40 protein-coding genes (1 of these 40 only partly in view) are annotated in these 43649 nt (G+C 71.7%); 34 read left to right on the top strand and 6 right to left on the bottom strand.

All coding sequences use genetic code 11. From position 1 onward, the window contains the following. The 18 genes from ACIQNU_RS13955 to ACIQNU_RS14040 all read left to right on the top strand — a co-directional run. On the top strand, nt 1–471 hold the 3' end of the coding sequence (locus ACIQNU_RS13955; RefSeq protein WP_401365527.1) for a TOMM precursor leader peptide-binding protein. Its footprint begins 1527 nt before the window's first position; 471 of the gene's 1998 nt are visible here — the last part of the coding sequence; its start codon lies beyond the left edge, outside the window; it ends in the stop codon at nt 469–471. A gap of 40 nt (nt 472–511) precedes the next feature. Continuing rightward, the gene (locus ACIQNU_RS13960) at nt 512–2155 is read left to right on the top strand and encodes a nitroreductase family protein (protein WP_401365529.1); all 1644 of its coding nucleotides are present in this window, start codon (nt 512–514) and stop codon (nt 2153–2155) included. A gap of 29 nt (nt 2156–2184) precedes the next feature. Next, nucleotides 2185–4983 (top strand): lantibiotic dehydratase, encoded by a 2799-nt coding sequence (locus ACIQNU_RS13965; protein ID WP_401365530.1) that lies wholly within the window; start codon nt 2185–2187, stop codon nt 4981–4983. After that, complete coding sequence (locus ACIQNU_RS13970) at nt 4971–6074, top strand: lantibiotic dehydratase C-terminal domain-containing protein (RefSeq protein WP_401365532.1); 1104 nt, start codon at nt 4971–4973, stop codon at nt 6072–6074. Before ACIQNU_RS13965 ends, ACIQNU_RS13970 begins: the two co-directional genes overlap by 13 nt. After that, nucleotides 6071–7228 (top strand): peptidase M50, encoded by a 1158-nt coding sequence (locus tag ACIQNU_RS13975; RefSeq protein ID WP_401365534.1) that lies wholly within the window; start codon nt 6071–6073, stop codon nt 7226–7228. The genes ACIQNU_RS13970 and ACIQNU_RS13975 overlap by 4 nt, the downstream gene beginning before the upstream one ends. A gap of 47 nt (nt 7229–7275) precedes the next feature. Further along, the gene (locus tag ACIQNU_RS13980) at nt 7276–8313 is read left to right on the top strand and encodes an ABC transporter ATP-binding protein (RefSeq protein ID WP_401365535.1); all 1038 of its coding nucleotides are present in this window, start codon (nt 7276–7278) and stop codon (nt 8311–8313) included. Further along, nucleotides 8310–9065 (top strand): ABC transporter permease, encoded by a 756-nt coding sequence (locus tag ACIQNU_RS13985; RefSeq protein ID WP_401365536.1) that lies wholly within the window; start codon nt 8310–8312, stop codon nt 9063–9065. The genes ACIQNU_RS13980 and ACIQNU_RS13985 overlap by 4 nt, the downstream gene beginning before the upstream one ends. Next, entirely contained in the window at nt 9062–11029 is a 1968-nt protein-coding gene (locus ACIQNU_RS13990) for a TOMM precursor leader peptide-binding protein (RefSeq protein WP_401365537.1), read from the top strand. Before ACIQNU_RS13985 ends, ACIQNU_RS13990 begins: the two co-directional genes overlap by 4 nt. 197 nt (nt 11030–11226) lie before the next feature. Further along, the gene (locus tag ACIQNU_RS13995; RefSeq protein ID WP_401365539.1) at nt 11227–12444 is read left to right on the top strand and encodes a helix-turn-helix domain-containing protein; all 1218 of its coding nucleotides are present in this window, start codon (nt 11227–11229) and stop codon (nt 12442–12444) included. A 222-nt stretch (nt 12445–12666) separates the two neighbouring features. Next, a complete protein-coding gene (locus tag ACIQNU_RS14000; protein ID WP_401365541.1) occupies nt 12667–13077 on the top strand; it encodes a hypothetical protein in 411 nt (136 codons plus the stop codon). Then, entirely contained in the window at nt 13074–13700 is a 627-nt protein-coding gene (locus ACIQNU_RS14005; protein ID WP_401365543.1) for a hypothetical protein, read from the top strand. Before ACIQNU_RS14000 ends, ACIQNU_RS14005 begins: the two co-directional genes overlap by 4 nt. Next, entirely contained in the window at nt 13670–14557 is an 888-nt protein-coding gene (locus ACIQNU_RS14010; RefSeq protein WP_401365545.1) for a protein kinase, read from the top strand. Before ACIQNU_RS14005 ends, ACIQNU_RS14010 begins: the two co-directional genes overlap by 31 nt. Beyond that, nucleotides 14554–15117: a GNAT family N-acetyltransferase gene (locus ACIQNU_RS14015; RefSeq protein ID WP_401365546.1), complete on the top strand. Its 564-nt coding sequence runs from the start codon at nt 14554–14556 to the stop codon at nt 15115–15117. Before ACIQNU_RS14010 ends, ACIQNU_RS14015 begins: the two co-directional genes overlap by 4 nt. A gap of 233 nt (nt 15118–15350) precedes the next feature. Then, nucleotides 15351–16613, top strand: coding sequence for a helix-turn-helix domain-containing protein (locus ACIQNU_RS14020; RefSeq protein ID WP_401365548.1), 1263 nt, complete (start codon nt 15351–15353; stop codon nt 16611–16613). A 121-nt stretch (nt 16614–16734) separates the two neighbouring features. Further along, nucleotides 16735–17019: a hypothetical protein gene (locus ACIQNU_RS14025; RefSeq protein WP_401365550.1), complete on the top strand. Its 285-nt coding sequence runs from the start codon at nt 16735–16737 to the stop codon at nt 17017–17019. After that, nucleotides 17016–17654: a hypothetical protein gene (locus tag ACIQNU_RS14030; RefSeq protein WP_401365552.1), complete on the top strand. Its 639-nt coding sequence runs from the start codon at nt 17016–17018 to the stop codon at nt 17652–17654. Before ACIQNU_RS14025 ends, ACIQNU_RS14030 begins: the two co-directional genes overlap by 4 nt. After that, nucleotides 17651–18166 (top strand): hypothetical protein, encoded by a 516-nt coding sequence (locus ACIQNU_RS14035; RefSeq protein WP_401365553.1) that lies wholly within the window; start codon nt 17651–17653, stop codon nt 18164–18166. The genes ACIQNU_RS14030 and ACIQNU_RS14035 overlap by 4 nt, the downstream gene beginning before the upstream one ends. Continuing rightward, nucleotides 18163–19137: a hypothetical protein gene (locus tag ACIQNU_RS14040; protein ID WP_401365555.1), complete on the top strand. Its 975-nt coding sequence runs from the start codon at nt 18163–18165 to the stop codon at nt 19135–19137. Before ACIQNU_RS14035 ends, ACIQNU_RS14040 begins: the two co-directional genes overlap by 4 nt. Here ACIQNU_RS14040 and hemC read toward each other — a convergent pair. Then, complete coding sequence (hemC, locus tag ACIQNU_RS14045; protein WP_401365556.1) at nt 19130–20074, bottom strand: hydroxymethylbilane synthase; 945 nt, start codon at nt 20072–20074, stop codon at nt 19130–19132. The genes ACIQNU_RS14040 and hemC overlap by 8 nt on opposite strands. Nucleotides 20075–20305: 231 nt before the next feature. Between hemC and ACIQNU_RS14050 the strand changes: the two genes are divergently transcribed. Further along, nucleotides 20306–20707 (top strand): hypothetical protein, encoded by a 402-nt coding sequence (locus tag ACIQNU_RS14050; protein ID WP_401365558.1) that lies wholly within the window; start codon nt 20306–20308, stop codon nt 20705–20707. Between the two features lie 86 nt (nt 20708–20793). On the opposite strand, the gene ACIQNU_RS14055 is transcribed toward ACIQNU_RS14050, so the two are convergent. After that, complete coding sequence (locus tag ACIQNU_RS14055) at nt 20794–20970, bottom strand: thiazolylpeptide-type bacteriocin (protein ID WP_365816541.1); 177 nt, start codon at nt 20968–20970, stop codon at nt 20794–20796. A 167-nt stretch (nt 20971–21137) separates the two neighbouring features. On the opposite strand from ACIQNU_RS14055, the gene ACIQNU_RS14060 reads away from it, so the two are divergent. From ACIQNU_RS14060 to ACIQNU_RS14115, 12 genes are all read left to right on the top strand, one after another. Further along, nucleotides 21138–22421, top strand: coding sequence for an amidohydrolase (locus ACIQNU_RS14060; RefSeq protein WP_401365560.1), 1284 nt, complete (start codon nt 21138–21140; stop codon nt 22419–22421). 329 nt (nt 22422–22750) lie between these two features. Then, nucleotides 22751–23275 carry a hypothetical protein gene (locus tag ACIQNU_RS14065; protein WP_401365562.1) on the top strand — a complete coding sequence of 175 codons (525 nt, stop codon included), beginning with the start codon at nt 22751–22753 and terminating at the stop codon, nt 23273–23275. Further along, nucleotides 23272–24303 carry a phosphate ABC transporter permease subunit PstC gene (gene pstC / locus ACIQNU_RS14070; protein ID WP_401365564.1) on the top strand — a complete coding sequence of 344 codons (1032 nt, stop codon included), beginning with the start codon at nt 23272–23274 and terminating at the stop codon, nt 24301–24303. The genes ACIQNU_RS14065 and pstC overlap by 4 nt, the downstream gene beginning before the upstream one ends. A 1-nt stretch (nt 24304) precedes the next feature. After that, the gene (gene pstA, locus ACIQNU_RS14075) at nt 24305–25639 is read left to right on the top strand and encodes a phosphate ABC transporter permease PstA (RefSeq protein WP_401365565.1); all 1335 of its coding nucleotides are present in this window, start codon (nt 24305–24307) and stop codon (nt 25637–25639) included. A gap of 51 nt (nt 25640–25690) precedes the next feature. Continuing rightward, nucleotides 25691–27481, top strand: coding sequence for a phosphate ABC transporter substrate-binding protein PstS (locus ACIQNU_RS14080; RefSeq protein WP_401365567.1), 1791 nt, complete (start codon nt 25691–25693; stop codon nt 27479–27481). Continuing rightward, nucleotides 27478–30060 carry a hypothetical protein gene (locus ACIQNU_RS14085; protein WP_401365569.1) on the top strand — a complete coding sequence of 861 codons (2583 nt, stop codon included), beginning with the start codon at nt 27478–27480 and terminating at the stop codon, nt 30058–30060. The genes ACIQNU_RS14080 and ACIQNU_RS14085 overlap by 4 nt, the downstream gene beginning before the upstream one ends. A gap of 136 nt (nt 30061–30196) precedes the next feature. After that, the gene (locus tag ACIQNU_RS14090; RefSeq protein WP_401365570.1) at nt 30197–31180 is read left to right on the top strand and encodes a hypothetical protein; all 984 of its coding nucleotides are present in this window, start codon (nt 30197–30199) and stop codon (nt 31178–31180) included. 39 nt (nt 31181–31219) lie between these two features. Next, nucleotides 31220–32791, top strand: a complete 1572-nt coding sequence (locus ACIQNU_RS14095; protein ID WP_401365572.1) for an Ig-like domain repeat protein — start codon at nt 31220–31222, stop codon at nt 32789–32791. 130 nt (nt 32792–32921) lie between these two features. Continuing rightward, nucleotides 32922–34886, top strand: a complete 1965-nt coding sequence (locus ACIQNU_RS14100) for a WxL protein peptidoglycan domain-containing protein (RefSeq protein ID WP_401365574.1) — start codon at nt 32922–32924, stop codon at nt 34884–34886. Then, nucleotides 34886–36217 carry an Ig-like domain-containing protein gene (locus ACIQNU_RS14105; RefSeq protein WP_401365576.1) on the top strand — a complete coding sequence of 444 codons (1332 nt, stop codon included), beginning with the start codon at nt 34886–34888 and terminating at the stop codon, nt 36215–36217. The genes ACIQNU_RS14100 and ACIQNU_RS14105 overlap by 1 nt, the downstream gene beginning before the upstream one ends. Nucleotides 36218–36219: 2 nt before the next feature. Next, a complete protein-coding gene (locus ACIQNU_RS14110) occupies nt 36220–37137 on the top strand; it encodes a sortase (protein ID WP_401365578.1) in 918 nt (305 codons plus the stop codon). Between the two features lie 90 nt (nt 37138–37227). Next, nucleotides 37228–38046 (top strand): phosphate ABC transporter ATP-binding protein, encoded by an 819-nt coding sequence (locus tag ACIQNU_RS14115; protein ID WP_401365651.1) that lies wholly within the window; start codon nt 37228–37230, stop codon nt 38044–38046. Here ACIQNU_RS14115 and ACIQNU_RS14120 read toward each other — a convergent pair. Then, the gene (locus ACIQNU_RS14120; protein ID WP_401365579.1) at nt 38027–38872 is read right to left on the bottom strand and encodes an AraC family transcriptional regulator; all 846 of its coding nucleotides are present in this window, start codon (nt 38870–38872) and stop codon (nt 38027–38029) included. The genes ACIQNU_RS14115 and ACIQNU_RS14120 overlap by 20 nt on opposite strands. A 98-nt stretch (nt 38873–38970) precedes the next feature. Between ACIQNU_RS14120 and ACIQNU_RS14125 the strand changes: the two genes are divergently transcribed. Next, on the top strand, nt 38971–39792 hold the full coding sequence (locus tag ACIQNU_RS14125; RefSeq protein WP_401365581.1) for an NAD(P)H-binding protein: 822 nt from the start codon (nt 38971–38973) through the stop codon (nt 39790–39792). 35 nt (nt 39793–39827) lie between these two features. On the opposite strand, the gene ACIQNU_RS14130 is transcribed toward ACIQNU_RS14125, so the two are convergent. After that, nucleotides 39828–41012: an epoxide hydrolase family protein gene (locus ACIQNU_RS14130; protein WP_401365583.1), complete on the bottom strand. Its 1185-nt coding sequence runs from the start codon at nt 41010–41012 to the stop codon at nt 39828–39830. A 40-nt stretch (nt 41013–41052) separates the two neighbouring features. After that, the gene (locus ACIQNU_RS14135; protein ID WP_401365585.1) at nt 41053–41733 is read right to left on the bottom strand and encodes a molybdopterin-dependent oxidoreductase; all 681 of its coding nucleotides are present in this window, start codon (nt 41731–41733) and stop codon (nt 41053–41055) included. Between the two features lie 51 nt (nt 41734–41784). Between ACIQNU_RS14135 and cynS the strand changes: the two genes are divergently transcribed. Next, a complete protein-coding gene (cynS, locus tag ACIQNU_RS14140; protein ID WP_401365587.1) occupies nt 41785–42231 on the top strand; it encodes a cyanase in 447 nt (148 codons plus the stop codon). A gap of 135 nt (nt 42232–42366) precedes the next feature. Beyond that, nucleotides 42367–43098, top strand: a complete 732-nt coding sequence (locus ACIQNU_RS14145) for a (2Fe-2S)-binding protein (RefSeq protein ID WP_401365589.1) — start codon at nt 42367–42369, stop codon at nt 43096–43098. A 104-nt stretch (nt 43099–43202) separates the two neighbouring features. On the opposite strand, the gene ACIQNU_RS14150 is transcribed toward ACIQNU_RS14145, so the two are convergent. Beyond that, the coding region (locus ACIQNU_RS14150; RefSeq protein WP_401365591.1) for a DNA-directed RNA polymerase subunit alpha C-terminal domain-containing protein at nt 43203–43649 on the bottom strand (447 nt) is incomplete at its 5' end.

The following is a 43649-nucleotide window of genomic DNA, read 5'->3' on the forward strand; positions in this document are numbered from 1 at the left end:
CGACTGCGGGCCATGGCGGGCGACTTCGACCAGGTCACCGCCCTGCACGACCATCCGCTCGTCTATGGCGTCCCGGAGATGGGCGTGCACGCCGACTTCCTGCTCAGGGGTGACCGCGGCGACCGGGGTGAGCGGCCCTTGTCTGCGGTCGCCGATCTGCGGTGGCCCGATCCGTCGTCCGGCGACCCGGCCGCCGCCGATCTCCGCGAAGACCTGTCGCGCTGCGTGCGGGCCGTCACGGCGGCCGGGTTCGACGTCGTCGTGGTCGATCAGACCCTGCCCGAGCAGCGCACGCTCGGCCTGCACACGGTGAGCGTGGTCGTCCCCGGGCTGCTGCCCATCGACTTCGGCTGGTCCCGGCAGCGGGCCCGCACCATGCCCCGGCTGCGCACCGCCCTGCGCGCCGCCGGACTGCGTGACCGTGACCTCACCCCGGACGACCTGAATCCGGCACCCCACCCCTTCCCCTGACCACCGCCCAGGACCACCGTCCCGCAGAGAGGAGCGTCCCGTGGGTTACGCCCATGACTACGCGGCAGCGATCATGCAGCGCGGCCGGATCCCGATGGAGCCCGCCGATTTCGTCCCCGACTGGGCGGACCGGCCCAGGAAGGCGAAGTACTACCCGGGCGTCGAGACCTTCCCGCTGCCGGACCCGGCGTTCCCGGCAGACGCGACCGTGGCGGCCGGATGTCTGCCCACAGAGTCCGCCGGGCCCGAACTTGCCCCCGGAGAAGGGGTGTTCACTCTCGACGCGCTCGCCGGTATGCTCCGCGACTCCTACGGGCTGACCGGCCGCCGCCTCGGCGTCCAGGCCAACACCGACCTCGCGGCCCTCCCGCACTACGCCCAGGCCAACTGGTCACGCGGCACCGCGTCCGGCGGCGGGCTCTACCCCGTCAGCGTCTACTGGGTGTCAGGGCCCAGCGGACCCCACCCGCCGGGCGTCCACTACTACTCGGCGCCCCGGCACGCGATGCAGCGGCTGGTCGCCGGGGACGCGACGGGCGACCTGCGCGCCGCCCTCGGCGACGACCACCAGGTCGGCGGCGGCTGCGATCAGTTCCTGGTGCTGGGCATCAAGTACTGGCAGAACGCCTTCAAGTACAACAGCTTCTCCTTCCACGCCGTCAGCATGGACCTCGGTGCGATCCTCCAGACGTGGCGCATCTGGGCCCGCTCCCGTGGCCTGACCGTCGAGCCCGCGCTCTGGTTCGACGAGGCGCGCGTAGCCCGGGTCCTCGGCGTCGACCCGGACGAGGAGGGCGTGTTCGCCGTCGTACCGCTGCGATGGGAGGGCGCGCGCCCCACCGCCCCCGCCCGCGACACACCCCCCGCGATCCCGCACCACGACTCCGAACGCTCCCGCCGGGTCCTGCACTTCGACACCCTTCAGCGCATCCACACCGCGACCGCCGACGCCGCCACCGCACGGCCCGCGCCCGGCGCGCTCGACCCGGCCCGCACCCCGCTGCCCGAAGGCAACGGGACGCCGGTGCCGCTGCCCCCGGCCGACCTGCCGCCGGTGGACGTACGGACCGCGCTGCGCGAGCGCCGCAGCAGCTTCGGACGGTTCGACGCGACCCGTCCCGTCACCTCCGCACAGCTCGCCGCGACCCTCGCCGCCTGCGCCGCCGCCTCACTCGGCAGCGACGCCGAAACCCCCACGACCGGTCCGGGGGATACCGGTTGGGATCTGCCGGCGCTGCCGGGCCTGGTCACGCTGTACGCGTTCGTCAACCACGTCGACGGCGTCGAACCCGGCGCCTACGCCTACGACCCCGCCGCACACACCCTGCGCCTGCTGGTGCCGGGACCGCCCGGAGCCTTCCTCCAGCGCAACTACTTCCTCTCCAACTACAACCTGGAGCAGACGGGCGCCGTCCTCGTCCCCACCGTGCGGACCGCCGCCGTTCTGGACGCGGTGGGCGACCGGGGCTACCGGCTGGTCAACGGCACGGTCGGCGCCGTCGCGCAGACCTTCTACACGGCGGCGTCCGCACTCGGCCTCGGCGCGGGCGTGGCCCTCGGCTTCGACAACATCTCCTTCATCGAGGAACTCGCCCTCGACCGCACCGGCGAGAACCCGCTCCTGATCATGCTGCTCGGCCATGAACGGCCCCACCCGGCCGACTTCCGCTACGAGATCGCCTGACCGGGCACCAAGGACAGGGGGACAACGCGATGACACCGGACACCTTCACACCCGTACGACCCGACGCCCGCCCGGACCGCACCGACTGGCGGCCGGGGCGCCGCTTCATGCTGCGCGTCGCCGGGCTGCCGATCGAGACCGTGCACGCGCTGCGCTGCGAGGACAGCGGACGCTGGGCCGACGACGTGCTCGCCGCCGAGGACCGGCTCCGCGCCCGCGCCGCCGAACTGAGCGAGCTGCTGCACCACGCGATCGGCGCCACCGACACCGCACCGGGCGGGAGCGGCGGGCAGCAGCGCCGCGCCCTGCTCGCGCTGCGCCGCAGGATCTTCAACAACCAGCTCCCGCCCGACCCGGAGGAAGCGGTCCGGCTGGCCGGGCGGTTCGACCTCCGGACGGCCGATCTGACCGAGCGGTGGGTGCGTGACCGGCGGCTCCTGGAGACGCTGCGGGCCGACGGCGCGCCGCTGCTCGCCGCCGATCTCGACCGGACCCGGGCCGCCCTGCGCGATCTGCTCACCGAGGACCGGCTGCGCTGCGGTCTGCTGCTCGCCTCACCGACCCTGGAGAGCCGGCTCGACGCCTTCGTGGCCCAGGGCCGGTCCGGGGCGCCGTACGACAAGCGGATGCGGAAGATCGAGCGGTCCGTGCTGTCGTACCTCTATCGGACGGCGTGCAAGACGAGCCCGTTCAGCACCTTTACGGGGGTGGCGACGGGATTTTTCGAGGGGGACGGCTCCCCCGAGGCGGCGCTCCACCTGGACGACGAGTGGACCAGCCACGTACGGCTCAACGTCGTGGTGCTGGGGCGGCTCGCCGAGCTGATACGCGCCGACCCCGCCCGCCGCGCCGACCTCCCCGTACGCCTCGCCTCCGGCTGGGAGCGGGACGACGACCGGATCCGGTATGTGCGCCAGTGGGTCAGCACGGGCGACGACTCGGCCGCCGTCACCTTCGACGCGGTCAAGGACCGGCTGTTCTTCCTGCGCCGCAGCGGCACCCTGGACCGGCTGCTCGCCCTCTTCGACGGCGAAACCCCTTTGCGTTACGGCGACCTGACCGACTGGCTGCGCTCCGAGCACGACGCCTCGCCCGAGCAGTGCGAGACCTACGTCGCCGCGCTGCTCCAGCTCGGCATGGTCCGCGTGCCGTGCCTGGACACCGACGTCCACAGCCCCGACCCACCGCGCTCCTTCCAAACCGCCCTGCGCGGACTCGGCCGCCCCTGGGCCGACGGACTCGCGGACGCGCTCGACGGGCCGGTCTCCGTGGTCGACCGTTATCCGGCGGCCGGACGTGCCGAACGGGCGGAACTGCTGAGGGAGTTGAGGACAGGACTGCGCGCCGCCCAAGCCCTCCTCGGCGACCCCGAAGCCACCCTCCCGCAGACCCTGCTCTACGAGGACGTCAGCGCGGGCCGGGATCTGACCTGCGGTTTGGGCGCCTGGACCGGACGGGACGGCGGCGCCCTGCGGTCCGTCGAACGGATCCTGCCCGCCTTCGATCTCACGCTGCCGCAGCGCGTCACGTTCAAGGGCTTCTTCCTGGCCCGCTACGGGCGCGGCGGCCGGTGCGACGACCTCCTGGGACTCGTCCACGACTTCCACGAGGACTTCTTCGACCAGTACCTGTCCTTCGCGGCCCGCCGGAAGCCGTTCGACGAGCGGGGCGACTATGTGGCGGAGGAGAACTGGCTCGGGCTGCCCGGCATCCGGGCGATCGACGCGGCGCGGCGGACGTTCATCGAGCGGATGCGGGGGGCGTGGGCGGCCTGGGAGGAGGGAACGGACGCGGAGGAGATACGGCTCGGTGACGCCGACCTCGACCCGGTGGCCGCCGAACTGGCCCCCGTAGCAGGCGAGTTCGTCCCTCAGTCGCACCACGTCCAACTGGCCCGCGAGGGCGGCGAACGCCTGATCGTCCTCAACCGCTCGTACGGCGGCCTCTCCTTCCCCTTCAGCCGCTTCACGCACGTCTACGACACCCCCGCGCACGACGGCGACCCCGGCGGTGCCGGGTCCTTCTCCGGTGAGCTGCGCGCGAACGCCGAGACCGTCACGCCCGGGGGAGCGGTCCTCGCCGAGATCACGGGCGGAGCCGTCACCAGCAACCTGAACCTGCACAGCCCGCTCACCGCGTACCAGATCGTCTGCCCCGGCGAGTCGAGCACCGTGCCCGAGGACCGGCGGATCCACCTGGACGACCTGTCCCTGCACCACGACGCCGACACCGACCGGCTGGTGCTCCGTTCCGCGCGCCTCGGTCGTGAGGTGATCCCCGTCTACCTCGGCTATCTCGTACCGCTCGCCCTGCCCGAGATCCCGCGCACCCTCCTCCTGCTGTCCCCGACGTCCATGGCGCCCGTCGATGTGTGGGGCGGTGTCCCGGAGGGCGACGCGACCGACGGGGTGACGGTCCGGCCCCGGGTGCGGTACGGCGAGGTCGTCCTCAGCCGGCGGAGCTGGACCACCACGGCCGGTGCCCTGCCCGTGCGGGCGCCCGGCGCCGACGACCGGGACTGGTTCCTCGGTTGGCGGCGCTGGCGGCGCGCGCACCGGCTGCCCGAGCAGGTCTTCGCGACCGTGTCCGGCGGCCCCCGGGGCGGCGCGGGCGCCAAACCGCAGTACGTCGACTTCCGCAGCGCACTGTCGCTCACCGCCCTGGAGGCGCTGCCCGCGCACCCGGACGACCGGGTCGTGCTGCGGGAGATGCTGCCCTCCGACGACGGCGCCCACGTCCGCTCCGCACGCGGCACCCACGTCGCCGAACTCGCCGTGGAAACCTTCACCACCCGCACAGGAGAGGCCCCCTCGACATGCCGGAACTGACCCCCGTACCAGGCGACTGGCAGGCCCTCCACATCTTCTACGCGGCCAATCCGCAGCCCATGCTCGTGCAGTGCGTCCGGCCGCTGATCGCCGAACTGACCGCAGACGGACTGCTCGACGGGCACTTCTTCATCAACTACTGGCTGGAGGGCCCGCACGTCCGGCTCCGCCTCAGACCGGCGGACGCCGCCGCCACCGAGGAGGTCCGGCGGCGGGCGGAGGAGGCGATCGGCCGCTTCCTGCGTACGCGTCCCGCGCTGTACGAGGTCGACTCCGGCTTCCTCAACGACTTCTACAACACCCTCTTCGAGATCGAGTTCCCCGAGGGCGACCGCGCCGCGTTCATGGACACCGACGGCCGGATGAACCTGCGGCCGAACAACTCCTTCTCGTACGAGCCGTACGAGCCGGAGTACGGCAAGTACGGGGGACCGGCCGGGGTCGCCCTCGCCGAATGGCACTTCGCGCACTCCAGCGATCTGGTCATGGACGCCTTCCGCACCATGAACCTCCATCTGCGGACCGTGCTCCTCGGCACATCGGCCCAGCTCATGATGGTGATGGCGAGCTGCTTCCTGTCCGACCGGGACGAGCTGGGCGCCTATCTGGACCGTTACTACGAGTTCTGGCACAAGGCGTTCCCCGGCACCGGTTTCATCGGCTCGAAGGAGTACGACAAGAACTACGCGGAGACCGCCCCCGGGCTCGGGCGCCGTTTCGCGGCCGTCCGGGCGGCGATCGACGCCGGCGAACTCGACCGGCTCCCCGTCTTCCTGCGCGGCTGGGCCGAACACTGCCTCGACCTGCGGGCCCGCGCCTTCGAGCTGGCCGAGCGGGGCGAGCTGGTGTTCCGGTCCTGGGACGGCACCCGCGACGAACAGGTCACGGACCCGGCGGTCGCCCTGCCGCTGCTCCTCTCCCCGTACATGCACATGACCAACAACCGGCTGCATGTGACGATCCGCGACGAGGCGTATTTGTCGCATGTGCTGGGGCGGGTGCTGCGGGAGGGAGACTCCGGAGGGACGGATTCCCCGGTGGCGGGGGCGGCTTCGGCAGCTGCGGACCCGGCGTCTGCGGGGGCGAGATGAGCACCGACCCCCAGTCGGCGTCGGCCTCGGCTCCCGCTCCCGCCGCGGCTCCGGGCGACCTCCTCTCGTACCGCCCCGCCCTCCGCCCCGACATCCTCCTCAGCCCGCCCCTCCTGCGCGGTCCGGCCACCGTGCATCTCCTCAAGGATCCGGCGGGCGGAGCGGCGTTCGAGGTGGGGGCGAAGGAGTACTTCCTCATCTCGCGGTTCGACGGTGACCGCAGTCTGGGGGAGATTGGCGCGGAGTACGCCGACACCTTCGGCAAGCGTCTCGCCGACGCGCACTGGCACCGGCTGCTGGGCCTGCTCGGCGCCCGTCACCTTCTGACCGGCTCCGAGCCCCCGACCCCGACGTCCCCGGCGACCCCCACACCCCCCTTCCAAGGCACCCTGCTCCACGGCACCCTCCGCCTGGTGGCCGACGCCAACGCCACCACGACCCGGCTCCACCGCCTCCTGCGCCCCGTACTCCGGACCCCCGTCCTGCTCCCGCTCACCGCGATCCTCGTCGCCATGGAGGTGCTGCTGGCCCTCGGGCTGCCGCAACTCGTGGACGACACCTGGTGGTTGCTGCACCGGCCCGCCCCGCTCGTCGCCGTCCTCACCCTGCTCTGGCTGAGCACCGCCGTCCACGAACTCGCCCACGGCATCGCGGCCCGCCACCACGGAGGCACCGTCGGCGAGATCGGGCTGCGCTGGCGGCTGCCGATGGCTGTGATGTACTGCACGGTCGACAACTACCGTTATTTGAAAGGGCGTTGGCCGCAGCTCGCGGTCGCCGGGGCGGGCGCGTTCGCCAACCTCCTCTTCCTGCTGCCGTTCCTCGGCTGGTGGGCCGCGCTGCCCGGCGACGATCCGACCCGCCGCGTCCTGTCGGCGCTTCTGCTGCTCGGCAGCGTCCAGGCCCTCGTGAATCTGCTGCCGCTGCCCCCGCTCGACGGCTACACGATGCTCAGCCACGCCCTGCGCACCACCCACCTCGCCCCGGAGAGCGGACGCTATCTGCGGCTCGCCCTGCGCGACCGCAAGGCGGCGGCCCACTACCCACGCCGGGCCCGCACCATCTACCTCACCTACGGGATCGGCTCGGCGGCCCTGGTCGCCCTGATCGTCGCGGCCCTGGCAACCGGCCTCTACATCCAGCTAGTTCACTGACCCCACCAGTTCCCCCACCCCCACGACCCCAAGAGGCGCACAACCACATGAGCGAGGCGAGCACCATGGAGCCCGTACCGGACCGGCCCGTACCGGACAGGACGTCCACCGAGGCGGCCGTCGTCGTCGACGCGATACGCAAGCGGTACGGCGACCGGCAGGCCGTCGACGGCGTGTCGCTGACCGTCCAGCGAGGAGAGTTCTTCGGCCTCCTCGGCCCCAACGGCGCGGGGAAGACCACCCTCGTGGAGATCATGGAGGGCCTGCGCCAGGCCGACTCCGGCACCGTCACGGTCCTCGGCCAGTCGCCCTGGCCCCGGAACGTCGCCCTCCTCCCGCTGCTCGGCGTGCAGACCCAGACCTCCGCGTTCTTCGTACGCCAGACGGCGCGCGAACATCTGCGGACGGTCGCCGCGCTGTACGGGGCCGGGCCCGCCGACGCCGACCGGACACTGGAGTCGGTCGGGCTCACCGAGCAGCGGGACGTCCTGGTCGAGAACCTGTCCGGCGGCCAGCGCCAGCGGCTCGCCATCGCGTCGGCGCTCGTCCACGGACCCGAGCTGATCTTCCTGGACGAGCCCACGGCGGCCCTTGACCCGCAGGCGCGCCGCGAGTTGTGGCAGGTGCTCCGCGATCTGAAGAGCGCGGGCCGCACCATCGTCTACACCACGCACCACCTGGACGAGGCCGAGGCGCTGTGCGACCGGGTCGCGATCCTCGTCGCGGGCGCGGTCGTCGCCCTCGACTCGCCGCACCACCTGGTGACCGCCGCCGGCGCGCCCACCCGGCTGCTGATCCCCGAGGAGCGGCTGAGCGTCGCGGACGCGGAAGCCATCCCCGGCGTCGACCGGGTCACCGTGCAGGGCGGCTCGCTCGTCCTGGAGACGACGGTGTCGGGCAAGGTCCTCCGGGCCGTGGACGCGCTCACCGGCCTTGACGGCGTACAGACGCGGACCGCGACCCTCGAAGACGTCTATCTCGAACTCACCGGCGCCGCCGACGCGCAGAGCGCCCCCCCATCCCCTCTTCCTCAGAAGCACCAGGAACACCAGGAACACCAGGAACACCAGGAGCACCAGGCATGAGCGCGTACGCGGCACTGACCGGCGCCGGTTACCGGGCGCAGGTCCGGGACAAGGCGACCCTCTTCTTCACCTTCGCCTTCCCGCTGCTCTTCCTGGTCGTGTTCGGACTGATCTTCCGGGGCCAGGAGGTCGAGGAGACCGGGCGTCCGTACATCTCGTACATCGCGCCGGGCGTCATGTCCTGGGGCGTCGCCAACGCGGCCGTGTTCGGCGTCGCGTTCACGCTGATGCAGTGGCGGCGGGACGATCTGCTGCGGCTGATCCGGATGACCCCGACCCGGCTTCCCACCGTCCTGGCGTCCCGCTACGTCCTGGCCCTCGTGGTCGGCGCGGTGCAGGCCGTCGTGTTCGTCGCCGTCGCGATGCTGCCCGTCTTCGGCCTGACCCTGGACGCCCGCTGGCCGCTCGCGCTGCCGGTCCTGGTGCTCGGGATCACCGCGTTCCTCACGATCGGCGTGGTCATCGGCTCGTACGCCGACACCCCTGAGGCGGTCGCGGCCATCGCCAACTTCCTGATGGTGCCGATGGCGTTCCTGTCCGGCTCGTTCCTGCCGCTCGACATGATGCCGTCCTGGCTCCAGACGGTCTCCCGCGTACTGCCGTTGCGCTACCTCAACGACGCGGTGTCGGCGGCGCTTTCGGGCCGGGGCGGACTCGGTGACATCGGGGTGGGCTGCGTGGGCCTGGCCGTCTTCACGCTCGTCTTCGGCGCCCTGGCCCTGAAGACCTTCCGCTGGAGCAACCGGGCATGACGACGACGTGCACCGATGTGCTGGAGGAGGCGCGGGAGCTGTTGGAGCGGTCGTTGGCCGCGTATGTGGGTGAGCCGGGCGGTCCGGTCGTCGTGCCGCTAGGGGCTGCCGATGTGCTCGGGCGCGGCGGCGCCGACCCGTACGCGGCCGTCCGTCCGGCGGCCACCGTCCATCTCACCGCGCAGGCCGTGCTGGTGGGCCCTTGGGGCGGGGGCGGCGGGGGCGGCTCTGCTTGTGGTCAGTGTCTGGCGATGCGGTGGCAGAGGCTGCGGACGCGTACCGAGCGGGATGCCTTGGAGACGGGGGTGCGTACCCGGGCGGCGGGCGTGTGGCCGGCCCTCACCCCGTACGCGCTGGACGCCGTGCACGCCCTGTACCGGGCGACTGTCCTGACCGGCGCGGCCCGGCCGCCCGCCGGGCCCGGCACACCGGACGGCAGCCTTCCGCAGGTGTCGCGGCTGGACCTCGCCACGCTGGAGGTGCGGACCTTCCCGCTGCTCGCCGACCCGCTCTGCCCGCACTGCGGCCCGCGCGGCGCGGACAGCGCTGACGGCGCTGACGGTGTGGACGGCGGGGTCCTGCGCCTGGAGAGCCGGCCGAAGCCGGCTCCCGACGCGTACCGGCTGCGGAAGGCGTCCGCGTACCCGATCCCGGTCGCCGCGCTCGCGAACCCCGTGTCCGGGGTGCTCGGCGCCGGGACCTGGATCAATGTCACCTCGCCGACGACGGCGCCGGTCGCGGGCAGTGTCTTCATGCGGGGGTACGCGGGCCTCACCGACGTGACCTGGAGCGGCCAGGCCAACGGTTTCGACGCCAGCCGGAATCTCGCCTTCCTGGAGGGTCTGGAACGGTACGCGGGCACCCACCGCCGCACGGGTACCGCGCCCGTTTCGGCCGCGTACAGCGCCTTGGTGGCCGCCGGGACACCGGCCGTCGACCCGGCCGCCTGCGGTTTCTACGCGCCGGAGACCTACCGCGACGACCCGATGGTGAGCCCCTTCGACCCCGACCGGCCGATCCCGTGGGTGTGGGGCTACTCGCTGCGCGACGAGCGCCCGCTCCTCGTACCGGCCCGGCTCGTCCACTACAGCGCGGGACTCGCCTCCGACAACTTCGTCTTCGAGTGCTCCAACGGCTGCGCGATCGGCGGCTGTCTGGAGGAGGCGGTACTCGGCGGCCTGCTGGAACTCATCGAACGGGACGCTTTCCTGGCGGCTTGGTACGGCGCCACGCCGCTCCCCGAGATCGACCTGGACACGGTGGCGGACCCGACGGTCCGCACGATGATCGACCGCGCCGCGCTCCAGGGGTACGCGGTGCACGCCTTCGACAACCGGATCGACCTGGCGGTCCCCGTCGTCACCGGTCTCGCGGTGCGGCGCGACGGCGGCCCTGGGACGTACTCCTTCGGCGCGGGCGCGAGCCTGGACCCGGGTGCGGCACTGGAAGGCGCCCTGTCCGAAGTGCTCACGTACATCCCGCACCTGCCCCGGCAGGTCGAGGAACGCCGAGGCGAACTGGAGGCCATGGCGGACGACTTCACCAAGGTCCTCCACCTCAAGGACCACGCCCAGCTCTTCGGCCTCCCCCGGATGACGGAACACGTCCGCACCTATCTGGAACCGTCGTCCGTACGGCCGATGCGGGAGATCTACGCGGACTGGGAGACGCTGGACCGCCCACGCACGGGGGACCTGCGCGACGACGTCGCTTTCGTGCGGGACGAGTTGGTGAGCGCGGGCCACGATGTCGTGGTCGTCGACCAGACGACGCCGGAGCAGCACCGCATCGGCCTGCGGACGGTCGCGACGCTGGTCCCGGGGTTGCTGCCGATCGACTTCGGCTGGTCGCGGCAGCGGGCGCCGCTGCTGCCGAGGCTGCGGACGGCGGCGTTCGAGGGAGGGTTGCGGGACGCTCCGCTGAGGGGGGCGGAGATACGGAGGGTGCCGCATCCGTTTCCGTAGCCGGGGCTTCCGCCGTGGCCGTTGCCACCCTTGCTGTCAACCACCCGGCACTGACTGCGCCACAGATCAGCGGAGTATGTGCAGTCCGTACGCGGTACGGCCCGCTTCCGAATGCTGTGGAAGCGGGCCGTATCCGGATCCCAGGCCCAAGCCTGCCGAGTACCGTTTCGAGTGGTGAAGTCGAAACGGAGTCCAGTATGCCCATTCATGACGACGAGAGCATCGGGGCGAGGATCGCCTCTTACCGGAACCTCGCGGCTTACACCCAGCGTGAGTTCGCCGAGCACTCCCACCTCTCCCTGGGGAACATCCGCAAAGTTGAGCGGGGCGAGCGCCTGCCCACTCACGGCTTTCTCGCCACCGCAGCACGAACACTTGCCGTGAGCGTGGAGGAGTTGACCGGCCAGCCCTACCGTGGACAGCAACGATCTGACGAGAAGGCACACGCCCCCATAGCAGCCATCCGGACCGTGGTGCGTGCGTTCGATCTTCCTCCGGAATGGCGCACCACACCGCGCCTTCTGGGAGAGATTGCCGATGACCTTGAAGAAGCGACCCGCCACCGTGCTGCGGCCCGGTACACCCGTCTCGGCCTGGCACTGCCCGAACTGCTGGAGGAACTGACGGCTGCGGTGCATCTACTGGAAGGCGGCAGGAAGCGTCAGGCCGCGAAGATGTTGGCTTCCGCTTACTACATGGCGCACTGCCTCACCTACCGGCTCGGATATGCGGACCTCTCCGGCCAGTTGGATGACCGGCAGCGTTGGGCGGCGGACCTTTCCGGTGACGCGTTGACGGTTGCGCTTGCCCAGTGGTCGCGTGCCGGAGGCTTCCAAGCCGCCCGCGAGTACGGTGCCGGACTCCGGCTCCTTGCTCACGCTCGCGACCGACTCACGGAAGAGGCAGGAGCATCCTCGTCGTCAGCAGTGACGCTGCTGGGCAGCTTGCGCCTGCGTGAGGCCACACTCGCTTCCCGGGCCCGGGACGAGCAGGCCACCGAACACCACCTCACCGAGGCTTCCCGGCTTGCCGAGCAGATCCCCGGCCGAATGGACCGGGTGCACTACCACCTCACGTTCGGCCCGGGGAATGTCGCCGTACACAACATCGCCGCGCAGGTCGAACTCAAGAACGCCGATGAGGCCGCGAGGAAAGCGAGCGCTCTGCGTCTGCCCTCGTCGCTGCCGCGCACCCGCCGGGGACATCACCACATCGATGCCGCGCGTGCTTTCCTTGCGGTCGGCGATCGGGACAAGGCCCTGACAGCATTGCAGGATGCGCGCAAAGTGGCGCCTCAACAGACCCGCTATCACCCCATGGCCCGCGAGGCGGTACGGCTCCTCGCCCAGCAGTACCGCCGTGTTGGCCAGGACGTACGGACGCTTGCCGCATGGATGGGCCAAGCAGTGGCCTGACGGGGGCGGCAAGTAGCCGTCAAGCTGAGTCGCAGTCAGGAAGTACCCCGGCATGGGGTACTTCCTTTGTTTTGCGGTGGGCATCCTGCGACTGTCGGTCGCCACAGGATTCCCGGCGCGCGGTCCGTGGCCTCCTTGCCGGACGACCGCGGCGGCCGGCGGGGAAGAAGGCTGCGCCGCCCGACCGTCGGCGCCATTCGAAGCAAAGAAGAGGAGCGCATCATGACCACCAAAACCGTGGAACAGGTCGAACTCGGCAGGTTCCTGAACCTCACCGCCCGGCGGTTCGACGCCGGGTGTCCTGCCCCGGAGATGTTCTCTCCGGCCATCGACGGCGAATGGCACCGGCTTCTCAACTCATCGGGGTATCAGGCGTTCTGTGCCGAGCACGCCGGGCGTCAGATCGGGCACGCGGCAAACGCGGGAGCCGGGGAAATCTCCTGGGTCCGTGCCTATGAGGAGTTGTTCGGGCCGCTGCCCGAAATCTGGTTCACCGACCAGCACGGGCGCCTGGACCACGAAGGGTTAGCCCACTACCGCGAGAGCGGGACCGTGGTCGCCGAATGGGACTGCTCGCCGGTCCCAGGTGACGAGGCCGCCCCCAAGCGGCAGACGGCGACACCGACCCCGTGACTGCTGAGCCCGTTGGCGGAGCGCTCCGGCCCAGTGCCGGGGCGCTCCGCCTCATCGCACCCCGCACCACCACACCCAGCGCGGACATCGCCGCCTATGTGCAGGCCGTGACCACCCACTGCCCCTACCTCGCCCCGTCCCTCGATCGCGGCCTGACCGGCTGGACGCTCTACGAAGCCGTCGGTGCCCCCCTGGACGTGGAGGCCGAAGTGTTCCACGCCGCCGTGCAGGCCGCCGAATGGGTCCGGCCGTTGGCGGCCCGCGCCCATGGCGCGTTCGTGTGCGAGAACGTCGCCATTCTGGGCGCAGGACGGGAAGTAGTGCAGTGGCCGCACTGGGCCCTGAAGCACCTTTACGGACCGGTGGGGTTGATGATCGGCAAGTTCGCTGCGGGAGAGGAGCGCACCGACGGCAGGGGCCGCAGTATCTCGCCACCACCGGTTTCGTTCCTCCCGGTACGGGTCGCTGTTCGGCCCCGCGACGGCCGGTTCCTGCACCGCACCCCGAACCTGGCGGCGGTCGTGGCGTCCGCGAGGGACGACGGCCGCGACGTATTCGGCGATATCGGGCACGACTGGAAGGACATCAGACTATGGGCGCAGCACCTCCCGTCGAGGCGGTAGCAGCTCTGGAGCAGTTGCTGGGTCCCGTCACCTGCGATCTGCTCAGTGATCGGCGAGGCTCCCGAGCCTGGAAGGTCATCGGCTCCGGGGGCACTGCGGCGTTGAAGGCCAACAACCCCGAGGCCGCGTCCGGACGCGACAAGGCCGCGGAGATGGCCCAGGAGGACCGGCACCTGCTCGCCCTCGCCGACGCGGGCGCCCTCAGCCCCAGGTACCGGATCGACGCCGGCCCATGGGAGGGCGGCCGGTGGCTGGCGGTCCGTTGGATCGACGGAACCCCCCTGTGGAACGCCATGGCCCCGGCGCGCGGCCCCGAGGGCGATCGGCCCCCGGTGCGGCCGTGGCTTCTGGGCATCGCTCGAACCTGGGCGGGGCAGCTCGAACGGCTGCACTCCGCCGGTTGGACCCACGCCGACGTGCAGCCCACCAACACCCTCATCACCGCCGACGACCGCGCCGCCGTCTTCGACTTTGCCTTGTCGTGCGGGCCCGAGACGACTGATCGTCTTCCGTACCGGGGAGCCTTGACCCACACCACCGCCCCCGAGATCGCCGACGCCCTCCTGACCACCCCCACGGACACCCACATCCAGGCCCGACCACCGGCCGACATCTGGGGGTTGGGCGCATCCCTGTTCTGGTGCTGGACCGGGCACCGCCCCGTGCCCTACGCCGACGACACCCCGCGGACGGACAAGTTGAGGGCCATCGCCGCCGGGAAGCGCCTCTCCGTCGATGACGCCCGGCCATGGTCCTTCCCCGTCTTCGAGGACATCATCACCGCGTGCATGGCACCGGTCGCCGCCGAGCGGCCCACCGCCGCCGACCTGGTCACCCTCATCGAGGACACCCAATGATCACGCTGCGGGACCTGGTCCCCGGCGATGTCCTGGCCGTGCAGAGGATCTACAGCGGCGCTTCCCTCACCTTCACTCGCCGCCACCCCATGACCATCGGAGACGCCGCCGCTCATGTCACCACCGCCCTCACTCAGGCTCGGGCGAGCCCCCGCGAACGGTGGTGTTTCGGTGTCACCGCTGGTGATGACCTGGTCGGGGTGATCAAGTTCCGGGACCGCGGCGCTGGTCACGCCACCTTGAGCTACATCTTGCGGGAAGACACCTGGGGGCGCGGGTACGGTACCGCCGCCGTCCGGCAGGTCATCGCGTACGCGTTCACCGCCACCCATGTGGACCGGCTGAGCGCCAAGCATCACCCCGACAACCCCGCCTCCGGCCGCGTGCTGGGCAAGGCCGGGTTCACCCGCACCGCCGTCTTCCAGGGGCGGGCGGACGGTGCACCGGTGACGTACCCGGTCTACGAGATCTGCCGCGCCGGATGGGGCGCCCATATCGACCGATCACCGGGCAAGACACGACGCAGTAGCGCGCCGACCGGACAGCTTCCAGGGAGCTGAACGACGTATCCGCGATGCGACGATGTCGCCTTGGTTGGTCGCGGCAGCGGGCGCCGCTGCTGCCGTGGCTGCGGACGGCGGCGTTCGAGGGAGGGTTGCGGGACGCTCCGCTGAGGGGGGCGGAGATACGGAGGGTGCCGCATCCGTTTCCATAGCGGGGCTTGGCCGTGGTGGCACCGGGTATCGGTAGTGCCGACAGGGCGCGGCGTACGGTGGTAGCAGGAGGTAACCACATGACGACCGAAGGCAACGAAGTCCGGGAACACATCAAGCAGTTGCGGCGTACGGCGGGGATGAGCCAAGAGCAGTTGGCCGAAGCGTCCGGCCTGTCGGTGTTCACGATCCAGAAGGCGGAGCAGGGGAAGCCGGTCCGGACCGAGACGTTGCACACGATCGCGCGAGCGCTCGATGTGCCCACGTCACGGCTGTTCGTCGGGGGGACACCTGCCCCTGTTGTCGGAGACATGGACACGTCGCGGCGTCTCGTACCGCTGCGCATGGCTCTGATGCCGCCGATCGGCGTCACGGGTGTCGAGCCCCCGGCAGAGGCGCCGGAGATTGGGGGGCTCGGCGCGCTGCGCAGGCAGATCATGGATGTGCACACGCTGTACCGGGCCGGCCGGTACGACAGTGTGGTCGCCCAACTGCCCGCTCTGCTTGTGCGGGCGGGTGCAGCGGTACGGACCGCCGAGGGCGACGACCGGGTGGAGGCCGAAGCCGTACGGGTCCTCGCCCTGCTGGTGGCGGGAAAGTTCACCACGCAACTGCGTCAGTACGACTTGGCCTATCACGCCCTCGCGGACGCGATCCGCACCGCGCGGGATGCGGGGGACCAGCACACCGCCGCCGTGGGTGTGGTCGGTCTGCTGTGGTTGCTGCTGCGGCAGAACCGGTTCGACGAGTGCTACCGGCTTGCCATCGACACCGCCGAACTGGTCGAGCCCCGTATGACCGAGACCGACCCGGCGCGCATCTCCCTGTACGGAGAACTCTGGTTGCGCGCGGCTGCCGCGGCTGTTCGTGACGGTCGCTACGACGACGCTGAGGTGGCGAGGGGTATGGCAGCGCGTGCTGCGGGCGGCATGCGGCGCCAGGACGAGATGTTCCCCTCGCACTGGGGCGGATTCGGGCCCGCTACGGCAGCGATCAAGGCGGCCGAAGACTGCTTGGTCATGGGGCAGGACGCGTCGGACGCACGGGAGCTACTGCGCCGAGCGGGTACCGACGCTCTGTCGCCCGAGGCGTTGAAGTCGCGTGGGAAGCCGACGGCCATCGACTGGTCGCGGCACAAACTGGACGTTGCGTCGGCGCACGTCATCCTTGGCTCTCACCAGGCAGCCATGGAAGAACTGGTGCGCATCAAGGAGAAGCGCGGAACCTGGATGCGTCATCAGCCCATGGCGCGGCGAGTCGTTGGGGACGTACTCAAGACGCGCAAGCGCACGTTGACCCAGGACATGCGCGACATGGCCACGTACTTGGGGGTCGCCGGGTAGCTCGTACGGGCTGTACGGCTTTCGACACCGGGGATGGCGAAGTCACCTACGGTGCTTATGGCTTGACTGACAGTCACCATCTACGGTCGTCGTGTCCCAACCGATCTGCCTCGGGGGCACGATGACCAGCAACACGCGAAGGACCGAAGCCGACCGTGCGCGGCGCCGTGGACTGCACGACGCCGCGGCGGGCGTGCCGGATGTCGGCACGGTTCTGTACGACACCGTCACGGACAAGGTGGGCGAGTTCCGTGGCGAGAACGACGGACGCTACTTACTGCGCCCGCCCGGTGGCGGCGTCGAGTGGGACGCGGCCCCGGGTGACGTGGAGCCGCCGGGAAGCGCCGAGCGTTTGCGGGCCAAGGCGGCGGCGGAGAACCGGGACCGTGCGCGGTTTCGGTTGTGAGCCGCTTACGTTTCCCGTTCCGGCGGGGGCGGGTCTCGGCGGCGCGGGCGGAGGCCCTGGCGAGGTACTGCCGGGAACGCGACATCGATCTGCTTGCCGGAATCTTCGGCGACTCCGACCACGGGCCGCCCCCGAGCCGTATCGACCGCGTGCGGCTGTGGGCGGACGGCGTGCTCGCCCTCGGGCGACTACGCGGCCGGCGCGCGCGGCTCCGCGTCCGCAGGTGGTGCACCTTGCCGAGCGGGCACCGCCGTATGGAGCGCCCTGTGGAAACGGAAGCGGTCGCACCGGACGACGGCCTGACACCCTCGCCTGCTGACGTGGACCGGCTGATCAGCGACATCGCCGCGGACGTGGTCGCCATGAGGGGGGCGGAGGGGACCAGGACGTTCGGGTTCGTCAGATGGCGGTTGCGGCCCGATCAGGATGATGACGCCCCGCCGAACACATACGCGTTCCGGTGCCTCACGCTCACCGACGATGACATCGAGTGCGACGCGAAGTCGGCCCCGAGCACCGACCCGACCGAGCCGCAGACCTGGGTGTTCGCCCACCTGCGCGCCCATCCCGAGCACACCAGTTACGCCGAAGTCATCGAACGGCCCTGGGTGCTGTGGCGGGAGGGCCCCGCGTGAACTGCCGACCGGAGCCGGAGGGCTACTGGTCCGAGGTGCGCGGCGAGGGACCGGTGTACGGGACGGGCGAATCCGTGCGGCACGTCTTGGGCACCTTCGCATCCATCTCGCCGATATTGACGCTCCGTTGGCTTCGGGGCGAGGCGCGGCGCATCGCGGACCGGCTGGACCCCGATCCGACTGAGGCGACATGGGTCCGCCCGACCATGCGCAAGGCGACCACGCCCGTACCCGACTGCCCGACGGAGTTACGGGCCTGGGCCGCCGACCCCGACAGGCAACGCGCCGCCCGCGACCACATCAAGGCGGGCCACCCACTGTGCGCCACTTTCCGGGACACGGACTGCACGTACACCTTCTCCGCCTGCCCGATCCGCCTGCCCACGGACGAGCCCGCCCCGCCCGTTCCGACGGGCGAGGAGCAGCGCCACCGACCCCGAGCGCTGACCAGTACGCCCCACCGCTCGGGGCGGTTCACGTCGCGACCAACTGAAACGAGGGACGACCCGTGACCGCTACCACCGACCACCGCACACGAACGACGACCAGGGCGACGAGCCCGCTCCGGAGCCGACGGGCGGTGCGCAGGCTGCTGGAACCGCGGGCGCTCACCCCCGCCGATCTGTCCATGGTGCTACTCGTCACCGAGGAGCCCGCCGACCGCCCCATGCCCACGGTGACCCTCGCGGAGATTCCCGCAGTGTCACGCGAGGCTGTGCGGCTCGGTGTCCCGTCCGTGAAGCTGTTCGCCGAGTCGACCCGGCGGGACGCCACGGGGGAAGCCTCGGTCCACGCCGGTTCGCTGATGGCTCGCGCTGTGAGCGAAGTCAAGAGCGCCGCCCCGGATCTCGCCGTCATGACGGAGACGTGCTTGTGCTCGTACACCGCCGACGGCGTCTGCTATCTGACCAGTCGCGACGGAATGCCCGACGTACGCGGCACTGTCGAGGTCACGTCCCGTCAGGCCGTCGCTCACGCGGAGGCGGGCGCGGACATCGTCGGCCCCGCGTCCATGGTGCTCGGCACGGTCGGGGGCGCGCGTAGGGCACTCGACCAGGCGGGGCACGAAGCGGTGTCCGTCATGCCTCACGTGATCTTCTGGTCCCACCTGTACGACGGATTCCGGCTCACGATGGGTGCCACCCCGAAAGCGGGGGTCGACCGGGAGTTTCAGATCAACCCCGGGAAGGCCGACCAATTCATCGACACTGCCTTACGGATGGAAGCGGCGGGCGCCGACATGATCCTTTTGGAGCCCGCGCAGTTCACGGCGGATGTGCTCGCCACGCTCCGGGGCGTCACCCGCGCGCCCCTGTTCCCGTTCTCCGTGTCCGGTGAGTACACGGCGCTGACCCGGATGGACCCCGAGTCGGGACGGCGCGATGTGCGCCTGTTGGTCGAACTGTTCACCATGCTCAAGAGGGCGGGGGCGAGCGGCAGCGTCACGTACGCGGCGCTCGACATAGCCCGGCAGCTCACCTAGCCGCGAGAGCGGCCCGTACCGCGTCGAGGATCGCATGCGCGCCCTGGTCGATGAGCGTCGCGGCCAGTGCCGCACCGAGCTTTTCCGGTTCGGTGGACGGGCCGGTCAGGGTTCCCGAAACCTGCTCCGTACCGTCCAGCGAACTGACCTGACCGAACAGCCTGAGTTCGCCGTCCGGCAGGGTCTCGCCGTATGCGCCCACGGGAACGCTGCACCCTCCGTGAAGCTCGGCGAGCAGCGCGCGTTCCGACCTGATTTCGGCATCGACGGACACGTCGCCGACCGTGGACAGGATGTCGCGCAACGGGGCCGAGGGCTCGTCCGTCCGGACCTGAATTCCCAATGCACCCTGGCCGGGGCTCGGCGGGAACAGGTCGAGCGGCAGCAATTCGCCGATCGCGTCAGCCAGGCCGAGCCGGCGGAGCCCCGCAGCGGCCAGAACCACCGCGTCCAGCCCCTCGGTCTCGATCTTCTTCAATCGGGGCGGGACATTCCCTCGGATCGGAACGATTTCAAGGTCCGGGCGTACCGCGAGTAGCTGCGCGATGCGCCGAGGAGCCCCCGTGCCGACCCGCGCGCCCTTACGCAATCCCGCGAGGGTCGAGCCGCACAGAGCATCGCGCACGTCCTCGCGCCCAGGCGGGGGCAGCAACGTGAGCCCGCTCGGGTTCGCCGTCGGAAGGTCTTTCAGAGAATGGACGATCACGTCCACGTCACCCCGCGACAAAGCCGCTTCCTGCTCGCTGCTGAATGCAGACCCGCCGCTGACGGCGGAAACGCTCGACAAGGGCGACTTACGGTCCTTGTCGCCCCCTTCCAGAATCACGCGATGCGTGAAAGTGACGTGCGGGAAGCGTTCGCGGAGCGGTCGCAGGTATTCCCGCACTTGAGCTTTGGCGAGATTGCTTGCGCGCGAGCCGACGAGATACTGAACCACGGTGACCAACTCCCGAAGCCTGACAGGGTGTCACCAGGCTATGGCCCTGTGTGGCGTGCTGATGCAGACAGTCGGTCGGCTAACCATGATCGGGAATGGCTGCTGATTCGCCCCGTTCGGCGCTCTCACCCTTGCCGACCGCGCTGTGTTTCGCGCGGCCGTAACCCCACCCTCGTGACGCCCCCTTGGCTTACGGGCGGGGCCTCTTCCTCTCTCCCCCTTGGACAACACATGCGTCAATGCAAAGCCACCGCCGATGTGCGGCCCGCCGCCCTCGTCTTCGCGATCCTCGCCGGGCAAGGGCGGTTATACGGCGGTGATCTCGCCTACGCGCCCCGGCGCGTCCGCTGCGAACTCGCCCTCGGGCACCAGGACGAGCACGCCTGGGACTGGCCGGACGGAATGGCGCCGCCACTGTGGGCGCGGTGGACGACTGAGGCGCCCCCACGGTTCGAGTCCCTGCCCTGGTGCGAGACCCCGGGCGGTCCGCACGGCGATGCGTGCACGCTCTATCAGGGGCACGCGCACGAGCATTCGTGGAATGTGCGCGACCCCGAGATCGAAGCGCTGCGCCGCAGGGTCCTAGCGGAATGGGCGCGGTTCATCAAGCGGCTGGGCAGGAAGCCGGATTGACGGGACGAAGGGGCGCGCGAAGGGGGCGGCATCCGTGGGGGAATGCCCCCGGATGCCGCCCCCTCCTCATGCCGGGTGCGCTGCGATCAGGCGCTGCACGAGGTGGTGCTGGTGGTCGAGGAACACGTCGACGTCGAGCTGCACGACGTGGAACCCGCGAGCACGACCTCGCTGGCGTCCGAGTAGTCCGAGATCTCGAAGGTCTCCGACTCCAGCTCCATGATCTCGTCGGCGAGCGAGGCGAGGGTGTTCTTGTCGGCCATGGTGACTCCTTGGGGGACGAGGGCGGCCCGCGAGGGCAGCCCGGAGAGCCGTGCTCGTACCCGACCATTGGAACCGCCACCGCTGGCACATCGGCAGGTGTTCCACTGACGGCGCGCGTCAGCGGGATGACAGCGGGGACCGGCGGGCGGCGGGGATGATGGCGCGGATGAACGCCGGCCCGCCCACCCCCGACACCCCGGACCCCCGGCCCGCCCTCTCCGGACTCGCCGACGTGCTCCGCCCCGCCGTCGCGCTGTACGTGGACCTCCACCACCGCCCGGAACTCTCCGGCGACGAACACCGCACGGCCGCCGAACTGGGCAAGTGGCTCGGCGATGCGGGGTACGAGGTGACCGAGTCCGTCGGCGGCCACGGTGTCGTCGGCGTGCTGCGCAACGGTGACGGCCCGCGCGTCATGATCCGTACCGAACTCGACGCGCTGCCCCTGACCGAACGGACCGGACTCCCGTACGCCAGTGAGGGCCCCGTCGCACACGCCTGCGGGCACGATCTGCACATGGCGGCGGCGATGGGCGCGGCCTCGCTGCTCGCCGGAGCCCGCGCCCGTGACCACTGGTCCGGGACGCTGGTCGTGGTCGGCCAGCCCGCCGAGGAGACGCTGACCGGCGCGCGGGCGATGCTGGCGGACGGGCTGTACGAGCGGTTCGGGCGCCCCGACGTGGTGATGGCGCAGCACGCGGTGCCGCTCCCGGCGGGGATGGTCGCGCACGGGTACGGTCCGGTGCTGGCCGGAAGCGTCGGCTTCGAGATCACGGTGCACGGGCGCGGGGGCCACGCGGGCACCCCGCACCTGGCGGTGGACCCGGTACTCGCCGCGTCGGCGGCCGTACTGCGGCTCCAGGGCGCGGTGTCCCGCGAGTGCGCGCCGGGGGAGCAGGTCGTGTTGAACGTGGGTGCCTTCCACGCCGGTACGGCGGGCAACCTGATCCCCGACCGGGCCGAACTCTCCGTCACCGTCCGGGCCCTGTCCGATGCGGCGCTCGACCGGATGACGGCTGCCGTGGAACGGATCGTGCGCGCCGAGTGCGCGGCCTCGGGCTGCCCCCGGGACCCGGAGGTTCGGATCACCTCCCGCTCCCCGGTGACGCACCCCGACCCGGAGGCGACGGCCCGCGTACGCGCCGCCCACACCACCCTCTACGGCCCCGAACGCGTCTCCGCCTGGCCCCCGTCCCTCGCCACCGAGGACTTCCCGCTCTACGGCGACGCGGGCACCGAACTCCACGGCCACAGCGGCATTCCGCTGGCGTACTGGATGCTCGGCACGATCTCCCCCACCACCTGGTCGAACACCCCTGGCACCCCTGCCGAAAAGCTCGCCGCCCTCCCCGCGAACCACTCCCCGGAATTCGCCCCGGACGTGAAGACCGCTCTGCCGACGGGGATCAGGGCGCTGGTTTCGGGGGTGTGGGGGTGGGTGGGACGGTGACGCCGCCTCCGCCTCCGCCCCCGTCGAACCGGTCCGCCAAGTGACCTCCACGCCCGGTCCCGGCCCCTTTTTGCATGGTTCGTTCCCGGGTCGAATCCGGTCACCCCTCTGGTGCTCGCACAGTCGATTGCGCTAGGCGTCCGGGACCGGTGGGCGGGGCGTCGTGCTGGGGATGTGAAGGGCTTGCACACCCCGTTCAGTTGGCCGATGTCCGGTGTTCATGCACGCGTGAGCGCACGGGCGCCCGACACCGTGAGGGTCAGGTCGGCCGGTGATGGGAATCGGCCAATATCACCGGACGCCGACGTGTGTCCGGAGGGGGGGTGGCCATGAATCACCCGCGCTTTCTGTTTCTGCCGAGAGCCGGCGCCGCGACCACCGTCGCGGCGGCTCCGGTGGTCTCCGTCGGATGGAGGCTGCTCGGCGCCAACAACCGCGGACTCGGGCAGGGTTGGGACAGCCATCCCGGCCTGGCGGCCTGCCGTGCCGCCGTGGAGTCGCTCCGCGAGGACGTGGTACGGGCCCGCCCCGTGCTCGCCGTCTCCGAGACGTCGGGCCTCTGGGTCTGGCGCCTCGAACTCGACGGCCGCCGGGTCGCCGTGTCCAGCCGGTCCTACCAGCGCCAGCGCGAATGCCAGTACAGCCTCACCAACTTCCTGCGGGCGGTGCCCGAGGCGCGGGTGGCGGCCGGTCTCGTCGCCCTGGGCGGGCGCCGGTTCTCGAACCCGCGCGACGACCGCCCTCCCCCCTGGCCGCCCGCCGCGCCCGGCAGGACCGCCACCCTCGCGAACCCCGCCCCCCGTACGCCCGTCCTTCCCCCGGTCGCCGACTCCGCCGGAGCACGCACGCGATGACGCTCACCGCGCCCAATCCCGCCGCACCGCAGCCCGCACAGCCCGCACCCCCCGACGAGCCACGCGCCATCAAGCGCTCCGCCGGGTTCGCCGACCGGCTGTTCCGGGGTCTCGCCCGGGGCAGCGGCGGCATCGTGCTCGTCATCATGCTGCTGGTCGGTACGTTCCTCACCTTCCGTGCCTGGGAGGCGCTGCGGGTGGCGGGCTGGTCCTTCGTCACCACCTCGGCGTGGGAGCCCGACTCCAAGAACTTCGGTATCGCCGCCGTCCTCACCGGCACCGTGCTGATCGGACTCGTCGCGATCTGCGTCGCCGTGCCGCTCGCCCTCGGGACGGCGCTGTTCATCACCGAGTACGCGCCGCGCCGCATCCGCCGCACCATGGTCAGCCTGATCGACCTGATGGCGGCGGTGCCCAGCGTGGTCTACGGGCTCTGGGGGTTCTTCTTCTTCCAGTCGCACGTCGTCGGTCTGTCGCGCTGGCTCGCCACCTACTTCTCCTGGATCCCGCTGTTCCGGGTGGACGGCGCCCAGGCGGACGACCCGCTCGCACCGCTCACCGTCTACACCTCGTCCACGCTCATCGCCGGGATCGTCGTCGCGCTGATGGTCATGCCGATCACCTGTTCCGTGATGCGCGAGACGTTCTCGCAGGCGCCGCCCGGCGAACGCGAGGGCGCCTACGCGCTCGGCGCGACCCGCTGGGGCGTGATCCGCTCCGTCGTCCTGCCCTTCGGGCGCGGCGGCGCGATCGGCGGCACGATGCTCGGGCTCGGCCGCGCCCTCGGCGAGACCATCGCCGTGTACATGATCATCTCGCCGGTGTTCGTGATCCAGCCGCACATCCTGGAGAACGGCTCCAACTCCGTCTCCTCGCTGATCGCCCTGCGCTACGGCTCCGCCGGCACCTTCGGCATGTCGGCGCTGATGGCCGCCGGGCTCGCCCTCTTCCTCATGACGCTCGTCGTCAACTTCATCGCCTCCTCCATCGTGGCCCGCAGCCGCTCCGGAGCGGGGGCGGAGGCCTGACATGCACCACATCGACCAGATCGAACAGACCCAACAGGCCGGCCAGACCGCCGGCCAGGAACACGCCGGCACCGGCAAGGCAACCCCCGCCGAAGCCCCCCGTACCGTCACCCCCGCACCCACGGACCCCGCCGCCCACCCCGAGACCCGCCGCACCGCCGCCGCCTTCCGGCCCGGCGATATACGCGCGTTGACCGGCGCCTTGGCCGGCGCGATCGGTCTGACCGTCCTGCTGTTCACGCGGATCGCGCCCTTCGACGCGCCGCTCGGCTTCGTCGTCGTCGCGTACGTCTTCTTCCTTGGGCTGTACGCCGTCCTGGTCTCCTTCCAGGAAGACGCCATCGCCGTACGGGACCGGGTGGCGGCGGTGGTCGCCTACAGCCTCGCCCTGCTGGTCGTCTCGGTCCTCGTCTTCGTCGTCGCGTACACCCTGTGGCGGGGCCGCTCCGCGCTGCCGCACCTCAACTTCTTCACCGACGACATGTCGCGGACCGGGCCGATGCAGCCGCTCAGCATGGGCGGCGTGCTGCACGCCATCGTCGGCACCCTGGAGCAGATCTCCATCGCGCTCCTGATCACCGTGCCGCTCGGCCTCGCCTGCGCCGTGTTCCTCAATGAAGTCCCCGGCGCCTACGCCCGGTTCGTCCGCACCATCGTGGAGGCGATGACAGCGCTCCCGTCGATCGTCGCGGGCCTGTTCATCTACGCCACCTTCATCCTGATGCTCGGCAACCAGAAGTCCGGTTTCGCCGCCGCGCTCGCCCTCGGCGTGATGATGCTGCCGATCATCATCCGGGCGTCCGACGTGGTGATCCGGCTGGTGCCCGGATCGCTCAAGGAGGCGTCCCTCGCGCTCGGCGCCAGCCAGTGGCGCACCATCTGGACGGTGACCCTGCCGACCGCGCGGTCCGGTCTGACCACCGCCGTCATCCTCGGCACCGCGCGCGGCATCGGCGAGACCTCTCCGGTACTGCTCACCGCCGGGTCCACCGGCGATCTCAACCTCAACGCGTTCAGCGGCGCCCAGGTCTCACTGCCGCTCGCCACCTTCGAACTCGTCCGGTCGCCGCAGCCGAGCTTCATCGCCCGCGGCTTCGGCACCGCCGCCCTGCTCATGGGCCTGGTCCTGCTGCTCTTCGTGCTCGCCCGGATCATCGGCGGGCGCGGACCCGGCGAGCTGACCAAGCGCCAGATCCACCGCAGGGTGCTGGCGTCCCGCCGCGACAGCGAACGGATGCGCGACGAGACCGCCCCCGAAGGCGCCCGTACGGCCGAGCCCGCGCCGCCACCCGGTGCCGGACCAGCCGGTCACCCCGCAGGGCCACCCGTCAGCTGATCCACCGCACCCCCAGAACCGCCCCGCCCCACCGACAGGAGTCGCTTTCCGATGTCCGGAACCCCTCCGGCGCCGCCAGGCCCCCGTACAGGAGACCCCCGTACCAGCAGGCGCAGCCGAGGCGTCCGAGCCGCGCTCGCCGCCCTCGCCGTGGCCACCCTGGTGCTGCTCGGGCTGCTTCCGCCCGCCCAGCAGGCCGCCGCCGCGTCGTACGTCCCGATCTCCGGCGCGGGCTCCACCTGGAGCCAGAACGCGCTGGACCAGTGGCGGGCCAACGTCAAGCAGTACGGCATGACGGTCAACTACAACGGCACCGGCTCGTCGGACGGCCGCAACCAGTTCCGCAACGGCACCGTCGACTACGGCGTCTCCGAGATCCCGTACGGCGTCAAGGACTCCGGCGTCGTGGACTCGCCGCCCTCGCGCAAGTACGCGTACATGCCGATCGTGGCCGGTGGCACCTCGTTCATGTACAACCTGCGCATCGGCAACCAGCGGGTCACCAACCTGCGGCTCTCCGGGCCCGTGATCGCCAAGATCTTCACGGGCGGCATCACGCTGTGGAACGACCCCGCGATCAAGGCCGACAACCCGGGCCTCGCCGCGTCGCTGCCCGCCCGCAGAATCGTTCCGGTGGTCCGGTCCGACGGCTCCGGCACCACCGCGCAGCTCACCGCCTGGATGGCGAAGGAGCACGGGTCGGTCTGGGACGACTACTGCGCCAAGGCCGGACGGTCCACGCCCTGCGGCACGACCTCCAACTACCCGCTGGTCCCCGGCAAGGGCTTCGTCGCCCAGTCCGGGTCCAACGGTGTCTCCGGGTATGTCGCCCAGGCGGGCAACATCGGCACGATCACGTACGTCGAGTACTCGTACGCCGTCTACACCACCGGATTCCCGGTGGCCAAGGTGCTCAACAAGGCGGGCTACTACACCGAGCCGACCGCGCAGAACGTCGCCGTGTCGCTGCTCGACGCGCGGATCAACGACAACAGCTCCTCGCCCCAGTACCTCACCCAGATCCTCGACGGCGTCTACAGCAACAAGCGCAACGACGCCCGCAACTACCCGCTGTCCAGCTACAGCTACATGGTCGTGCCGACGAAACTGGAGTCCAACTTCAACGCCCAGAAGGGCAAGACGCTCGGCGCGTTCTCGTACTACTTCCTCTGCCAGGGCCAGCAGCACGTCGACAACCTCGGCTACTCGCCGCTGCCGGTGAACCTGGTCGAGGCCGGACTCGACCAGGTCCGCAAGATCCCCGGCGTCGACGTCGAGAACGTCAACATCAAGAACTGCCGCAACCCCACCTTCTCGGAGGACGGCACCAACACCCTCGCCAAGACGGCCCCCATGCCGCCCGCCTGCGACAAGCAGGGCGCGACCCAGTGCACCACCGGAACCGGCGGCGACAAGAAGCCGACGGTGCCCCAGGGCGGCAGCGCGGGCGCGGGCTCCGGCTCGGGCGGCGGTACCGGTGGTGGTACGGCGTCGGGCGGCGGGTCGACCGGCGGTGCGGGTACGGGCGGTACCGGGGGAGCGGCGGCGAGCGGCGGGGCCGGGGCGACGGGCGGCAGCGCCAGCCCGGGTGCCTCGGCGGACGGCGGCACGGCGATCGACCCGGACACCGGGCAGCCGCTCGGCGCGGGCGGCACGGGTGACGCGGCCGGGGCCGGAGCGGGCGGCGGCGACGCCTTCGCCGTACCGGTGTCCACCTCCGGGGCGCTCGGCGGCTCGGCGCGGATCGTCCTGACCGTTCTCGCGGGGCTGCTCCTCGTGGTCGTCACGGTCGGACCCCCGCTGCTGTCGCGGCTCCTGACGGCACGGAAGTCCGGGTCATGAGGGCCCGCCGCGTCCACCGGGCGCTCACCGCGGTCGTCGTCGCGCTCTGCTGCACCCTCGGTGCGGGCGCCTTCCTGGCCGCCGGACCCGCCGGTTCCGCCCCTTCCGCCGCTTCCGCCGGGTCGGTCCGGCAGGCGTCGTCCGGCACCGGCCCCTCCCCGGTCACCGTCTCCGGCACGGGCGACTTCGCCGCGCTCAAGGTGACCGTCGAGCAGACCCAGCACCTCGTCAACCAGGTCGTCAAGGTCTCCTGGAAGGGCGCCGAGCCCACCGTCTCGGACACCGCCTACGCGGCCGACTACCTCCAGATCATGCAGTGCTGGGGCGACGACGCGAAGGGCCCGAGCCCGGAGCAGTGCCAGTTCGGCGGCTCGTCCGCGTTCGGGCCCGGCGTCGGCGGTCAGGGCGCGGGCGCGTACACCAACAGCCGTCAGCTCAACTACGGCGGCAACCTGGTCGACCCCGAGCAGAAGCTGCCGCCGCCGTCGCCCAGCGGTGTCTCGTACACCCCGTTCCGCTCGGTGACCGGCGAGACCGCCACGGGCGCCACCAACGACTTCTTCGACGCCAGCACCACCAACGAGGTCCCCTACGCGCGCACCAACCCGGACGGCGCGGGCGAGGTGTACTTCGAGGCGCAGACCGCCCTTGAGGCGCCGGGGCTCGGCTGCGGCGAGGCGGAGGCGGGCAGCGCGAACCAGAGCGAGGGCCGCCGCTGCTGGCTGGTCGTCGTGCCGCGCGGCCAGACCGAGGTGGACGGCTCCCGGTACACGGCACGCGCCAGCGGCTTCCTCGAATCGTCGCCGCTGTCCGCCACCAACTGGGCCGCACGCCTCGTCGTCCCGCTGCACTTCGAACCGCTCGGCCAGTTCTGCCCGCTCGGCGCCGACGAGCGCCCCACCCTCGGCAACGAGATGGTCGCCGAGGCCGTCAGCCGCTGGCAGCCCGCGCTCTGCCGTACCGGCGGCAAAACGATCTTCGGGTACGCCCAGGTCACCGACGACACCGCGCGCGCCAAGCTCGGCTCCGGCAATCCGGGCATGGTCTTCATGAACCGGCCCGCCGCCGCAGGGCAGATACCCGAGGGCCAGACCCCGGTGTACGCGCCGGTCGCCCTGTCCGGGCTCACCATCGGCTTCCTCATCGAGAGCCAGGCCCCGAGCTGGGCACCCGAGGACGTCCAGGCCCGCAACGGCCGCCGGATGACGAGCCTCAAGCTCAGCCAGCGGCTGGTGGCGAAGCTGCTGACCGAGTCGTACCAGGACGGCAACTCGCGGTTCGCGCCGAGCACCGAGAAGAACCCGTACAACCTGGGCCACGATCCGGAGTTCGTGCGGCTCAACCCGGAGTACGCCGACCTCAACTTCGGCGGCAAGCTCGGTGACGTCGTCGTCCCCGAAGCGCTCGCGGACACGGCCGCCCTGCTGTGGAGCTGGGTCGACCAGGACCCGGCGGCTCGCGAATTCCTCGACGGCACCCCCGACAACGCGGGCAAGTACGGCGACCCGAAGAACTCCGGGATGAAGGTCAACCCGCACTACAGCAAGCTGAAGCTGCCGCTCGACCACTTCCCGAAGAGCGACCCGTTCTGCCAGCAGTTCGAGGACCACCCGGACAACCCGCTGTGCGTCCAGGACAAGCACCCGTACACCTCCGACCTGCACGGCGCCGCCCGCGCGGCCGGGCGCGGCGACCCGCTGGCCCGGACCACCTGGGACAAGACGGCGACCCCGCCCGGCTACAAGAAGGACCCGGTGCAGCCCGCCGGGCAGCGCGCCATGCTCGCCCTCGCGGACACCTCGTCGGCCCTCCGCTACGGACTGACCCCGGCCAAACTGCGCAACGCGGCCGGGCAGTACATCGCCCCGACCACGTCGGCGCTGGTCGCCGGGCAGGCCGCGATGAAGCCGGGCGCGGTGAAGGACGTCCTGGAACCGGTGCCCGCGAACACCACGGCGAAGAAGGCGTACCCGCTGACCTCGCTCACCTACGCGGCCACCGTCCCGTCCCGGCTGACCGCCGCCGAGGGCAAGGACTACGCCGAGTTCCTGCGGTACGCGGCCGGCCCCGGGCAGTCGCCCGGCGTCGCGGCCGGCACCCTGCCCGAGGGCTACGCGCCGCTGCCGAAGGCGCTGCGCGACCAGACCGTCCGGGCGGCGGCCACCATCGCCGCGCAGGCGGGCAAGGAGCCGTCGGGCGACGGGGGTTCGGCCGGGGGGAGCGGCGGTACGACGGGCGGCGGCACCGGGGGTACGGGCGACGGCTCGGGCTCCGGCGCCGGTACGGGCGGTGGCTCCGGCGGCGCGGCGGGCGGTGCGGCACCGGGTGGCGGCGGGGCGAGCGCGTCCCCGTCCGGCTCCCCGTCGCCCGGCGCCACGGCCACCTCGCCGCCGCAGAAGGCGGCGGCCGAGGCGGAGTCGTCGCTGACACCGGCCTGGGTGCTCGGCGCGGTGCGCTATGTCGTCCTGATCGTCCTGATCACCGGAGTCGCGGCGGCCGTAGGCGGCCCGCTCCTGCCCAGAGTGGCGCCCGTGCTCGCGGCCAGGCTGCGGGATCTGCGGCGCGACGACGGCACCTGAGCGACCGGTCGGGGGCGGAGGCACCACCCCCGACCGGTGCCGGATGTTCCGGAACGGCCGGAACCCGGCGACCCGCGAGCGATCGCGGATCTCAACACCAGCACGAGCCTAGCTGAGGGGTAACGCAAAGGTGAAGATGAAGAAGATCGCGATGGCCGCGACAGGTGCGGCGCTCATCGCCGTCACCGTCGGCAGCACCGCGAACGCCGAGCCGACCGGTACGCCGACCTACCGCCAGCTCGCCGGCGTCGGATCGGACACCACCCAGGACGTGATGAACGGTCTCTCGCAGACCGTGACCATCAACGGCACCAAGGTCCTCGGCTCCTACAACGCCGTGGGCGCGCCCACGATCACGACCAAGGACCCCGCCGTCAACAACAAGTGCGCCATCACCCGGCCGAACGGCTCGGGCGCCGGCCGCACCGCGCTCGTCAACTCGCTCCAGGCGGGCGACGGCTGCCTGGACTTCGCGCGCTCGTCCAGCCTGAACCTGGCCGCCGCGTCCCCCGGCCTCACCTACGTCCCGTTCGCCGTCGACTCGGTGACCTACGCCATCACGCCGTCCAGCGTGCTGCCGCGCAAGCTCACCCTCGCCGACCTCAAGGCGATCTACCACTGCGACCCGAACTACGTCGGGACCGGCCCGAACTTCAGCGTCAACGCCCTGCTCCCGCAGGCCGGTTCGGGTACCCGCAGCTACTGGATCTCGCAGGTCGGCATCACCGAGGCCGACGTCACGGCCGGTGTCTACCCCTGCATCAAGGACAAGAAGGGCACCACGCCCATCCAGGAGCACGACGGCCGCGTCCTCGACGACAAGTCGATCGTGCCCTTCTCCACCGCCCAGTACATCGCGCAGGGCGCGACCGTCGCCGACGTCCGGGGCCGCGCCATCCTCGGCACCATCGACGGCAAGTCGGCCACGGTCCTCAACAGCGACTTCGGCATCAAGCGCGAGGTCTACAACGTGATCCCGACCAGCAAGATCGGCACCGCCCCGTGGAGCACCGTCTTCACCGGCTCCGACTCGCTGATCTGCAAGCAGGGCGAGGTCATCAACAACTACGGCTTCGCGACCAACCCGAACTGCGGCGACACCAGCAAGCAGACCCCGTAACCCCGACGCGCTTTTCCTGATCGAAGAAGGGCTTTGAGCGTGTTCTCCAAGAGACCCCTGCGGAACCTCTCGGCCGGTGTCGTGACCCTCGTCGCCGCCGTGGGCGCCGGCCTGGTCGTCGCCCCGTCCGCCCAGGCGGCCGAGATCGGCACCATCGCCATCAACCCGAAGACCGGTGCCGACGACTCGGGCATCGACTTCAGCACGTCGGGCGCCTGCCCCGACAACGCGACCAACGTCATCGTGTCGGTCAAGGGCTCCGGCTTCCCCGCCGAGGGCCAGAACGTGGTCGGCAACGCGCCGATCGAGACGTTCAACACGACGGCGGACGGCGGGATGAACATCCCCCTGACGTCGACGATGAGGGACTACGCCAACATCGCCGGCTTCAGCACCCTCCAGGGCCGCTACGACTTCACGGTCACCTGCCGCACCGCGTTCAACGGGACCAGCCTCGGTGACTTCACCGGCGCGATCTGGTTCACGTCGAACACGGCGTACCAGGCGAACGACCCGGCCGTGAAGGTCGACACCACCACCGCCCTCGCGGTGTCCCCGTCGGGCTCCACGGACCAGGGCGACGCGGTCACCCTGACCGCCACCGTCGCCCCCGCGGGCGCCACCGGCACCGTGCAGTTCCGTGACGGCGCCACCGCCCTGGGCAGCCCGGTCGCCGTCACCTCCGGCACCGCGTCGCTGACCACCAGCAACCTGACGGTGGGCAACCACTCGCTCACCGCCGAGTTCACCCCCGGTGGCTCCGGCTACAACGCCTCCGCGTCCGCCGCCGTCGCCCACCAGGTGAAGGCCGTCGCCGCGAAGCCCACCACCACCGCGCTCGTCGTGTCCCCGGCGGACACCGCGGCGCAGTACAGCCCGGTGTCGCTCACCGCGACCGTCGCGCCGGCCGGTGCGAACGGTTCGGTGAAGTTCACCGACACCGTGGGCGGTACGACGACGACCCTCGGCACCGTGAAGGTGACGGACGGTCAGGCGGCGCTCACCACCAGCGCGCTGGCCCCCGGCGACCACTCGTTCACGGCGAGCTTCGTGCCCGGTGACGGCACGTACGCCGCGTCGGACTCCGGCAACATCCCCTTCAAGGTCGGTGCGTTCGCGGGCGTCTCCACGTCCCAGGACATCACCACCACCGTGGAGGCGGGCGCCCTGGTCATCTCCGTCCAGGACCCGCACGTCGTCCTGCCCTCGCCCCAGCTTGAGGCGAACGGCGAGATGCTTACCACGACCGGTGCCATCAACCAGGTCACCCTCACCGACACCCGCGCCGGCAACCCCGGCTGGACCGTCAGCGGCCAGGTGACCGACTTCTCCGACGGCGCCACGCACACCATCAACGGCCAGAACCTCGGCTGGACGCCCAAGGTCGTCGACAACGTCTCGGCCCAGCAGGTCACGGCCGGCGCGAAGGTCGGCCCGGCGGCGGCGCTCGCTCCCGGCGACACCGGCACCGCCGGTCTCAAGTCCTCCCGCACCCTCGCGGGCGGCACCGGTCTCGGCACCGCGCACCTCGGCGCCGACCTGGCCCTCACCGTCCCGACGTCCACGGTGGCCGGCACCTACACGGCCACCCTCACCCTGACCGCGATCTGACGCGAACCCCTCGCGAACTGATCGTGCGTCACCACTGAGCGCGGGGTGGGCGGTACGGGTGCACATGCCCGTACCGCCCGTCCTGCCGCCGCCCTTCCTCGCTGCGCCCCGCCCCGATCGGACGCCTGACATGACCAGCAACCCCATGGCCGCCCGTGCCCTCGCCCTCGGCACCGCGCTCCTCGCCTGCCTGCTCGTCCTCCTCCCGGCCCCCGGTGCCGTGGCGTCCGCCCGTGCCGACAGCGGGGTGGTCCGTACCGGGACCGGAGACGGCCGGGCCACCTTCGGCGTCCAGCCGTCGGGTCCGAAGAAGCCGGACCGGCGCAGCGACTTCTCGTACAGCGCGACGCCCGGCGCGGCGGTCCGCGACCACCTCGCCGTCGTCAACCACAGCGCCCGGCCGCTGACCCTCTCGGTGTACGCGAGCGACGCGTTCACCACCGAGGACGGCGGGTTCGACCTGCTGGCCCGGGGCCGCAAGTCGAAGGACGCGGGTACGTGGGTCGCGCCCGCCAAGCGCCGGATCGTCGTCCCCGCCCGGTCCCGCACGATCGTGCCGTTCACCCTCACGATCCCGGCGAAGGCGTCGCCGGGTGATCACGCGGCGGGCATCGTCGCCGCGCTGGCGTCGACCCGTACCGGCGCCAAGGGCGAGCGGGTCGCCGTCGAGCAGCGCGTCGGGGCGCGCGTCCACATCAGGGTGGCTGGGGAACTCAAGCCCCGGCTCACCGTGGAGGACCTGCACGCCACCTACCACGGCACCGCCAACCCCGTCGGCAGCGGTTCCGCCACCGTCACGTACACCCTCCGCAACACCGGCAACGTCCGCCTCGGGGCACGGCAGACGGTCCGGGTGAGCAACTTCGTCAGCGGCCCGCGCACCGCCCGCAAGGTGCCCGCCGTCAAGGAGCTGCTGCCGGGCGCGTCCCTCAAGGTCACCGCGACCGTGCGCGACGTGTTCCCGGCCGTGCGGTCGACCGCGACCGTCACCGTCGACCCCGTCCCGGTCGGCGGCGACATCGATCCCGCGCTGCCGGGCGCCACGCGCTCCACCGACTTCTGGACCGTGCCGTGGGCGCTGCTCGCGCTGCTCCTCCTGCTCGTCGCGGGGGTGACGGCGCGGCTGCTGCTGCGCCGGCGCCGCACCCGCCGCGCCGCCCGTGCGGCGGCATCCGTTCCCCTTCCCTCACAGGCCAGGAAAGAGAAGATCTCCATGCTCACCAAGCGTTTCCAGCGGCCGGCGTTCGTCGCCGCCGCGTCCCTGCTCGCCGCCACGGGCGGCACCGTGCTGCTCGGCGCGGCCCCGGCGTACGCCGAGACCCTGGGCACGGTCGCGGTGACCCCGAAGACCGGCGCCGACGACAGCCCGATGACCCTCACCACGTCCGGCGCCTGCCCCGCCGACGGCGACCACCTGATCGTCAAGGTCTCCGGCAAGGGCTTCCCCGCCGACGGCCAGAACGTCGTCGGCAACTCGCCCACCGCGATGTACCCGGTCGCGGGCGCGGGCTACGAGGTGCCGCTGACGTCGACCATGCGGGACTACGCCAGCGTCGCGGGCTTCAAGACCCTTGAGGGCAAGTACGAGTTCACCGTGACCTGCCGCAAGGCGTTCGGCGAGGCCACCTTCGGTGACTTCAAGGGCTCGATCTGGTTCACCTCACCCACCGAGTACCGCGACACCGACCCGGCGGGCCCCGGCCCCTCCGACTCCGGCAGCCCCACCCCGTCGTCGCCCGGCGAGTCCACCCCGCCCACCGAGTCGGAGTCCCCGTCGGACTCGCCCGAGCCGAGCGACACCGCCGAGCCCAGCGACACGGCCGTCCCCAGCGAGACCACCGACCCGGGGACGACCGACGGCGGTACGGGGACGGACGGCGGTACGACGGACGGTTCCGACAGCTCCGGTGGCTCCACGGGCGGCTCGACCGAGATCGCGACCGAGGTCCCCGGCAAGGGCGGCGCTCTCGCCAGCACCGGCGCGCAGGCGACCGCGCTGTCCCTCCTGTCGCTGACGCTGATCGGCCTCGGCGCGCTCACCGTCCGCTGGGCCCGCCGCCGCGGCCTGCTCAACTTCCCCACCGGAGGCAACTGATGGGACTCGCTCCGACCTTGACGGCCCCGATCCTGGCGGCGCCCCGCCGGACGCTCGCCGCCGTGCTGTCCGCCGCCGTCGGCGCGGTCGTGCTGCTCGGCGCGGGCGCCCCTGACGCCCGCGCCGACACCCTGGGCACGCTCACCGCGAACCCGGCCACCGGCACCGACACGACGTCCATGTCCCTCACGACGTCCGGCGCCTGCCCCGCCGAAGCCGACCACGTCATCGTCAAGGTGAACGGCAAGGGCTTCCCCGCGGAGGGCCAGAACGTCGTCGGCACCTCACCGGTCGAGCTGTACCCGGGCTCCGGCGCGGGCTTCGAGGTGCCGCTGACGTCGACCATGCGGGACTACGCGAGCCTCGCCGGGTTCACCACGCTGGAGGGTCAGTACGAGTACACGCTGACCTGCCGCAAGGCGTTCGGCGCCGCCACCTACGGCGACTTCAAGGGGTCCGTCTGGTTCACCTCGAACACGACGTACCGCAACACCCCGCCCCCCGTCGCCCAGACCACGGCGACGACGCTCACGACCTCGCCCGGCAGCCCCGTCACGCAGGGCACCTCGGTCAAGCTCACCGCCAAGGTCGCCCCCACGACGGCGCCCGGCACCGTGCAGTTCCTCGACGGCACCGCGAAGGTCGGCTCCCCGGTCACCGTCTCCGCCGGTACGGCGACGCTCACCACCAGCACCCTGGCGGTCGGCGCGCACTCCCTGAAGGCGCAGTTCGCCCCGGCGAACACGGCCGACTACACCGGCTCGACGTCGGCGGCGGTCCCGTTCACCGTCACCGTCCGCCCGCCGACGGTCACCTCGCCGCCGAAGGTCACCGGCACCGCCAAGGTCGGCTCCAAGGTCACCTGCGCGGTGACGTTCAAGGACGCCACCTCCGTCGCGTACCAGTGGCTGCGGGACGGCGCGTCGATCAGCGGCGCGACCGCGTCGACCCGGGTCCTCTCCTCCACCGACCGCACGCACAAGGTCTCCTGCCGGGCCACCGGCAAGAACAGCGGCGGCAGCACCCCGGCGACCAGCCCCGCCGTGACCGTCGGTACCGGTGTCGCCCTCAAGGTGGTCAAGGCCCCCTCCATCACGGGCACTCCGAGCGTGGGCAAGACGCTCACCGTCAAGTCCGGCACCTGGACGCCCGCCGCCACCTCGTACAGCTATGTGTGGAAGCGCGACGGCCGGACCATCGGCGGCGCGACCAAGACCACGTACAAGGCGGTCAAGGCCGACAAGGGCCACCTGCTGACCGTCACGGTCACCGCGAAGCGGGCAGGTCACGCCAACGGCACCGCCACGACCAAGTCCGTGCGGGTGAGGTGACGGTGGTCCAGAACACCCTGGAGCGCGCGGTCGGCGCCCCACCGGCCGGCCGGGCGCGCGAGGTGCGCCCGGCCGGCCCGGCGCTGCGCGCCACCGGCACCGCGCTGACCATCCTGGCCGCCCTGCTCCTGCTCTTCGTGGCCAACCTGGGCCCGCTCGGCGACCTGCGGCACGGCCGCGACCAGAAGGTGGCGCACTCCGAACTCCGCGCCCAACTCGCCAACGCCACCGCACCCGTGGGGCCCCGCGACCCGAAGGGCAACCCGTACCCGACCGGCACCCCCGTGGCGCTCCTGGAGATCCGGCAGCTCGGCCTCCGGCAGGTCGTCGAGGAGGGCACCACCTCCGAAGTGCTCGCCTCGGCGCCCGGCCACCGCCGGGACACCGTGCTGCCCGGCCAGCCGGGCGTCAGCATCGTGATGGGCCGGCAGGCCGCGTACGGCGGCCCGTTCGCGCACATCGACCAGCTCGAAGCGGGCGAGACGTTCACCGTCACCACCGGACAGGGCCGCCACACGTACAAGGTGCTCGGCGTCCGCCGCGCCGGAGACCCCCAGCCGCCGCTTCCGGCGGCCGGGAAGGGCCGGCTCACGCTGATCACCGGCGACGGGACCGCGTTCCTGCCCGCCGGACTGCTCCGCGTGGACGCCGACCTGGTCTCCGCCGTACAGCCCGGCGCGGCCCCCCTGCACACGCCCGCGTCGCTGCCCGACGACGAGAAGCCGATGGCCGTCCAGAACGGGGCCTGGCTGCCGCTGGTCCTCTGGGGCCAGGCGCTCGCGCTCGCCGCCGCCGCGCTGACGTGGATACGGGCCAGATCGGGCCGCCGCGAGGCGTGGGTGGTCGGGGTCCCGGTCCTGGGCGCCCTCGCCTTCTTCACCGCGGACCAAGCGGCCCTCCTCCTCCCGAACCTCCTGTGACACCGCCCCCGTGACACCTCCTGTGAGCCCCACCAACGACACCGTACGAAGGACATCACCGTGACCGCGTCCCCCGCCGACACCGTCCCCCTGCCCGCCGCGGCACCCCCGTCCCCGGCCGCCGCCGCGGGCGTCGCCGCCGAACTGGAGGCCCGCCAGATCTCGGCGTGGTTCGGTGACCACAAGGTCCTCGACCGGGTGTCGCTGACGATGCCGGCCGGCCGGGTCACGGCGCTCATCGGCCCGTCCGGCTGCGGCAAGTCGACGTTCCTGCGCATCCTCAACCGCATGCACGAGCTGATCCCGTCGGCCGCGCTCGCGGGCGAGGTCCTGCTCGCGGGCGACGACGTGTACGCGCCCGAACGCCGCCTGACCGATGCCCGGAAGCAGATCGGGATGGTGTTCCAGAAGCCGAACCCGTTCCCGGCGATGTCCGTCTACGACAACGTCACCGCGGGCCTGAAGCTCACGGGCGTCCGGATGGGCAAGGGCGAGAAGGACGAACTCGTCCGGTACTGCCTGACCAAGGCGGGCCTGTGGAACGAGGTCAAGGACCGGCTGCGCCAGCCCGGCGGCGCGCTCTCCGGCGGTCAGCAGCAGCGGCTGTGCATCGCCCGCTCGCTCGCGGTCCGCCCGCGCGTGCTGCTGATGGACGAGCCCTGCTCGGCGCTGGACCCGACGTCGACGCGGCGCGTCGAGGAGACGATCGGCGAACTCGCCGGTGAGGTCACCGTCGTCATCGTCACGCACAACATGCAGCAGGCCGCCCGCGTCTCGGACCGTTGCGCCTTCTTCCTCGCCGAACAGGGCACCCCCGGCGGCATCGTGGAGCACGGCGACACGGACGCGATGTTCCACGACCCGAGGGACCAGCGGACCGCGGACTACGTCAACGGGCGGTTCGGATAGCCCGGACAGCGGCGTCCGCGCGGCGGTGCTCGCTCGGGCTCACGCCCCGGACCCGCTTGAACGCCGCGCTGAAGCCGAACGCGTCCGCGTAACCGACCCGGCGGGCCACCGTCGCGACCGTCGTGGCCGGGGCGTCCGCCAGCAGATCGGCGGCGAGCGTCATTCGCCACTCTGTGAGGTAGGCGAGCGGCGAGTCACCGACCACGTCGGCGAAGCGCTTGGCCATCGTCGTACGGGACACTCCGGCCTCGCGGGCCAGTGACGCGAGCGTCCACGGCCGGTCGGGGGAGGCGTGGATGGCGCGCAGCGCCGGGCCCGCCACCTCGTCGGCGAGGGCGCGGTACCACCCGGGCGGCGCCGCCTCCGGCCGGTCGAACCAGTCCCGCAGGGTGCAGACGAGCAGCCAGTCGAGCAGCCGGTCGAGGACGATCTGCCGGCCGGGGCGTTGCGCCTCGGCGAGCTGCGCCTCCAGGTACTCGCGCATCGCGTCGCACCCGTCGGTGTCCGGCACGACGAGCAGCGGCGGCAGGACCCGCAGCAGCCGTCGCGGCACCTCGCGCCGGATGTGGTACGTGCCGACCAGCAGGACCGCGTCCCCGCTGAACGTGAACGCGTCGGGCCCGCGCACGATCGCCGTCTCGCCGACCTTCAGGGCGCGTTCGTCCGCGCCGCCGCTGACGGTGCCGTCGCCGCGCAACGGCACACAGAGCGTGAGCGCCGCCCCGTCCGCGAACCGCACGGGCGCGTCCGGCACGGTCGTCACCGAGAGGTCGAACAGGGCGCCCTCGGCACGGACACCGAGCAGGAGATCGTCGAAGGGGTCCATACCCGTCAGCGTACGGTCGTGGGTTCCGCGTACGGTCGGACATCCTTCGCGGACGGCGGCACATGGGACGGCGGATGCCCTTCGGGCACGCTGAGGACATGGCAGACGAGATCTTGATTCTGGGTGCGACCGGCAAGACCGGCCGACGGGTGGTACGGCGGCTGCGGGAGGCCGGGCGGAGCGTACGCGCGGCCTCCCGCTCCGGAGAGACACGCTTCGACTGGAACGAACAGGAAACCTGGGCCGCAGCCGTGGCGGGTATCGCGACCGTGTACCTGATCGCGCCGGACGATCCGGCCCCGGTGGACCCCTTCGTACGGCAGGCCGTCCGCGCGGGCGCCGGCCGCTTCGTGGTGCTGTCCGGACGGGGCGCGGGCGAGTACGAGGGCGGCCCCGGCGCGGGCTTCGGGGACAGCATGGTCGCCGCCGAGCGGGCGGTGCGCGCGTCGGGCGCGGACTGGTCGATCATCCGGCCCAACAACTTCGCGCAGAACTTCGACGAGGACATCTGGCGGGCGCCCCTGCTGTCCGGCCGGCTGGCCCTGCCGACCGCCGGCGTTCCCGAGCCCTTCGTGGACGTCGAGGACGTGGCCGAGGTGGCCGCTGCCCTGCTGACCGAGGACGGACACAGCGGCCGGATCTACGACCTGACCGGACCCCGCACGCTGCCCTGGGCCGACGCGATCGCGATCATCGCGCGGGCGGCGGGGCGCGAGATCGCGTACGAGGACATCAGCGACGCGGAGTACCGGAGCCAACTGCTCGCGCAGGGCGTGCCGGAGGACGCGGTGGCCGCGCTGGCCGGCATGTTCGCCCTGCACCGCGCCGGGCTCACCGCCGAACCGGCCGACGGCGTCCGGCGCGTGCTCGGCCGCGAGGCGACGGATTTCGAGGTGTACGCGGAGCGGGTGTGGGGGTGAGAGGGGCGCGGGTGTGGGGGTGAGCGGGGCGGCTTTCAGGCGGTGGCCGCGGCCCGGAACGGGCGGAAGAACGCCCGCAGTTCCTCCGCGTACAGCTCGGGCTCCTCGAAGGCCGCGAAGTGGCCGCCGCGCGGTGGTTCGCTGACGCGGACGGCGTTCGCGGTGCGGGCGAGCCAGGCCCGGGGCGGGCGGACGAGGTCGCCGGGGAAGAGCGAGAAACCGGACGGCACCTCGACCCGGCGGGCGAGCTGGGCGGGCGGGATCGCTCCGTTCGCGCGGTACATGCGCATGGACGAGCCGATCGTCCCGGTCAGCCAGTAGATCGTGAGATTGGTCAGGATCTCGTCCTTCGTGTACGCCCGCTCGATGTCGCCGTCGCAGTCGCTCCAGGCCCGCATCTTCTCGACGATCCACGCGGCGAGCCCGGCCGGTGAGTCGGTGAGCCCGGCGGCGGCGGTCTGCGGCTTGGTGCGGTGCATCGCGGCGTACGCGCCCTCGGTACGGCCCCAGGCCGCCCCCTCTTCCAGCCAGGCGCGCTCCTCGGGCGCGAGGTCGGCCGGGTCGCCGCTGAAGACGGGCACCCCGGCGTCCGTACGGTGCACGGCCACGACCCGGTCGGGGTGGTCCAGGGCGAGGTAGCGGCTCACATGGCTGCCGATGTCGCCGCCCGCCGCGCCGAACCGCTCGTACCCGAGGACGCTCATCAGCCGCGCCCACAGTCCGGCGACGGCGATCGAGTCGAGGGGCGGTCCGGTGGGCCGGTCGGAGTACCCGTAGCCGGGCATGTCGGGCACCACGACGTCGAACGCGTCGGCGGGGTCGGCGCCGTGGGCGGCCGGGTCGGTGAGGAGCGGGACGACCTTCGTGTAGCGCCAGAACGAGTCCGGCCACCCGTGGCTGAGGACGAGCGGGAGGACGGGTCCGGCCGGTGCGACGGCGCGTGCGTGCACGAAGTGGATCCCGAGCCCGCCGATCGGCACCCGGAACCGGTTCAGCCGCCCGAGCGCGGCCTCCTGCGCGGGCCAGTCGAACGCGTCGGCCCAGTAGGCGACCAGCTCACGGAGGTACCCGACATCGGTGCCCATCGCCCACCCGCCGTCCTCGGGCGCGTCGGGCGCGTCGGGCCAGCGGGTCGCGCGCAGCCGCCGTCGGAGATCCTCCAGCTCAGCCGGGGTGGTCTGCGGGACGAACGGTTCGGGCCGGGGCAGGTCATCGGGCATGCCCGGATGCTAACGCGGCGTCAGGCGCCGGGCGCGGTCGTCATCGTCGTGTGGGCTGCGGCGGGCCGTCGCCGGGCTGTTCCTGGTGGGAGTAGCGCTGTTCCTTCCAGGGGTCGCCGATGTTGTGGTAGCCGCGCTCCTCCCAGAAGCCGCGCCGGTCCTGCGTCAGGTATTCGATGGCGCGCAGCCATTTGGGGCTCTTGTAGCCGAAGAGGTGGGGGACCACCAGGCGGAGCGGGAAGCCGTGTTCGGCGGTGAGGGGTTCGCCGTCGTGATGGGTGGCCAGGACGGTTTCGGGGGTGGTGAAGTCACCGATGCGGAGGTTGGCCGCGTAGCCGTACTCCGCCCAGGCCATGACGTGGGTGACGTCCGGTGCGGGGGGCACCAGGTCGAGGACGGCGGTCGCGGGGATGCCGTACCACTCGTGGTCCGTCGAGGTCGGCCCGGTGGCGCAGTGCAGATCGGCGACGACCGTGGTGCGGGGGAGCGAGGTCAGCTCGTCGAACGTCCAGGTGTGCTCGGCGCCGGTGCCGGTGGCGCCGAAGACGCGCAGGTTCCAGCGGTGCGGGCGGAAACGGGGGACCGGGCCGTAGTGCGAGACGGGCCAGCCGTGCACGGCGCGCTGGCCGGGGGGAACGCCACGGTCGCTCTCCACGCGTGCTCCTTCCTTCGGCCGGGTCCGATGCCCGGCGCCCCTGACTACTCTGGTCCAACGTGCCATCAGGACCGTTGTCGGACCACCGTCGGACCACCGTCGACAAGGGAGACGCACATGCTCAGCAAGCGGGAAGCCGCCGAAGCCGTACGTCAGGCCAAGGTGAGGACCGGAATCACCTGGGCCCAACTCGCCGAAGCCGTCGGCAAGCCACTCGCCTGGACCACGGCCGCCCTGCTCGGCCAGCACCCGATGGGCAAGGACGAGGCGACCACGGCGGCGGCGCTGCTCGAACTCGGCGACGACGCCGCCCTCGCCTTCCAACTCCAGCCGACCCGGGGCGCCCTGGACGCGGCCGTCCCCGTGGACCCCACGATCTACCGGCTCTACGAGGTCGTGCAGGTGTACGGCCCGACCATCAAGGAGCTGATCCACGAGCAGTGCGGCGACGGCATCATGAGCGCGATCAACTTCCGCCTCGACGTCCAACGCGTACCGGACCCGGCAGGCGACCGGGTCGTCATCACCCTCGACGGCAAGTACCTGCCGTACCAGTGGGATTGAACCCGCCCGGTTGCTGGGAGGCGATCACGCGGAACCGAGTGCGGGAAATCGCCGAGACCGTCCTTCACCCCACCAGCGACAACGCCTGATCCGAGACGCCGCCGCCCCCTCACAGAAACCGGAGCCCGTCGCCGTATGACCAAGCCTCCTACGGCAAGCGCGGTCATCGGGGAGATCGCCGTGCTCGGCCCGTTCTTCGCCGTGGACACCCACCCGGCCGGTACGGAGCCGCCCGATCCCTGGCAGCCGATGTCCCGTGCGCTCCTCGAAGCCCGGGTGACCGGCGTACGGGAGCGGCTGGCCGTGGCGGGCGGGCAGCCGGGCGACGCGGTCGAGATCCGGGTCGCGGCGTCCGTGGCCCACCTGGGGCTCGCCGCCCGGTTGGTCTCCCCGGCGCTGGCCGCCGCCGTGCTGCACGGCCTGGTGCTCGCGCCCGGCCTCGCGGACCTGCGCTGGCAGCCCGTGACCGGCGGCCCGGTCCCCTTGTCGCTGCCCGACGACACCCTCGCCGGTGACCCCGCCACCACGCCGACCCGGCTCGCCGACGAGCTGAGCGGGCGCCTCCTGGACGGCCCGCTGCGCGAACTCGCCGCTGCCATGGAGGAGTTCTCGCTCTCCCGGCACATCCTGTGGGGCAACACGGCGTCCGCCGTCAACGGAGCGGCGACCATGATCACGGCAGCCCGTCCGGATCTCACCGCACGGACCCGCACCCTCACCTCACTCCTCCTGGCACGCCCCCCGCTGCGCGACACCAGCACCACGACGCCCGAAGGAACCTTCCGGCGCCGTAGCTGCTGCCTGATCTACCGTGCCGCACCCGGCGGCAAGGGCGCCCTGTGCGGGGACTGTGTCCTACGGCGCTGACCGGGGCGGTGCCGACCCGGCCACTCGCTGAAGCGGGCGGACCGGGTCGTCACCGCAAGATCCGAGCGGCCGGGCCGCGACACCCGGCCGACGGGGCGCAGCGGTCAGTACTGCTCGGTCTCCACGAACCCGGCGTCCGCGTCGTGGTCCGCACCCAGGGCGGCGACGGTCGGGTCGAATCCGGGCGGGCTGTCCTTGAGGCCCAGACCCAGTCCGGCGAGCTTCGCCTTGACCTCGTCGATGGACTTCGCACCGAAGTTGCGAATGTCCATGAGGTCCGCCTCGGAACGCGCCAGAAGCTCACCCACCGAGTGGACGCCCTCACGCTTGAGGCAGTTGTAGGAGCGGACGGTGAGTTCCAGCTCCTCGATCGGCAGCGCCAGATCCGCGGCGAGGGCGGCGTCCACCGGGGACGGGCCCATGTCGATGCCCTCGGCGTCGATGTTCAGCTCACGGGCCAGACCGAACAGCTCGACCAGGGTCTTGCCGGCCGACGCCATGGCGTCACGCGGACGCATGGCCTGCTTGGTCTCGACGTCGACGATCAGCTT

Source organism: Streptomyces sp. NPDC091292 (genome assembly GCF_044757265.1).
In the GTDB taxonomy this organism is placed as follows: domain Bacteria; phylum Actinomycetota; class Actinomycetes; order Streptomycetales; family Streptomycetaceae; genus Streptomyces.

Bases quoted from the DNA above. Each gene is read 5' to 3' on its own strand.
- ACIQNU_RS14065 (WP_401365562.1), top strand. From the start codon at position 22,751: ATGAATCACCCGCGCTTTCTGTTTCTGCCGAGAGCCGGCGCCGCGACC.
- ACIQNU_RS13975 (WP_401365534.1), top strand. From the start codon at position 6,071: ATGAGCACCGACCCCCAGTCGGCGTCGGCCTCGGCTCCCGCTCCCGCC.
- ACIQNU_RS14000 (WP_401365541.1), top strand. From the start codon at position 12,667: ATGACCACCAAAACCGTGGAACAGGTCGAACTCGGCAGGTTCCTGAAC.
- ACIQNU_RS13995 (WP_401365539.1), top strand. From the start codon at position 11,227: ATGCCCATTCATGACGACGAGAGCATCGGGGCGAGGATCGCCTCTTAC.
- ACIQNU_RS14145 (WP_401365589.1), top strand. From the start codon at position 42,367: ATGACCAAGCCTCCTACGGCAAGCGCGGTCATCGGGGAGATCGCCGTG.
- ACIQNU_RS13990 (WP_401365537.1), top strand. From the start codon at position 9,062: ATGACGACGACGTGCACCGATGTGCTGGAGGAGGCGCGGGAGCTGTTG.
- ACIQNU_RS14120 (WP_401365579.1), bottom strand. From the start codon at position 38,872: ATGGACCCCTTCGACGATCTCCTGCTCGGTGTCCGTGCCGAGGGCGCC.
- ACIQNU_RS13980 (WP_401365535.1), top strand. From the start codon at position 7,276: ATGAGCGAGGCGAGCACCATGGAGCCCGTACCGGACCGGCCCGTACCG.
- ACIQNU_RS14105 (WP_401365576.1), top strand. From the start codon at position 34,886: ATGGGACTCGCTCCGACCTTGACGGCCCCGATCCTGGCGGCGCCCCGC.
- ACIQNU_RS14135 (WP_401365585.1), bottom strand. From the start codon at position 41,733: ATGGCACGTTGGACCAGAGTAGTCAGGGGCGCCGGGCATCGGACCCGG.
- ACIQNU_RS14020 (WP_401365548.1), top strand. From the start codon at position 15,351: ATGACGACCGAAGGCAACGAAGTCCGGGAACACATCAAGCAGTTGCGG.
- ACIQNU_RS14015 (WP_401365546.1), top strand. From the start codon at position 14,554: ATGATCACGCTGCGGGACCTGGTCCCCGGCGATGTCCTGGCCGTGCAG.
- ACIQNU_RS14090 (WP_401365570.1), top strand. From the start codon at position 30,197: ATGAAGAAGATCGCGATGGCCGCGACAGGTGCGGCGCTCATCGCCGTC.
- pstA (WP_401365565.1), top strand. From the start codon at position 24,305: ATGCACCACATCGACCAGATCGAACAGACCCAACAGGCCGGCCAGACC.
- pstC (WP_401365564.1), top strand. From the start codon at position 23,272: ATGACGCTCACCGCGCCCAATCCCGCCGCACCGCAGCCCGCACAGCCC.
- ACIQNU_RS14055 (WP_365816541.1), bottom strand. From the start codon at position 20,970: ATGGCCGACAAGAACACCCTCGCCTCGCTCGCCGACGAGATCATGGAG.
- ACIQNU_RS13970 (WP_401365532.1), top strand. From the start codon at position 4,971: ATGCCGGAACTGACCCCCGTACCAGGCGACTGGCAGGCCCTCCACATC.
- ACIQNU_RS14085 (WP_401365569.1), top strand. From the start codon at position 27,478: ATGAGGGCCCGCCGCGTCCACCGGGCGCTCACCGCGGTCGTCGTCGCG.
- ACIQNU_RS14125 (WP_401365581.1), top strand. From the start codon at position 38,971: ATGGCAGACGAGATCTTGATTCTGGGTGCGACCGGCAAGACCGGCCGA.
- cynS (WP_401365587.1), top strand. From the start codon at position 41,785: ATGCTCAGCAAGCGGGAAGCCGCCGAAGCCGTACGTCAGGCCAAGGTG.
- ACIQNU_RS13985 (WP_401365536.1), top strand. From the start codon at position 8,310: ATGAGCGCGTACGCGGCACTGACCGGCGCCGGTTACCGGGCGCAGGTC.
- ACIQNU_RS14100 (WP_401365574.1), top strand. From the start codon at position 32,922: ATGACCAGCAACCCCATGGCCGCCCGTGCCCTCGCCCTCGGCACCGCG.
- ACIQNU_RS14010 (WP_401365545.1), top strand. From the start codon at position 13,670: ATGGGCGCAGCACCTCCCGTCGAGGCGGTAGCAGCTCTGGAGCAGTTG.
- ACIQNU_RS14060 (WP_401365560.1), top strand. From the start codon at position 21,138: ATGAACGCCGGCCCGCCCACCCCCGACACCCCGGACCCCCGGCCCGCC.
- ACIQNU_RS14050 (WP_401365558.1), top strand. From the start codon at position 20,306: ATGCGTCAATGCAAAGCCACCGCCGATGTGCGGCCCGCCGCCCTCGTC.
- ACIQNU_RS13965 (WP_401365530.1), top strand. From the start codon at position 2,185: ATGACACCGGACACCTTCACACCCGTACGACCCGACGCCCGCCCGGAC.
- ACIQNU_RS14130 (WP_401365583.1), bottom strand. From the start codon at position 41,012: ATGCCCGATGACCTGCCCCGGCCCGAACCGTTCGTCCCGCAGACCACC.
- ACIQNU_RS14080 (WP_401365567.1), top strand. From the start codon at position 25,691: ATGTCCGGAACCCCTCCGGCGCCGCCAGGCCCCCGTACAGGAGACCCC.
- ACIQNU_RS14025 (WP_401365550.1), top strand. From the start codon at position 16,735: ATGACCAGCAACACGCGAAGGACCGAAGCCGACCGTGCGCGGCGCCGT.